Source organism: Citrobacter sp. KTE151 (genome assembly GCF_000398845.1).
In the GTDB taxonomy this organism is placed as follows: domain Bacteria; phylum Pseudomonadota; class Gammaproteobacteria; order Enterobacterales; family Enterobacteriaceae; genus Citrobacter; species Citrobacter braakii.
The window spans coordinates 141,295-197,150 of sequence record NZ_KB976065.1 but is presented as its reverse complement, the minus strand read 5'-3'; the positions used below and the strand labels follow the sequence as shown (position 1 = coordinate 197,150).

Sequence of the window (55,856 nt, the reverse complement as noted above, 5' to 3'; positions counted from 1 at the left end):
CAGGTGAGGCCAGTTGGGTACTGGTGCATGACGCCGCGCGTCCGTGTCTGCACCAGGATGATTTAGCCCGTTTACTGGCAATCAGTGAGACCAGCCGCACCGGCGGGATCCTGGCGGCACCAGTACGCGACACGATGAAGCGTGCGGAGCCGGGCCGAACAGACATTGCCCATACGGTCGATCGCACCGATTTATGGCACGCGTTGACGCCGCAGTTTTTCCCTCGCGAGCTGTTGCACGACTGCCTGACCCGTGCGCTCCACGAAGGCGCAACCATTACGGATGAGGCCTCGGCGCTGGAATATTGCGGCTTACACCCTCAGCTCGTTGAAGGACGGGCTGATAATATTAAAGTAACGCGTCCAGAGGATTTGGCGTTGGCCGAATTTTATCTGACCCGGACTACCCACCAGGAGAAGACATAATGCGAATTGGACACGGTTTCGACGTACACGCTTTTGGCGGAGAAGGCCCAATTATCATTGGTGGTGTGCGCATCCCGTATGAAAAAGGATTGCTGGCGCATTCTGATGGCGATGTGGCGTTACACGCGCTAACCGATGCTCTGCTGGGCGCGGCTGCGCTGGGGGATATCGGTAAACTCTTCCCTGACACCGACCCGACCTTTAAAGGTGCCGATAGTCGTGAATTATTGCGAGAAGCCTGGCGGCGTATTCAGGCCAAAGGCTATACGCTTGGTAATGTGGATGTGACAATTATTGCTCAGGCGCCGAAGATGCTGCCGCACATTCCGCAAATGCGCGTGTTTATTGCCGAAGATCTCGGCTGCCATATGGATGATGTTAACGTGAAAGCGACCACCACGGAAAAACTCGGTTTTACCGGGCGTGGGGAAGGGATTGCCTGTGAAGCGGTGGCGTTACTCATTAAGGCACCGAAATGACTGTGTTTGACGATCTGACGTATCTCCATGGCAAACCACTGGGCCATGGCGTCCTGAAAGCGAATCCGGAAGACTTTGTTGTCGTCGAAGATTTAGGCTTCGAACCGGATGGCGAAGGCGAGCATGTTTTGGTGCGCATCCTGAAAAACGGTTGTAACACCCGTTTTGTGGCTGACGCGCTGGCGAAATTCCTGAAAATTCACGCCCGTGAAGTGAGCTTTGCCGGGCAGAAAGATAAGCATGCGGTCACGGAACAGTGGCTGTGCGCGCGTGTACCGGGCAATGCAATGCCTGATCTAAGCAAATTTGAGCTCGAAGGCTGTAAAGTTCTGGAGTACGCGCGCCACAAGCGTAAGCTGCGTTTAGGGGCGCTGAAAGGCAACGAATTTACGCTGGTGTTGCGTGAAGTGAGCGAGCGAAATGACGTTGAAGCGCGTTTGCAGGCGATTAGCGAACGCGGCGTACCGAACTATTTTGGCGCTCAGCGTTTTGGTATCGGCGGTAGCAACCTGCAAGGGGCGCTGCGCTGGGCACAAAGCGATGCGCCGGTGCGCGATCGCAATAAACGCAGTTTTTGGTTGTCGGCGGCCCGTAGCGCGTTGTTTAATCAGATAGTCAGTGAACGCTTGAAAAAAACAGACTTTAATCAAGTTGTTGACGGCGATGCGCTACAATTATCCGGACGTGGAAGCTGGTTTGTCGCCACACAGGAAGAACACACTGAATTACAGCGTCGCGTCGATGAGAAAGAATTGATGATCACAGCGGCATTACCGGGCAGCGGTGAGTGGGGAACTCAGCGCGACGCACTGGCGTTTGAAAAAGCCGCTGTTGCTGATGAAACCGCGCTGCAGTCTCTGTTATTGCGCGAGAAAGTCGACGCGTCGCGTCGCGCTATGTTGCTGTATCCACAACAATTAAGCTGGAACTGGTGGGATGACGTAACCGTCGAGTTACGCTTCTGGCTACCGGCAGGTAGCTTCGCCACCAGTGTTGTAAGGGAACTTATTAACACAATGGGTGATTATGCGTATATTGCTGAGTAACGATGATGGGGTCCACGCACCCGGTATACAAACGCTGGCGAAAGCGCTGCGTGAGTTTGCTGACGTACAGGTGGTTGCCCCGGATCGTAACCGCAGTGGCGCGTCTAACTCGCTGACGCTGGAATCCTCACTTCGCACCTTTACCTATGATAACGGCGATATCGCCGTACAAATGGGTACGCCCACCGACTGCGTCTATCTGGGCGTGAACGCATTAATGCGTCCGCGTCCGGACATTGTCGTTTCTGGTATTAATGCGGGTCCTAATCTGGGTGATGATGTTATCTATTCCGGTACCGTTGCGGCGGCAATGGAAGGTCGTCATCTGGGGTTCCCGGCGCTGGCTGTTTCACTCGATGGCCATAAACACTACGATACTGCTGCCGCAGTAACCTGTCGTATCTTACGGGCGCTGAGTCGTGAACCGCTGCGCACCGGTCGCATTTTGAATATCAACGTGCCGGATTTACCGCTGGATCAAATTAAAGGTATTCGCGTCACGCGCTGCGGCAGTCGCCATCCGGCGGATCAGGTTATTCCACAGCAGGACCCACGCGGTAATACGCTGTACTGGATCGGGCCACCGGGTGAAAAGTGCGACGCCGGACCGGATACGGATTTTGCCGCCGTCGATGAAGGCTATGTTTCTATCACGCCGCTGCACGTCGATTTAACCGCATACGGCGCGCATGAAGTGGTTTCTGACTGGTTAGACAGCGTGGGAGTCGACACGCAATGGTAAGCAGACGCGTACACACTCTTCTTGAACAATTACGTGCGCAGGGCATCAGAGATGAGCTTGTCCTCGATGCGCTCGCCGCCGTGCCGCGTGAAAAATTCATTGATGAGGCGTTTGAACATAAGGCCTGGGACAATATTGCCCTGCCGATTGGTCAGGGGCAGACGATTTCGCAGCCCTATATGGTTGCGCGAATGACCGAACTGCTTGAGCTAACGCCGCAGTCTCGTGTGCTGGAAATTGGCACTGGCTCTGGCTACCAGACGGCGATTCTGGCGCACCTGGTGCATCATGTGTGCTCCGTTGAGCGCATTAAAGGTTTGCAATGGCAGGCGCGTCGCCGCCTGAAGCAGCTTGATTTACATAATGTTTCGACCCGTCATGGTGATGGATGGCAAGGCTGGCAGGCGCGAGCTCCGTTTGACGCTATCATTGTAACGGCAGCGCCGCCCGAGATCCCGACCGCATTGATGATGCAACTGGATGAGGGCGGCATTCTCGTCTTACCCGTGGGCGATGAGCACCAGTTTCTGAAGCGGGTGCGTCGTCGGGGAGGCGAATTTATTATCGATACCGTGGAGGCCGTACGTTTCGTTCCCTTAGTGAAAGGGGAGCTTGCGTAGATAGCGCTGCTGAATACCTGGAGTTTTCCTGGTTATTCTCGAAAGAGTAAGCGTATTGTGACGGGGCCTTGCACGGTGATTACGTCACTGGTTTTAACCAATTTTCCTGGGGGATAAATGAGCGCGGGAAGCCACAAATTTACCGTTCGCCGCATTGCGGCATTGTCACTGGTTTCACTATGGCTGGCAGGTTGTTCAAACACCTCGAATCCACCAGCGCCGGTCAGCTCGGTTAACGGTAGTGCATCAACGAACACCAGTTCTGGCATGCTGATTACGCCTCCACCCAAAATGGGCTCGACGTCGACCGTACAGCAGACGCCACAGATCCAGTCGGTGCAGCAACCAACTACACAGCCAACGCAAATCCAGCCTGTTGCTCAACAGCCTGTGCAGATGGAAAACGGTCGTATTGTATACAATCGTAAGTATGGGAATATTCCGAAAGGTAGCTACACGGGCGGGAGTACCTATACTGTTAAGAAAGGCGATACCCTTTTCTATATTGCCTGGATCACCGGGAACGATTTCCGTGACCTCGCACAACGCAATAACGTTCCGGCCCCGTATGGCCTGAATGTCGGTCAAACTCTGCAAGTGGGCAACGCGTCTGGTGCACCGATTACCGGTGGCAATGCCATCACCCAGGCGGATGCAGCACAGCAAGGAGTTGTGACCAACCCTGCACAAAATTCCACCGTTGCTGTTGCTTCGAAACCAACAATTACGTATTCTGAGGATTCAGGTGAACAAAGTGCTAACAAAATGTTGCCGAACAACAAGCCTGCTGGGACTGTGGTCACAGCGCCTGTAACGGCTCCAGCAGTTAGCACAACCGAATCAACTGCAAGCTCAACGTCGACTAGCTCGCCAATCTCTACCTGGCGCTGGCCGACTGACGGCAAAGTTATCGAAAACTTTGCGGCTACCGAAGGTGGCAATAAAGGGATCGACATTGCAGGCAGCAAAGGACAGGCTATTGTCGCGACCGCAGATGGACGCGTCGTCTATGCCGGTAATGCGCTGCGTGGTTACGGTAATCTTATTATCATCAAACATAACGATGATTACCTGAGCGCCTACGCCCATAACGATACAATGCTGGTCCGGGAACAACAAGAAATCAAGGCGGGGCAGAAAATAGCTACCATGGGTAGCACCGGAACCAGTTCAACACGCTTGCATTTTGAAATTCGTTACAAGGGGAAATCCGTAAACCCGCTGCGCTATTTACCGCAGCGATAATTAGGCGGAACCAGGCTTTCACGTGCTAGTTCCGTTAGGGATCACGGGTAGGAGCCACCTTTATGAGTCAGAATACGCTGAAAGTTCATGATTTAAATGAAGATGCGGAATTTGATGAGAACGGAGTAGAGGCTTTTGATGAAAAAGCCTTGAGTGAAGAGGAACCCAGTGATAACGACCTGGCTGAAGAAGAGCTGTTATCGCAGGGGGCCACACAGCGTGTGTTGGACGCGACTCAGCTTTACCTTGGTGAGATTGGTTATTCACCACTGTTAACAGCCGAAGAAGAAGTTTATTTTGCGCGTCGCGCACTGCGTGGAGATGTCGCATCTCGCCGTCGCATGATTGAAAGTAACCTGCGTCTGGTGGTGAAAATTGCTCGTCGTTATGGCAATCGTGGTCTGGCATTGCTGGACCTGATTGAAGAGGGCAATTTAGGGCTTATCCGTGCCGTCGAGAAGTTTGACCCGGAACGTGGGTTCCGCTTCTCAACATACGCAACCTGGTGGATCCGCCAGACGATCGAACGGGCGATTATGAACCAAACCCGTACGATCCGACTGCCGATTCACATTGTAAAAGAGCTGAACGTCTATCTGCGTACCGCGCGTGAGTTGTCGCATAAACTGGACCACGAACCGAGTGCAGAAGAGATTGCTGAACAACTGGATAAACCGGTTGATGACGTCAGCCGTATGCTCCGACTCAACGAGCGTATTACCTCGGTAGACACCCCGCTGGGTGGCGATTCCGAAAAAGCGTTGCTGGATATTCTGGCCGATGAAAAGGAAAACGGTCCGGAAGACACCACGCAAGACGATGATATGAAACAGAGCATCGTCAAATGGCTGTTCGAACTGAACGCCAAACAGCGTGAAGTGCTGGCACGTCGTTTTGGTCTGCTGGGGTACGAAGCTGCGACACTGGAAGATGTGGGCCGTGAAATTGGTCTCACTCGTGAACGTGTTCGCCAGATTCAGGTTGAAGGTCTGCGTCGTCTGCGTGAAATTCTGCAGACTCAGGGACTGAATATCGAAGCGCTTTTCCGCGAGTAAGCACAAGTTCTATCAAGAAAGGCCAGTCTCATTGAGACTGGCCTTTTTCTTTAGGGCTAACGCTATCGGGCTCTTTTAACTACACCAGACTTTTCAACCGGTAGATCCACTCCAGCGCCTGGCGAGGCGTTAGCGAATCCGGGTCGAGGTTTTCCAGCGCATCAACGGCGGGTGACGTTTCTTCCGGTACTGACAGCAGCGACATCTGCGTACCGTCGACCTGGGTTGCGGCAACATTTGGCGCGATGCTTTCCAGTTCGCGCAGTTTTTGCCGCGCGCGTTTGATCACCTCTTTCGGTACGCCAGCCAGGGCAGCGACTGCCAGACCATAGCTCTTGCTCGCCGCGCCATCCTGCACGCTGTGCATGAAGGCGATGGTATCGCCGTGCTCTAACGCATCCAGATGCACATTAGCGACGCCCTCCATCTTCTCCGGTAACTGCGTCAGTTCGAAGTAGTGGGTCGCAAATAAAGTTAATGCTTTGATTTTATTCGCCAGATTTTCTGCGCATGCCCATGCCAGCGACAGGCCGTCGTAGGTGGAGGTGCCGCGTCCAATCTCATCCATCAGCACCAGACTGTTCTCGGTGGCGTTATGCAGAATGTTGGCGGTTTCGGTCATTTCTACCATGAAGGTGGAACGACCTGATGCCAGATCATCCGCCGCGCCTACGCGGGTAAAGATACGATCGATAGGCCCGATCTCGACTTTCTGTGCCGGAACGTAGCTACCGATATAGGCCAGTAGCGCAATCAACGCAGTCTGGCGCATATAGGTACTTTTACCCCCCATGTTTGGGCCGGTGATGATCAGCATCCGTCGCTGAGGCGAGAGGTTAAGCGGGTTGGCGATAAACGGCTCGGTCAGCACCTGTTCAACCACCGGATGACGTCCCTCGGTAATACGAATGCCGGGTTTATCGGTGAAGATCGGACAGGTGTAATTCAGGGTATAAGCACGCTCCGCGAGGTTGACCAGCACGTCCAACTCCGCCAGCGCGCTGGCGCTCTGTTGCAAATCAGCCAGGTGTGGCAGCAGCATGTCGAACAGTTCGTCATACAGCTGTTTTTCCAGCGCCAGCGCTTTGCCTTTTGAGGTCAGAACTTTGTCTTCGTACTCTTTCAGTTCCGGAATAATGTAGCGTTCGGCGTTTTTCAATGTCTGGCGGCGTACGTAGTTAATTGGCGCCAGATGACTTTGCCCACGGCTGATCTGAATGTAGTAGCCGTGCACGGCGTTAAATCCTACTTTCAGCGTGTCCAGACCGGTGCGTTCGCGTTCGCGGATTTCCAGTCTGTCGAGGTAGTCCGTGGCGCCATCAGCCAGCGCTCGCCACTCATCAAGCTCTTCATTGTAGCCTGGGGCAATGACGCCGCCGTCACGTACGAGCACCGGCGGAGCTTCCACGACGGCACGTTCCAACAGTTCACGCAGCTCAGTAAACTCACCCATTTTCTCGCGCAGCATCTGCACGGGGGCACTGTCTACGTTTTCCAGTTGTGCGCGCAGTTCGGGTAATTGCTGGAAGGCATGACGCATACGGGCCAGATCGCGCGGGCGCGCAGTACGCAGGGCCAGACGCGCCAGAATACGTTCCAGATCGCCTACCTGGCGCAGCACGGGTTGTAATTCGCTGGTGGTATCCTGCAGCGCGCCGATGGTCTGTTGGCGCTCGATGAGGATTTTGGTGTCGCGGACCGGCATATGCAGCCAGCGCTTGAGCATACGGCTACCCATCGGTGTCACGGTGCAGTCGAGTACTGAAGCCAGCGTGTTTTCCACCCCGCCCGCCAGGTTCTGGGTGATTTCCAGATTGCGGCGTGTGGCGGCGTCCATAATGATGCTGTCCTGCTGACGCTCCATGGTGATGGAACGAATATGCGGCAGCGAGGTGCGCTGGGTATCTTTTACGTATTGCAGCAGACAGCCGGCAGCGCATAATCCGCGTGGGGCGTTTTCCACGCCAAAGCCAATCAGATCCCGCGTGCCGAACTGCAGATTTAACTGCTGACGGGCGGTATCAATTTCAAATTCCCACAGCGGACGACGACGCAGGCCGCGACGTCCTTCTATCAGCGAGGTTTCGGCAAAATCCTCGGCATACAGCAATTCAGCAGGGTTGGTGCGCTGCAATTCCGCGGCCATGGTTTCGCGGTCAGCGGGTTCACTGACACGAAAACGCCCGGAGCTGATATCCAGCGTAGCGTAGCCGTACCCTTTACTGTCTTGCCAGATGGCGGCCAGCAGGTTGTCCTGGCGTTCCTGCAACAACGCTTCATCACTGATGGTGCCTGGTGTGACAATACGTACCACTTTGCGCTCAACCGGGCCTTTGCTGGTCGCCGGATCGCCAATCTGTTCACAAATAGCAACGGACTCACCCTGATTGACCAGCTTAGCGAGGTAGTTTTCTACCGCATGATGAGGAATGCCTGCCATCGGGATTGGCTCGCCCGCAGATGCGCCGCGTTTGGTCAGGGAGATATCAAGCAGCTGAGACGCGCGTTTCGCATCGTCATAAAACAGTTCGTAAAAGTCGCCCATGCGGTAAAACAGCAGTATTTCCGGGTGCTGAGCCTTCAGCTTGAGATACTGCTGCATCATCGGCGTGTGGTTCGTGAAGTCCGTATCAAGTGACTCTTTCATATCGTTTTTGCTCTTTTTAATCTTTTGGGTACCTGGGTCGTCTCATGCGAGCCCCTGGAAACTCACATAAACCCACAAATTTGTCATTCGAAAGCCGCCTGAAGGGCAGTAACGACGAGCTTTGTCTCGGTCATAATGGCCTATCTTATCACCGACAATGACTGAGATTCATCCGTAGGTTTTACCGCCAGAACGCTTATTGATTATTCATTTTCCGGCAACGCATAATTCTGGCAGTACAGATAGGGGATCCCCTCTTTGGTAATCAAATACGTCTCTCTATTCAGCGCAAAAAAATCGACGTTGGATACGCTGGTGTTGGTCAGGAAGAAGTCGGGGAGGAGTTCCTGAATGAGACTGGCGGGTGCTGTTTCGCGATTGGAGATTTGGATTTTCTGCGAAATCCAAACCGGGCTTGAGCCGTAGCTGGATTGTGTAAAAAGTACCATGCGTTGCACGGTCTGCTCATTATTTTCGGCATCTTTGATAATGCCATCAATATTCACAATACCTTTGCTGCCGCCGGTTTTGATATCAATGATCCCTCGGAATGAGCTTGTATTGCGTACAATCTCGATGGCAGACCGACAGGTCAGATTATGTAACTGACCATTGTTTTTACTGTACCGGTAGACGGCGGTAACAATTAGCGCAGCAAAACAAAGCAGCAGGATAATACCTGTCTGGATGCGGGGCGTTCGGGAATAAAAATTCATTAGCTATCATACCGTGGGTAATAAACCGACTGACAGGCGTTTTCCTGCCTGTTTTTCATCGGTGAGCGACATACAAGCACGGATAATTTTTTGGATTCAGGGTAGGTGGTGATATAGATAAATTTATGGCTCTGACACAGCCCAGGATTTTTGTTGATAAATGCCGTATGTCGGGAGAAATTACTGGCATCATTATTAAAATAATACTGACAGTCAGTAGGGGGTTTGTCTGCGGTGATATAGCCGGAGAAATAGTTATCACTGGTTTGCCACGGATACATTATAAGCACACAAATTATCAGGGTAATAGCAAGTATTACCATTTCAGCAGTGGTGATCAAAGGTTGGCGCGCTGTGTCATCTGACCGTTCTTCTATGGCGACATCCGGCACTAAGGGTTCTGCTGTAAAAGATACGCTCTCCTCCGGAGTTCCAATCACCTGAATATTGAACTCTTCCTGGATGATCAGCCCTTTGCGGGGGATCGTGGTGATAAGCGGTTGCTCCAGTTCCAGCTGTAGCAAACTTTTGCGCAAAGAGAGAATGCTTTGATAAAAGGCGTTGAAGCTCACCTGGCGGTGATTTTTACCCCAGCCGAATTCCAGTAGTTCGTTTTGGGAAACCACTTGCCCGCGATGTTGAATAAGTAATAAAAGACATAATGACGCCGAGAGTTTGAGTTTTATCCGCTGATTGGGTTGATCTATCCGCGCCAGAGATTGTGTAGCTGGCGTAAATATTATTATTTTTTCAATCAGATAACTGACATTGCCAGTCTCAGACATGATGTTTCTACTCTTGCTGGTGCGCCAGGCGGTTGGCGAGTCATGATACCACTTAGTCCATAAAGACCACCAGTATGGACCCGACCCTGCAGCGAGAACCGCGAAGTGTTTCAATTTAGTATCATAATATAACAACAATGATAACTTTTTAATGAAAATAAAATATATATAAATCAATGTATTGTATCTTTTTGGCTACATTGCAAAGAACAGAAAGATGAAATAACAACGACAAAGATGATTGCCATTAATTCTTTATGGACAGCGTCATATACTGCCTGGCGCCACCACGCGAAAACAGCATGAGTCTGAACGCGTCAACGGCACCAGGGAATGCCGGTGGTAGATGTAGATGGGAATAAATGTCAGCTTGCTGGTGAGCTGACATTTATTTTTCGTGTTGAGTAAAAATCCACCCTCGTTTTGACAAAGCCATAATTTGCGGTAGAGAGTCCCATGTTCCAGAAAGATATTGAAAATGCTGTAGTGCTTGTTGGTGATGAAATGAAAAAGTCAGATAATGCCTGGCTGTCCTTACGCAAAAAACGCCAGCGTATTGATCTGAAGAGTGATGGGAATATCTTGTTTCTGGAGAAAGGGGCCGTCTCTGTTCATCGTGTGGAAAATGATTTAGTGATGGTAAGTATTTCTGCGCCGGCCATCCTCGGCTTGCCGCAAATGCGTACGGAAGTTGCCGGACACTATTTACGTTGTGATACCGATTGTGAAATGTGGGCGATGAGTGCACCCAATGCCGAACTTTTGTTCACTGCTAAGAATCTTTGGAAACATGCATTTGATATTTTAACGCTACATCTGCAACGCTATTTTCAGCGAGAAAAATTGCAATCGCATCGCACTATCCGTGAATTGATTATTGAACACCTGAAATATATTTGGTCGATGGAGCCTGAGATGCGTGAAAACACATCTGTGTATACATTCATTCTCGCTCGAAATCATATCTCACGCAGTGCTATCCACAAAGTATTGCAGGAGTTAGTGAGTGACGGAAAAATAATTATGAAGCGAGGGAAACTCTCTTTTTTTGTATGTTAAAGTAAACATTAAAAGCATCTGACGTGTTTTTTTGCACTCAACTGGAATGATAATGCAAAAACTGGGTTTGTGATTTTTGTTGATTATCAGTATGTTGGTTTTTGTCTTTTTCTTCACCGCTGATGCCAGCTACGCGGAATGTCCATTTTTATCTATAAATTAGTATTTATTTATTAATTTGATATGAATATGATGTTCCCTCCAATAATAACAAAAGTCATATCGCCAATGACCAACGGCAGGCCGGAAAACCTTGAGGCACAGCATAGCCGACTGTTTGGCAACCCTACTACCGATACAACGGATGTTCGCGCTGCACTGCAAAACGCGTTGGATCACAATACCTTTGTCCTGCTGGCCCAGCCTATCGTCAGTACTCGTGGTGATGAATCCTATCATGAGATATTGATCCGCATGCTCAATGAGCACGGGGAATTTCTTTCCCCTGACCATTTTCTGTCGGTTGCACGCGACACAGGGTTAGCACCCGATATCGATCTTTGGGTTATTGAGAACACCCTGAAGTACATGCGCTACCATCCGCTGAGTTGTTTTTCCATTAACCTGGCGCCAGTGACGCTATGTCGTTCAGGTATCGTTGCAAAGATAACTGCGTTGTTGCAGGAATATGTGGTGATACCGCAACAGATTATTTTTGAGATAACCGAGGCTGATACCCTGTCAGATAAAGAACACACGGCAGATACACTACGCTTACTACGTCAATTGGGATGCCGAATCGCGATTGATGACTTCGGTGCCGGGTTTGCAAGCTATGAACGCCTGATGAACATTGAAGCAGATATTTTGAAGATTGATGGGTCTTTCGTTCGTGGGATTATAAAATGTGAGGTTAGTCGCTATATCATCGAATCTTTCTGCCGGGTTGCGGCAATGAAAGGTATGCAGGTTGTCGCCGAGTTTGTTGAAAGTGCCGAAATCCAGATGCACCTGGAACACATGAATGTCGGGTGGTTACAGGGATACCACATTGGCAAGCCACAACCGTTGTTCACGTTAGAGTAATCTATAATCCGTTTATTTAAACGTATCATCACGATGCTGTAATCTGCCGATAATATAACCTCCTGGCGGAGGCTATATTAATATCAAGAACATTAGCTGACCAATAATTTACGGATCCTGCAGCTGAAGCTGATTCTCTAAACGCCGATCGCGCAGGGTTGCATAAATAAAGGTAATCACAAACAGCAGAGAAAATAGTACGACGATGGTGGGAGCCGGCGCGCTGTCGATGAAAAATGACAGGTACACGCCCATAAATGAGGTAATGACCGACATCGCCACCGCCAGCCATAAGGCGTGGGAAAATTTCCTCGTCATTAAAATCGCGATGGCGCCAGGTGCAATCAGTAATGAAATTGACAAAATAATCCCTACCGATTTTAGCGTGGCGACAATCGTCAGGGCGATCATGCACAACAGGCCGTAATGCAGCAGTGCGGTGTTAAGCCCACTGGCCTTTGCCTGATGTGGGTCGAACGCATGCAGTAGCAAATCTTTCCATTTAAGTCCGATGATAAGCGCGATCCCCAGAGTAATAACCGCGGTTTGCATGATATCGCTTAACGATACGCCCAGCATGTCGCCGAACAGAATATGATCGAGATGGACTTCTGACTGGATAGAGACGTACAGCACCAGACCCGCACCAAACATCCCGGAGAAAACAATACCCATGATGGTGTCGCGCTTGATGCGGCTGTTATCGTCGAGGTATCCGGTCGCCACCGCGCAGAACAGACCGGCGATAAACGCGCCAATTGCCAGCGGGATGCCCGCAATCCACGCCAGGACAATCCCTGGGAAAACCGCATGACTCATGGCATCGCCCATCAACGCCCAGCCTTTGAGTACTAAAAATACCGACAACAGCGCGCAGGGCACAGCGACGATGGTAGAGATGACCAGCGCATTAACCATAAAGCTAAACTGAAAAGGTTCCAGCAGCGTTGTTAAGATCATACTTGCTCCTTGTTCACCAGACGGGCGCGGCGGCGATTTGCCAGCAGACCGTGTTTTGGTGCGAAGACAAATGCCAGCAGGAACAGCAGCGTTTGCAGAACGACGATAATTCCGCCGGTTGCACCGTCCAGCCAGTAGCTTAGCCAGGCGCCGAAAAAGCTGGTCAGGCTGCCGAGCGCCACGGCGATGGTGAGCAGGCGAGGAAAACGATCGGTCAGCAGCCAGGCCGTCGCACCGGGCGTAACCACCAGGCAAATCACCAGAAAGGCGCCGACGGTTTGCAGTGCGGCGATCGTGGAAACGGAGAGCAGCGTAAAAAACAACAGCTTCAGCCGACCCGGATTCAGACCGATAGACCGCGCGTGGTTTTCATCAAAAAAGACCACCATCAGATCTTTCCACTTCAAAAACAGAATGGTCAGCGAAACCACGCCGATGATCGCCAGTTGCAGAATATCTTCCGGCGCAATCGCCAGGATGTTACCCAGAATAATGGTCTGGATGTTCACCGACATCGGATTAAGCGACACCATAAACAGCCCGATACCGAAAAAGGACGAAAAAATCAGCCCGATAATGGCATCTTCCTTCAGGCGTGAACGCTGATTGAGAAACAGCATGCTGCCCGCCGCCAGTCCACCGGAAAGAAATGCGCCCAGCGCAAAGGGAAGCCCTAACATATAGGCTCCGGCCACGCCTGGAACGATCGAGTGTGACAGCGCATCGCCAATCAGCGACCAGCCTTTGAGCATCAGATAGCAGGAGAGAAATGCGCACAGGCCGCCGACCATCGCCGAAACCCACATGGCGTTGAGCATGTACTGGTAGCCAAACGGCTCCGTCAGCCAGTTCATGATTGCTCCCCCTCGCTTGCCGCGCGTCGCGAAATAAACGGACGTTCATCATCGGTAATCACGTGTTGTTCACCGCCGCTCAGCGCGACGTGACGCAGAACGCCGCTGAATGCCAGCTCGAGATTCTCGTGGGTAAAGGTGGTTTCGGTTGGCCCACTTGCCAGCACCGTGCCCTTAATCATCACCGTGTAATCGCAAAATTCGGTGACGGATCCCAGATTATGGGTAGAGACCAGCATGGTCCGGCCTTCATCACGCAGTTCACGCAGCAGATCGATGATCCGGGCCTCGGTTTTCACATCCACGCCGGTGAAGGGTTCATCCAGTAAAATAACCTGCCCGTCCTGTGCGATGGCTCTTGCCAGAAAAACGCGTTTTTTCTGCCCGCCGGATAGTTCACCTATCTGGCGATGGCGATAGTCCAGCATATCTACCCGCGCCAGCGCCGCATCCACGCAGTCGTGGTCGATCTGTTTTGGTCGACGCAGCCAACCCATATGGCCAAAGCGGCCCATCATCACTACATCTTCCACCAGTACCGGAAACGACCAGTCCACCTCTTCTGACTGGGGGACATAGGCGATAAGATTCTGTTTGAGCGCCTTATTAACCGGTTGTTGCAGAATAGATATTTCCCCTTTCGCCAACCGGACAAAACCCATCAGCGCTTTAAAAAGCGTTGATTTTCCCGAACCGTTTACGCCGACCAGAGCGGCAATTGAGCCGCCCGGAACCTGAAAAGTGGCATCCCGCAGCGCGGTGTGGCCGTTGCGATACGTCACCGTAACCTGATTCACGGTAATCGCAGATTGACTCATTTTTGGCTCCTTAACCCGTCGTTGATGCCGCTGACGATGGTTTCTGTCGTCACGCGTAGTAAATCCAGATAGGTCGGTACCGGACCATCGGCAGCGCTGAGCGAATCGACATACAGCACGCCGCCGTAATACGCGCCAGACTCGCGGGCGACCTGACGCGCAGGTTTGTCGGACACGGTGCTTTCGCTAAATACGGTAGGGATTTGATGTTTTCTGATCGCATCGATCACTTTGCGTACCTGCTTGGGCGTGCCTTGCTGATCGGCATTGATCGGCCATAGATACAGCTCTTTCAGGCCGTTATCACGCGCGAGGTAAGAGAATGCGCCTTCGCTGGTGACCAGCCAGCGTTTATCAGCAGGGAGCTTCGCCAGTTCTGCATGCAGTGGCGCCAGAGTCTGCTGGATTTTCGCTTTATAATTCTCCGCATTTTTCTGGTAGGTTGCGGCATGGTCGGGATCGTATTTCATCAGCGCATCGCGAATGTTATCCACGTAGATAAGCGCGTTCTCCGCTGACATCCAGGCATGCGGATTCGGTTTGCCGTTGTATGGCCCTTCGCTGATACCCATTGGCTGCACGCCATTTGAGACCATGACCTCCGGTACGCCGGACAAATTTTGGTAGAAGCGGGCAAACCATAGTTCGAGGTTAAGGCCGTTGGAGAGAATAAGCTGTGCGCCTTGCGCCCGTTTAATATCCCCCGGTGTGGGTTGATATTCGTGAATTTCTGCCCCGGGTTTGGTGATGGAACTGACGTCCGCCGCGTCACCTGCCACGTTGCTTGCCATATCGGCAATCACCGTAAAGGTGGTTATCACTTTGAACTTTTCTTTCGCCCAGGCAGGTGACAGCGTAAGCGCCGTGAACACGCAGGCAAGGAGAAATGACTTCAGATGGGGCAGATGCGACATAGTATCCCTCACAACAAAGTGGTTAATTTATCATCGAATATAGCCTTTGCTATGTTATATAGCACATGGCATAAACAAATGAAAATAATTCTTATTTGCGTAGGGTGCTAAGGAATGTATCACCGCCAGGTAATAGTCCTGCGCTTAGTTAAGGTGTATTATTTATGCAACTTAATTATGGAGGCATCATGTCCGGCAAACGTATTGCACGTGAGAAAATGACGATCCAGAGAATGATCTCGCTGTATGAGAGCCAGTGTCCGCAGGCTTCAGATGAACCGGGGCATTACGATGCGTTGTTTGCCTATGCGCAAAAGCGCCTGGATAAATGCGTATTTGGTGAGGAAAAACCGGCCTGCAAACAGTGTCCGGTGCACTGTTACCAGCCCGCTAAACGCGAAGAGATGAAGCAAATTATGCGTTGGGCTGGACCCAGAATGCTCTGGCGTCATCCGATCCTGACCGTGCGTCATCTGATTGATGACAAACGTCCGGTGCCGGAATTACCCGAGAAATACCAGCGGAAGAAGTGATTTAGCAATTCGATGCCGGATGGCGGCTGCGCCTTATCCGGCCAACAAAGACAAACGCACCAGTGGCGTAGGCCCGATAAGCGTAGCGCTATCGGGCAATTTGGTCATGCGTTGACGAATGGATATTACGCTTTGGTGGCAATCAGAATGGCTGAGGCTTTGATCAGCGCAATAACGCGGCTGCCCTGACTCAGTTTCATCTCATGCTGACTTTCGTTGGTGACGACGGCAACAATATCAAAGCCTGCGTCAGTTTTGATATGCACCGTGGCGTTGACTGCGCCTTCGGTGACCTGGGAAACGCTACCGGCAAACTGGTTGCGGGCAGAGAATCTCAGACCGCAGTCTTCTGTTGCCAGCGTCACCCACGGCGCTTTAATCAAGGCAATCGCCTCTTTCCCTTTTGTCAGACCCAGCGCCTGCTGGCTGCTATGGGTCACAATCGCGACCAGTTTTGCGCCGCCAGCCAGCGTCAGTTCAACTTCATCATTCACTGCGCCTGTAGCGACTGCGCTCACTGTGCCGGTTAATTGATTACGTGCTGATACTGCCATACTGCCTCCTTTCGTTGAGATATCACCCAGTATAGCCACATTGGCTAAACCAGTGCGTCCTTATCAATGCCCAGGCGCTTCATGCGCGAGAGTAACGTTGTGCGTTTCAACCCCAGTCTTTGTGCCGCGCCTTTAGGACCGGCGACAACGCCATTGGTTTCTTTCAGAACGCGCATTATCAGCTGGTATTCATCTTCGCCATCCTGCGCGACTTCGGTCGCCACCGGCGGCGTAGACGGCGCCATAGCGATTACATCCGGCAGGGACAGTTGCAGCACGTTGCCCCGGGTGAGCAGAACCGCGCGTTCTACGACGTTTTCCAGTTCGCGCACGTTACCCGGCCATTCCATGCTGCTCAGCGTACGCAGGGCTTCGGCGGGAATGCTGTCGATATTGCGCCCCATCCGGCGGGCAATTTTGAAGGTGAAGGCTTTCACCAGCAGCGGAATATCTTCCGGGCGCTCGCGCAGCGGCGGCAGATGGATCGGGAAGACGTTCAGTCGATAGTAGAGATCGTTACGAAACTCGCGATCGGCGACCATCTTTTTCAGATCGCGGTTAGTGGCAGCGATCAAGCGAACGTCGGTCTGGATCAGTTTATTGCTGCCCAGACGTTCAAACTCCTGCTCCTGCAGAACGCGCAGCAGCTTGGGCTGAAGCTCCAGAGGCATGTCGCCAACTTCATCGAGAAATAACGAACTTTTGTCCGCCAGTTCAAAGCGTCCAATCCGCTGCGTGCTGGCCCCGGTAAATGCGCCACGTTCATGGCCAAACAGATCGCTTTCCAGCAATCCGGCAGGCATTGCCGCGCAGTTCATTTTCACCATCCGACGGGCGTTACGTCCGCTCAGGTTGTGAATTGCTCGTGCAATCAGCTCCTTACCCGTCCCGGTTTCACCAAGAATCAGGACAGTGCTGTCGCTTTGCGCCACCATTTCGACCTGTTTGAGTACGCTGTACATCGCTTCGCTGCGGCCAATGATTTCTCCGAACTCACTTTCCACGTTGTTGAGTTGTTCAGTCAGCGCCAGGTTTTCATCGACCAGCCGCTCCTTCAGGCGGTGGATCTCCTGGTAGGCGAGGGCGTTATCCACGGCGATCGCCACGCGTTCTGCGATTTGGCGCAGCAGTTTGAGATTGGCGGTGGTGAATACTTTCTCTTCACATTGCGCCAGCTTAAGTACGCCGAGCATATTATTGCCGGACATCAGCGGCAGCAGGCACAGAGTCTGTAGCTGGTTGCCCCAGGTTTCGAACAACATTCTTTCGTAAGGGGCCAGGGTATCGCGTTCGCTCAGGTTAATCAGCAGCATCTCTTTACTTTTGAAGACCCGTTCAGAGAGCGTGCCGGCTTCGTCCACTTCACTTTGTTCGTGTGCCGGATGATGTTCATCCAGATAGTGAGTGGAATAAATGCTGAGCTTGTTTTTGCGATCGCTGCGTAACACGATGCTGATGGCATCAATGTCGAAGTAGTGATGGATCTCTTTGGCGACTTCGCTGACCAGCTCATCAATATCCAGACGGGAGAGCACAGCATTGGTGATGGCGACCAGGATGCGAAAGTTATCACGCTCACGGCACAGGAGATCGTAATCGACATTGTTGCTGACCCGGCTTTGAATTTGTTCAGCAACGACGCCGACTATTTGGGTGAAGGTCTGCAGCCGGTTGTACTCTTTTTCACTCCACGGTTGGTCTTCGTTACGGATAAATTCGCAACCGCCAAAGATTCGTCCATCTGCTGCCAGCGGTAGCATGCAGTAGTGACCAAATTTAGAATACAGCCCGCCAGAGGCCAGCTGTGGCCAGGTTTCGCTAAACTCGTGATAGTTGCAGTGCAGCGCATCGGGGCGAGACAAAATACGGCGTACCGGGCCATGCGCCAGCACCGTTTCGTCTTCATAATCGATGGGGTTACCATTTTCACGCGTCGCAAAATAACGCGCACGCTGCGTTTGTGCCTGCCATAAGACAATAGCCGCGCAGTCGGCCAGCGCTGAACGCTTGACCAGTTGCGAAAGCGCCTCGCTGAGAGACGGCAGGTCGGGCTGCTGTAATAATGTACGAGTAATATCGAACAGGCCTTGCTGTCCGAGGTCACTCATCGGTGTATACGACATATTGCTTTTCCAGGAAAAGCACCGCAGAACGGTGCGAAAACGGTAAATGAATTATAGGTATAAGTCGTAAATTATTGCCGGACTGGTCCAGCTACTCGAACCGTAGACCCGATCGGCAAAACGCCATCAGGTGATATTGCAGCGTTAAGGCCAGATGTCGACGCAAATGCGTCTTACCCGGCCTACAGCTTGCTGCCAACCGGCTGTTAGCATATACGAGGTAATGGTTCGGCGTGTGGTAAATCGAGAGTGCGTTTCACGCCGTAGAGTCCGGCAAGACGCACACCTTTGCGTTCTACCACTTCACCAATCATTGCGGCATCGCGTCCTAACGGATGTGCGCGCAGCGCGGCAAGCACCGTTTCAGCAGCCTGACGCTCAACGGCAATCACCAGCTTGCCTTCGTTAGCAAAGTTAAGCGCATCCAGCCCCAGCAGTTCGCAAACGCCACGCACCGCGGGCTTCACGGGCAGGGCCGCTTCAGACAGCTCAATACCAAACCCGCATGAGGCGGCAAATTCATGCGTTACCGCATTTACGCCGCCACGGGTCGCGTCACGCAGCGCCTTCACGCCGGGAATATCACGCAGCGTCTGGATAAGCGGTGTCAATACCGCGCAGTCGCTGACCAGTTCGCCATCAAGACCCAGCTGTTCGCGCAGGTTAAGGATAGTTGCGCCGTGATCGCCAAGCGTACCGCTGACCAGCAGCACATCGCCTGGGCCGAGGGTCTGTGCGCCCCAGTGAATGTTGGCGGGGATCGCCCCCATTCCGGCCGTGTTGATGAACAGCTTGTCTGCAGCGCCGCGCTGCACGACTTTGGTATCGCCGGTCACGATGGCGATGCCTGCTTCACGCGCGGTCGCCGCCATACTGTTGACGACGGTTTTCAACGTCTCCATCGGCAAACCCTCTTCGAGGATAAAACCGCAGGAGAGGTAGCGAGGGATCGCGCCGCTGACCGCCACGTCGTTAGCCGTACCGCAGATGGCCAGCTTGCCGATATTGCCACCCGGGAAGAACAACGGATCGATAACATAGCTGTCGGTTGAAAACGCCAGACGATCGCCTTCTGCAACCAGTTGCGCCAGGTCCAGACGGGCCTGATCTTCTTGTTCCGCCAGCCACGGATTAGCAAAAGCTTCCATAAACAGATTGTTGATCAACTGCTGCATAGCCTGACCGCCGCTACCGTGGGCGAGTTGTACGCTGTTCATGCTTCACACTCCTGCTGACGATACTGATACCAGGCGGCACATGCGCCTTCTGAGGAGACCATCAGGGCGCCAAACGCGGTCTCCGGGTTACAGGTTTTGCCAAATAGCGGGCACTGATGCGGTTTGCATCTGCCGGTCAATACCTCGCCGCAACGCGCGCGCGGATCGTCATACACCTGCTGCGGCGCTGGCTGGAAATGCGCTTCGGCATCAAAGCGCTGATAGTCTGGCGTCAGGTGAACGCCAGAGGATTCAATGACGCCCAGACCGCGCCATTCGCTATCGCCATTGACGCAGAACACTTCGGCGATGGCCTGCTGCGCTAACAGGTTACCGGCGTCCGGCACCACGCGGCGATACTGGTTTTCAACCTGGCTATGCGCGGCAATCTTCTGTTCAATCAACATCACCACGCCCTGCAACAGATCGAGAGGTTCGAAACCGGCGACCACCAACGGACGATGGAAATCTGCAGCAATGAAATTATAGGCATCGGTGCCAATCACCATGCTGACATGGCCCGGCGCTAAGAAGGCGTCGATGCCGTTGTCCGGCTGTTCCAGCAGGCTGCGCAGCGTAGGGATAAGCGTGATGTGCTGGCAGAAAAAGTAAAAGTTCTGCACGTCACGCTGTTTTGCCTGCTGAAGGGTGATGGCGGTGGTTGGCATTGTGGTTTCAAAACCCAGGCCAAAGAACACAACCTTACGCGTTGGGTTTTCCTGCGCCAGCTTCAGCGCATCCATCGGTGAATAGACGATGCGGATATCCGCGCCGCGCGCTTTGGCTTGTAGCAAAGAACCTTGTTTACCCGGAACGCGCATCGCATCGCCAAAGGTGCAAAAAATCACTTCCGGATGGCTGGCGATTTCCACACAGCTGTCGATTCTGCCCATCGGCAGAACGCAAACCGGGCAGCCCGGGCCATGAATAAACTCGACGTTGTCAGGCAGCAATTGGTCGAGACCGAACTTGAAGATAGCGTGGGTATGACCACCACACACTTCCATGATGCGCAGCGGACGTTCAGCAGTGTAGGGGAGGTGTGCGGCACGTTCACACAGGTGCTCTATCAACTGCATCACCTGTTCTGGTGCGCGGTATTCGTCAACAAAACGCATTATTTTTCCTCGCCATACAACAACGCGCCGACATCCGGCTCAACGTCAAACATGTTTTGCAGCGCGTCGAGCGTGTCGCGCGCTTCAGCTTCATTAATGATGCTCATGGCAAAGCCGACGTGGACCAGTACCCACTGGCCCAGACGGGGTTGGCCATGTTCATCGCAGCTTCCGACCAGCGTCAGGTCGACGTCGCGCTGAATACCGCAAACGTCGACTTTGGCCTGGTTGCCATCAATGGTGCGGATTTGACCCGGAACACCTATGCACATCGCTGCGTCTCCAGCCAGGAGAGCCATTGGTCCATGCCTTCGCCACTGGTGGCGGAAATCAGGATAATCTCAATTTCCGGGTTCACTTCCCGGGCGCTGGCGATGCACTTTTCTACGTCAAAATTGAGGTATGGCAGTAGGTCTACTTTGTTGAGCAGCATCAGCGACGCGGCGGCAAACATATGCGGGTATTTCAGCGGCTTGTCTTCGCCTTCGGTGACGGAAAGCACCGCCACTTTATGGCGTTCTCCGAGGTCGAAGCTGGCCGGGCAAACCAGGTTCCCGACGTTTTCAATGAACAGGATGCCGTTGTCTTCAAGCGGCAAACGTGGCGCGGCGTCAGCAATCATTTGTGCGTCAAGGTGGCAACCTTTACCGGTGTTGACCTGGATGGCGGGCGTACCTGTGGCGCGAATACGGGCGGCATCGTTAACCGTCTGCTGGTCGCCTTCAATGACGGCGCAAGGCACGCTGTCTTTGAGCTTCATCAGCGTTTCGGTCAGCAGCGTGGTTTTACCGGAGCCTGGGCTTGAGACAAGGTTTAATACCAGATGTTGACGGGCAGCAAAGCGGGCGCGGTTGCGCTCGGCCAGACGGTTGTTTTTATCCAGCACGTCAATTTCCACTTCCAGCATCCGGCGCTGACTCATGCCTGGTGCGTGGGTGCCTGCTTCACCGTGACCGTAATGCAAATCGCCTTCTTCAGTCTGGCTCGGTGTGAAACTGGAGGTCTTCACCCCGGTAATATTCAGCGCCGGACGAGCCGCTGGGGCAAATGGCGCGCTGCGAAACGCCGAGTGGGGATTATGCTCATCACCCTCTATATAAAGGTTGCCTTCAGCGCAACCACATGTCGTACACATCGCTCACTCCTGATTTATTACTTGCGATACTTCAGTTGCCGGATGATGACGCTTAGGCGTCGGCATCCGGCGCTGGAGTTTCATCTATTTCAATACGTCGAATCTGTAAGCCGTCATCGGCCACAATTCTCAGCATATCGCTGTTGCATTGCGGACATCTGCGCACGCGTTGCGTCAGTAAGGTGACGTATTGCTGACAAGATTCGCACCAACATTCGGCTTCTTGTTCTTCGAGGTGGAGTTTACAACCTTCTGCAAGGGTCCCGCGGCATACCAGATCAAAACAAAAGGCGAGAGCGCTGGTTTCTACGCAAGAAAATGCGCCAATTTTGAGCCAGACCCCAGTTACTCGCTGTGCACCGTATTGCGTGGCCTGTTGTTCAATCAATTCCAGTGCCCGTTGGCAGAGGGTTATTTCGTGCATACCGCCTCCTATGAAGTTGCCGTATTAAAAGCAATAAACATGCCAGCTTGAATTTTTTCGATCGTGACAATGACGACGATGACGAAATGACATGTCGTCACCGCTTTTTGATTTTTTATCTATATGAAAATTAAGGTTTTTAATTTTGGCATGAAATGTGCTTAAAGCTGTTCATCTCTGCTAAACGGGTAACCTGACATGACTATTTGGGAAATAAGCGAAAAAGCCGATTACATCGCTGAACGGCATCGTCGCCTACAGGACCAGTGGCGTATTTACTGCAACTCGCTGGTTCAGGGGATCACCCTGTCAAAAGCGCGTTTGCATCATGCAATGAGCTGCGCACCGGACAAGGATCTCTGCTTCGTCCTTTTTGAACACTTCACTATCTACGTCACGCTGGCGGACGGCTTTAACAGCCACACCATCGAGTACTACGTTGAAACGAAAGACGGTGATGATAAGCAACTGATTGCACAGGCTGAGTTGACCATCGACGGTAAGGTTGATGAGCGTATCAGCAACCGCGATCGCGAGCAGGTGCTGGAGCACTATCTCGAAAAAATCGCCACCGTCTACGACAGCCTCTATACCGCGGTTGAAAACAATATGCCGGTGAATTTAAGCCAGCTGATTGAGGGACATAGCCCGGCTTAAGCCTTGGGTGTGCCCACTTTTGTCATGATGCGCTTTCATACTGCGTCACGACGTTTAGGGAATGGGCATGTCGAAAAATGTCGAAATGACATTTTCCAGACATGTTTTCGTCAAAAATGACTATCACCTGAGGAATGCCTGGTGAATCGTTTTGTAATTGCTGACTCCACTCTTTGCATCGGCTGCCACACCTGTGAAGCCGCCTGCTCAGAGACACATCGCCAGCATGGCCTGCAGTCAATGCCGCGCCTGAAAGTGATGTTAAATGAAAAAGAATCCGCCCCGCAGCTTTGCCACCATTGCGAAGATGCGCCTTGCGCCACCGTTTGTCCGGTTAATGCGATTAATCGCGTTGATGGTGCCGTGCAGCTGAATGAAAGCCTGTGTGTAAGCTGCAAACTGTGCGGGATCGCCTGTCCGTTTGGCGCGATTGAGTTTTCCGGTAGCCGTCCGCTGCATATCCCGGCAAACGCCAATACGCCAAAAGCGCCTCCGGCTCCGCCAGCGCCTGCCCGCGTGAGCACGTTGCTGGACTGGGTTCCGGGTATTCGTGCCATCGCGGTGAAATGCGATCTGTGCAGTTTTGACGAGCTTGGTCCGGCCTGCGTACGCATGTGCCCGACCAAAGCCCTGCACCTGGTGAGTAACGTGGATATTGCCCGCGCCAGCAAACGTAAGCGTGAGCTGACTTTCAATACCGACTTCGGCGATCTCACCTTGTTTCAGCAGGCTCAGAGTGGGGATGCAAAATGAGCGCAATTTCACTGATTAACAGCGGCGTAGCCTGGTTTACGGCGGCTGCGGTTCTGGCATTTCTGTTTTCATTTCATAAACCGCTGAGCGGCTGGATTGCCGGGGTTGGCGGTGCGGTTGGCAGCCTGTGTACGGCGGCTGCGGGTTTCACCGTACTGACTAATGCGCTGGCTTTAAGCGGTGTGATGCCGTTTATTGGTCACAGTGTGCAAATTACCCCGTTGAACGCTATCTGGCTGATTACGCTGGGCCTGTGCGGCCTGTTTGTCAGCCTGTACAACATTGACTGGCATCGTCATCCGCAGGTAAAAGCCAACGGGCTTCTGGTGAATCTGCTGATGGCCGCGGCGGTATGTGCGGTGGTTGCCAGCAACCTCGGAACGCTGGTGGTGATGGCGGAAATCATGGCGCTGTGTGCCGTGTTCCTCACCGGCTGCAGCAAAGAGGGCAAACTGTGGTTTGCTCTGGGCCGCGTCGGCACGCTGCTGCTGGCTATTGCCTGCTACCTGGTGTGGCAACGCTACGGCACCCTGGAGCTGCGCCTGCTTGACCTGCGCGCACAGGAGCTGCCGCTCGGGTCTGATATCTGGCTGCTGGGCGTGGCGGGTTTTGGCCTGCTGGCCGGGATTATTCCGCTGCACGGATGGGTGCCACAGGCACACGCCAACGCCAGCGCACCGGCGGCGGCGCTGTTCTCTACCGTCGTCATGAAAGTGGGTCTGCTGGGTATTCTCTCCCTGTCGCTGCTGGGCGGTAATGCGCCGCTGTGGTGGGGCATTACGCTGCTGGTGCTGGGAATGATCACCGCGTTTGTCGGCGGTCTGTATGCGCTGATGGAACACAACATTCAGCGTCTGCTGGCATATCACACGCTGGAAAACATCGGCATTATTCTGCTGGGTCTGGGCGCAGGCGTAACCGGAATTTCCCTGAATCAACCTGCGCTGATTGCGCTGGGTTTGACCGGCGGTCTGTACCACCTGGTAAACCACAGCCTGTTCAAAAGCGTTCTGTTCCTGGGCGCAGGCAGCATCTGGTTCCGTACCGGTCATCGTGATATCGAAAAACTGGGCGGTATCGGTAAACGTATGCCGGTTATCTCTCTGGCGATGCTGGTTGGCCTGATGGCGATGGCCGCACTGCCGCCGCTGAACGGTTTTGCCGGTGAGTGGGTTATCTACCAGTCCTTCTTTAAGCTTGGCAACAGCGGCGCGTTTGTCGGTCGTCTGTTAGGACCGTTGCTGGCGGTAGGACTGGCGATTACCGGCGCGCTGGCGGTGATGTGTATGGCGAAAGTCTATGGCGTTACGTTCCTTGGCGCACCGCGCACGAAGGAAGCTGAAAATGCCTGCTGCGCGCCAATCCTGATGGGCGTTAGCGTAGTCGCGTTGGCTATCTGCTGCGTGATTGGGGGCGTTGCTGCGCCGTGGCTGCTGCCGATGATCTCCGCTGCCGTTCCGCTGCCGCTGGAAACCGCGAACACCACCGTTTCTCAGCCAATGATCACGCTGCTGCTGATCGCATGTCCGCTGCTGCCGTTTATCATCATGGCGATTTTCAAAGGCAACCGTCTGCCATCGCGTTCACGCGGTGCGGCATGGGTGTGTGGTTACGATCACGAGCAGTCAATGGTCATTACCGCACACGGTTTTGCCATGCCGGTGAAAGAAGCCTTTGCGCCGGTACTCAAACTGCGCAAATGGCTGAATCCGGTATCACTGGTTCCGGGCTGGCAGAATGCGGCTGCACCGGTGCTGTTCCGTCGCCTGGCGCTGATTGAGCTGGCGGTACTGGTGGTGATTGTGGTTTCACGAGGAGCCTGAGAATGAGTGTTTTATATCCGTTAATTCAGGCGCTGGTGCTGTTTGCCGTTGCGCCGCTGCTGTCCGGTATTACCCGCGTGGCACGTGCGCGTTTGCACAATCGCCGCGGTCCGGGCGTTTTGCAGGAATACCGCGACATCATCAAACTGCTGGGCCGTCAGAGCATTGCGCCTGCAGATTCCAGTTGGGTTTTCCGCCTGACGCCGTTTGTGATGGTGGGTGTGATGCTGACTATCGCCACCGCGTTGCCGGTAGTGACCGTTGGCTCACCACTGCCGCAACTGGGCGATCTGATCACCTTAATTTACCTGTTCGCCATCGCCCGCTTCTTCTTCTCTATCGCGGGCCTGGATACCGGTAGCCCGTTTACCGCTATTGGCGCCAGCCGCGAAGCGATGCTCGGCGTGCTGGTTGAACCTATCCTGCTGCTGGGTCTGTGGGTAGCGGCGCAGGTTGCTGGCTCAACGCATATCAGCAATATCGCCGATACCATTTATCACTGGCCTGCAGCACGCAGCATCCCGTTGATTCTGGCGTTGTGCGCCTGCGCTTTCGCCACCTTTATCGAAATGGGCAAACTGCCGTTCGATCTGGCAGAGGCAGAGCAGGAGCTGCAGGAAGGTCCATTGACTGAATACAGCGGCAGCGGTTTTGCGGTGCTGAAATGGGGCATTAGCCTTAAGCAACTGGTCGTTCTGCAAATGTTCGTTGGCGTGTTCCTGCCGTGGGGACAGATGGAAACCTTCACCTCGGGTGGGCTGCTGCTGGCGCTGGTGATTGCCGTCGTCAAACTGGTTCTCGGCGTGCTGGTCATCGCCCTGTTCGAAAACAGCATGGCGCGTCTGCGTTTTTGCGCCACTTCACGCGTGGCCTGGGCCGGTTTTGGGTTTGCGTTTTTAGCGTTCGTCTCCTTGCTGGTGGCGTGATTTAAGAGAGTTTGAGCATGTCTGAAGAAAAATTAGGTCAACAATATCTCGCGGCGCTGCACCAGGCCTTCCCGGGCGTCGTGCTGGATGAAGCCTGGCAGACCAAAGATCAGCTGACGATCACCGTCAAGGTGAACTACCTGCCGGAAGTGGTGGAGTTCCTGTACTACAAACAGGGCGGCTGGTTGTCCGTGCTGTTTGGTAACGACGAACGTCAGCTGTGCGGTCATTATGCTGTGTACTACGTGCTGTCGATGGAGCAGGGTACCAAGTGCTGGATTACCGTGCGCGTTGAAGTCGATGCCAATAAGCTGGAGTTCCCGTCCGTCACGCCGCGCGTGCCTGCTGCGGTCTGGGGCGAGCGCGAAGTGCGCGATATGTACGGTTTGATCCCGGTTGGTTTGCCCGATGAGCGTCGTCTGGTACTGCCGGATGACTGGCCGGACGAACTCTACCCGCTGCGTAAAGACAGCATGGATTATCGCCAGCGCCCCGCGCCGACTACCGATGCTGAAACCTACGAGTTCATAAACGAACTGGGCGACAAGAAAAATAATGTGGTGCCGATTGGCCCATTGCACGTCACCTCTGATGAACCCGGTCACTTCCGTCTGTTTGTTGACGGCGAAAACATCATCGACGCCGACTACCGTCTGTTCTATGTCCACCGCGGCATGGAGAAGCTGGCGGAAACCCGCATGGGTTACAACGAAGTGACCTTCTTGTCCGACCGCGTGTGCGGCATTTGCGGCTTTGCGCACAGCACCGCCTATACCACCTCCGTCGAGAACGCGATGGGCATCGTCGTGCCGGAACGTGCGCAGATGATCCGCGCCATTCTGCTGGAAGTTGAACGCCTGCACTCGCACCTGCTGAACCTCGGCCTGGCCTGTCACTTTACCGGTTTTGACTCCGGCTTTATGCAGTTCTTCCGCGTGCGTGAAACCTCCATGAAGATGGCGGAGATCCTCACCGGGGCACGTAAAACTTACGGTCTGAACCTGATCGGCGGTATTCGTCGTGATCTGCTGAAAGAGGATATGATCCAGACCCGTCAACTGGCGCAGCAGATGCGTCGTGACGTGCAGGAACTGGTCGATATGCTGCTCAGCACGCCGAACATGGAACAGCGTACCGTAGGTATTGGCCGTCTGGATCCGGAGATTGCCCGTGACTTCAGTAACGTCGGCCCGATGGTACGCGCCAGCGGCCATGCGCGTGACACCCGCGCCGATCACCCGTTTGTGGGCTATGGCCTGCTGCCGATGGAAGTTCACAGTGAGCAGGGGTGCGACGTTATTTCTCGTCTGAAAGTCCGTATCAATGAAGTCTACACCGCACTGAATATGATCGACTTTGGTCTGGACAACCTGCCAGGCGGCCCGCTGGCTGTGGAAGGTTTCACCTACATTCCACACCGCTTTGCGCTGGGCTTTGCTGAAGCGCCGCGCGGGGATGACATTCACTGGAGCATGACTGGCGACAACCAGAAACTGTATCGCTGGCGCTGTCGCGCGGCGACTTACGCCAACTGGCCGACGCTGCGCTACATGCTGCGTGGCAACACCGTTTCCGATGCCCCGCTGATTATCGGTAGCCTCGATCCTTGCTACTCCTGTACCGACCGTATGACCGTGGTCGATGTGCGTAAGAAGAAGAGCAAAGTCGTGCCGTACAAAGAACTTGAGCGCTACAGCATCGAGCGTAAAAACTCGCCGCTGAAATAAGGAATCGCCATGTTTACCTTTATCAAAAAAGTCATCAAAACCGGGGCGCCGACATCGTCGTATCCGCTGGAGCCGATTGCGGTCGATAAAAACTTCCGTGGCAAACCGGAACACAATCCGCAGCAGTGCATTGGCTGTGCGGCCTGTGTGAATGCGTGCCCGTCGAATGCACTGACGGTAGAAACCGATCTGGTCACCCATGAGCTGGCGTGGCAGTTCAACCTCGGCCGTTGCATCTTCTGCGCCCGCTGCGAAGAAGTCTGCCCGACGGCGGCAATCAAGCTGTCGCAGGAGTATGAATTGGCGGTGTGGAAGAAAGAGGATTTCCTGCAGCAGTCCCGCTTTGCGCTGTGTAATTGTCGCGTATGTAACCGCCCGTTTGCGGTACAAAAAGAGATTGATTACGCCATTGCGCTGCTTAAGCACAACGGTGACAGCCGTGCGGAAAACCACCGTGAAAGCTTTGAGACCTGCCCGGATTGTAAGCGCCAGAAATGCCTGGTGCCGTCTGACCGTATTGAACTGACTCGCCATATGAAAGAGGCCAGCTGATGAGCAATTTATTAGGCCCACGTGACGCCAACGGTATTCCGGTACCGATGACGGTGGATGAATCCATTGCCAGCATGAAAGCATCGCTGCTTAAAAGCATCAAGCGTTCAGCGTACGTTTACCGTGTGGACTGCGGCGGCTGCAACGGCTGTGAAATCGAAATCTTCGCTACGCTTTCTCCGCTGTTTGATGCCGAACGTTTTGGTATCAAAGTTGTACCATCACCGCGCCATGCGGATATCCTGCTGTTTACCGGCGCGGTAACGCGTGCCATGCGCTCTCCGGCGCTGCGCGCCTGGCAGTCTGCGCCAGATCCGAAAATTTGTATCTCTTACGGTGCCTGCGGTAACAGCGGCGGTATCTTCCACGACTTATACTGCGTATGGGGCGGCACGGATAAAATCGTACCGGTGGATGTGTATATTCCTGGCTGTCCGCCAACGCCAGCGGCTACGCTGTACGGTTTTGCAATGGCGCTGGGTCTGCTGGAACAAAAAATTCACGCGCGTGCGCCAGGTGAACTGGACGCACAGCCGGCTGAAATTCTGCATCCGGACATGGTTCAGCCGCTGCGCGTGAAGGTGGATCGTGAAGCACGCCGTCTGGCGGGCTACCGCTACGGTCGCCAGATTGCTGATGACTATATGACGCAGTTAGGGCAGGGCGAGCATCAGGTGGCGCGCTGGCTGGAAGCGGAAAACGATCCGCGTCTGACCGAGATCGTCACGCATCTTAATCATGTTGTCGAAGAGGCGCGTATCCGATGAGTGAAACGGTGGTGTTCAGTCAACTGAGCCGTAAGTTTATTGATGAGAACGATGCAACGCCCGCTGAGGCGCAGCAGGTTGTCTATTACAGCCTGGCGATTGGTCACCACCTTGGGATCATCGATTGCCTGGAAGCGGCGTTAACCTGTCCGTGGGATGAATATCTGGCGTGGATTGCCACGCTTGCCGAAGGCAGTGAAGCCCGCCGGAAAATGGAAGGCGTGCCGAAGTACGGCGAGATCGTCATCGATTTCAACCATGTGCAGATGCTGGCGCGCGCGTTCGATGATGCGCGTGCCGTGCAGACCCCGCAGCAGCAGGAGTGGAGCAAGCTGATGCTTAGCATGCTTCACGATATCCACCAGGAAAGCGCCATCTATCTGATGGTGAGGAGACATCGTGACTGACGTTTTATTATGTGTGGGTAACAGCATGATGGGCGATGACGGCGCGGGGCCGCTGTTGGCCGAAATGTGTGCTGCAAATCCTCAAGGTCAATGGGTTGTCATCGACGGCGGTAGCGCGCCGGAAAACGACATCGTCGCCATCCGTGAGTTGCGCCCGCAGCGTCTGTTGATTGTGGATGCCACCGACATGGGGCTAAATCCTGGTGAAATCCGCATTATCGATCCTGATGATATTGCCGAGATGTTCATGATGACCACCCACAACATGCCGCTGAACTACCTGGTCGATCAGCTGAAAGACGACGTTGGCGAGGTGATTTTCCTTGGCATTCAGCCGGATATTGTCGGTTTTTACTACCCGATGACACAGCCGATCAAAGATGCGGTAGATACCGTCTATCAGCGATTAGCCGGGTGGGAAGGACACGGTGGGTTCGCTGAATTAGAGGCACCGGAAGCCTGAGCCTGAGGGCACTGAATACCGGATGGTGTGTCGCATTACCACCATCCGGATAACGTCGACACCCTCGAAACAGACTATTCACCCGCTTGTTCAATAATTAATTTCCCCTGCGTAACCGATACTTTTACTGACGTGCCCGTTGGGAACCCCGCCTGTTCCAGCCAGTCTCCGTTCATCGTAAGTGAAGCATGACGGCTTATACGTCGTGTAAAACCGGTCTTGCGATCTTCATGCCGTACTCTGACATAGCTGACTTTAAAATGACGTAATGGCTTGTTGATAACCGCTTCGGCATTGCCATTTTTACCAGACATAAACACTCCCTTGTTACGAATAAAGCGATGGAAAACTACTGAATAAAATGCCAGTAAAAAGGCGGGAGGGCAAACCCGAAACTGGAAGGCAGATCCAGAAAATAGAATGCAAATAATGAAAAAGATGAGAAGTTGATAATAGCTCGGGGGGAATATTCTCTTCTCTTACTAAGACGGGAGTTATATTATATTTCGACGTTGTTCAGGGAGTTATATACTCGAATTATTTAGAATTTAAATATATGGGAAATTAATATACAGGAGTTATCTATGCGTTCAGGTATTCGTTTGGTAAATTTAATTATTATTTCCTCTCTTCTTAGCGGGTGCGAGACGGCGGCTGATGCGTTCTTCTCTGCGGGAGACCGATTATTTCAACCGGGGGAGTCGTCAGCTGCGTCAATGCCAACCTTGTCCGTCGCTGATTTTGTCGCGCCCTATACCTTAAATCCTGTTAAAGCCAATAAGGACTATCTTGGTGAATGGGTGAAGCTGCGGGGCGTGGTCATTGATATTCGTAAGATTAATGGTATTTCCAATGCTTATTCTTATCTTGTCAGCCTGAAAGACGAAAATAATAAAACGAACAACGTGATTCAGTTCCAGTTTGGCTCCCATAATAGTACGAATGTTGATTCATTACAGATTGGCCGGAGCGCGACAATTATTGGTCAGGTCCACGCGTTGGGCGAAGCGCCTTTGCCGCTGCTGCAAAATCCTAAAGTTGTGCAATAAAAATGATAACAGACAGCGGGTATATATATTCTGAATAATACGTGTTGCCGGATGGCGGCGTCATCCGTCATCCGGCAACATTGTTATTCCAGATCGGTCCCGTTGCTCGCAATCACTTTCTTATACCACCAGAACGATTTTTTGCGTTTACGCGCTAACGTGCCGTTGCCCGCGTCATCGCGGTCCACATACACAAAACCGTAGCGTTTGCTCATCTCACCGGTTGAGGCTGAAACCAAATCGATACAGCCCCAGGTGGTGTAGCCCAGCAGCGGCACGCCATCTTCAATAGCATCTGCCATGGCGCGAATGTGCTCGCGTAAATAGCTAATGCGATAGTCGTCATTGATTTCGCCGTTAGCATCGATCTCATCTTTCGCCCCCAGCCCGTTTTCCACCAGAAACAACGGCTTCTGGTAGCGGTCATACATCATATTCATGGTGATGCGCAGGCCGAGTGGGTCGATACCCCAGCCCCATTCGCTGGCGGCAATGTACGGATTACGCAGCGACTTCACCACGTTAGCGGCGCTGGTATTGCCAGTATTCATTTCAGCGGAGGCGCAGCGCGATGCGTAATAGCTAAACGAGACGAAATCGACGGTGTTTTTCAGGATATCGTCATCTCCCGCCGCTTTTTCTATCACCACGCCTTTTTCGCGAAACACACGGGCAGAGTAAGCGGGGTAAGCCCCGCGCGCCTGCACATCAATAAAGAACAGGTTTTCGCGGTCTTTTTCCAGCGCGGTCCACACATCTTCCGGTTTACAGGAATAAGGATAAAAATTACCGCCCGCCAGCATACAGCCGACCTGGTTTTGCGGATTAATTTCATGGGCAATTTTAGTTGCCAGGGCGCTGGCAATCAGTTCGTGGTGGGCGGACTGATATTTCACCTGATCCTGATTTTCACCTTCTTCAAACACCAGTCCGGCGCCAGAAAAAGGGCTGTGCAGCATAATGTTGATTTCGTTGAACGTTAGCCAGTACTTCACCAGACCGTCAAAGGCCTCGAAGCAGGTACGGGCGTAGCGGGTAAAGAACTCTACCATTTTGCGGTTACGCCAGGAGCCATACTCGCTGACCAGATGCATCGGCACATCGAAGTGACACAGCGTAACTAACGGCTCAATACCGTATTTTTTACACTCGGCAAACACGGCCCGGTAAAACGCGATACCCTCTTCATTAGGCGTCAGCTCGTCGCCGTTGGGGTAGAGACGGCTCCAGGCGATGGAAGTACGAAAAACCGTAAACCCCATTTCCGCCATCAGCGCGATATCTTCTTTATAGCGATGATAAAAGTCGATTGCCTGATGGCTGGGATAAAATTCGTCATCCCGCAGCGTAAAGCGTTTTTCCTGACCCAGTTTGACGGCCATGCGGTTTGTGCCGTGGGGGATCATATCGACGGTGGTCAGCCCTTTGCCGCCTTCCCGGTATGCCCCTTCAGACTGGTTGGCGGCCAGTGCGCCGCCCCATAAAAATCCTTGCGGAAAAACAGACATAGTTAACCTCAGTTCATACCAGTCAAATGCTGGCTCTATTGATATTGCCTGGTTGCGCGGCCTGGTTTTTTCTGGCCTGCGCGGCTGCATCTTCGACAGGAATATCTTCAAAGCCGAGGAGCAGTGTTAATACAAAGGAAAGCACGACCGCCAGTGCCATCACGCCAAACACCCAAACGATGGTCATCGGATTGGCTGGATCGAAAAACTGTACGCTGGTGAACAAGCCTGGAGCCGCCATGGAGTGGCTCGCCAGTCCGGCCATTCCGGCAACGGCACCGCAGATAAAGCCGCTGATAAGACTCGCAATCAGTGGGCGTTTCAGGCGGATTGCCACGCCATACAGCGCGGGTTCGGAAATGCCTGCCATGATGGCCGAGGCGGCTGCCGCTAACGCCGTCTGACGCAGTTCCGGGTTTTTGGTTTTCCATGCCACTGCCAGCGATGAACCGCCCAGCGACAAATTGGCGCCGATTTCCGACGGCATCACCATGCCTTCTTTTCCGGTTTCGGCAATGGTCTGAATAATGGTTGGCGTGAAGACGCGGTGCATACCGGTCATCACCAGCAGCGGCCACAATGCGCCCATAATGGCCACCGACAGCCAGCCGAGATAGCCGTGAATGGTATAAACCAACGCTGAAATTGCACTACCGATCCAGATACCGATCGGGCCAATGATGACGATGGCGAGTGGGGCGGCGATCAGCACGATTAGCATCGGTTTAAGGAAGTTTTTGGTTACCGCCGGAGTGATGCGATCGACCCAGCGTTCGATGTAGGACAGACACCAGGTCATGACCAGCGCCGGGATTACCGTGTAGGTGTATTTCACCGCCGTCACCGGGATCAGGGCAAACTCAACGTGCTGACCCTGCGCGGCCTTCGCCATCAGTTCGATGAAGCTGGGATGCACCAGTACGCCTGCGATGGCGATTGCCAGCGACATGTTGGTTTTGAATTTTATGGCTGCTGAGGCAGCAACCATCAGTGGCAGGAAGAAGAAGGCGCCGTCGCCGATTACGGTCAGAATAGTGAGCGTGGACGATCCTTTCACCAGCACGCCGGTCATTTCGAGGATCATTGCCAGCAGCTTGAGCATTGATCCGCCGATAATAGCCGGGATCAACGGGGACATTGTGCCGATCAGCGCGTCGAGGATCCCCGCGCCAATCCGCTTCAGCGTCAGCCGAGGTTTGGTTTGCGGCTCTGCAGGTTGCATATTGGCAGGTAACAGGTTGACTACCTCGCGATACGCCTGCGAAACGGTGTTGCCGATGATCACCTGGCACTGGTTATCGCTGCGCACCACGCCGAGCACGCCAGGGAGCGTCTTTAGCGTCGTGCTGTCGACCTGCGAGCCATCTTTGATAACGAAACGCAAACGGGTCATACAGTGGGTCACTGCTGTGATGTTGTTCACGCCTCCCAGAGCCGTCACAACCGAGCGCGCCAGCGCTGCATAATTTTTGGACATCGGATTTAATCCTGTTTTATCAGCAGAGTACGTTATGTTTTATCCGTTCACGTTGGTCGCTTTTCTGGGTTGATGAAACGCAGATAGGAAACTGGTTCCACAAAATCATGTTTAAATTACACGTAATGGGCAAGTTTTAATTTTGATCATTTTTTATAATTGCGACTCCGGTCACCATATGTCAGCGTTTGCAATTTAGCAGCAAGGACAGCGGCGAAACGGTGCAGTACACTGCGTCACATTGAGAGAAAAGGGATGAGTAATATGACCACTATGCTGGAGGTGGCGAAGCGTGCCGGGGTGTCAAAAGCGACGGTTTCCCGGGTGCTTTCCGGGAATGGCTATGTCAGCCAGGAAACCAAAGACCGCGTGTTTCAGGCCATTGAAGAGAGTGGTTACCGCCCTAACTTGCTGGCACGCAGTCTGGCAGCGAAAACTACGCAGACGCTGGGTCTGGTGGTAACTAACACCCTTTATCACGGCGTCTATTTCAGCGAATTGCTGTTTCATACCGCGCGGATGGCGGAAGATAAGGGACGCCAGTTGTTGCTGGCTGACGGTAAGCACAGCGCAGAGGAAGAGCGTCAGGCGATCCAGTACCTGCTCGACCTGCGCTGTGACGCGATTATGATCTATCCGCGTTTTCTTAGCGTGGATGAGATAGACGATATCATCGACGCCCACGCCCAGCCGATTATGGTGCTTAATCGGCGGCTGCGGAAAAATACCAGCCACTGCGTGTGGTGCGATCAAAAGCAAACCAGTTTTAACGCCGTTACTCAGCTCATTGCCGCCGGGCACAAAGAGATTGGTTTTATTACTGGCTCGATGGATTCGCCTACCGGCGTGGAGCGACTTTCAGGCTATAAAGACGCGCTGGCACATCATGGTATTCCGCTTAATAATGATTTGATTGTTAAAGGGAAATGGACGCCAGCCTGCGGCGCAGCGGGAGTCGATACTTTGCTTTCGCGTCAGGTGAATTTTACCGCGCTGGTGGCCAGCAATGATGATATGGCGATCGGTGCGATGAAGCAGTTGCACGCGCATGGCGTGAGCGTCCCTGCTCAGGTGTCGGTGATTGGCTTCGACGATATCGCCATCGCGCCATACACTATTCCGGCGCTTTCCAGCGTCAAAATCCCGGTAACGGAAATGATTCAGGAAACGATAGGCCGCCTGATCTTTATGCTGGATGACGGGGCGTTTACGCCGCCAAAAACCTTCACCGGTGAACTCATTCAACGCGACTCTGTTGCGCCGCTCGTTTTGCGCTGACGGCTGTCATTTGTCATCGTCACTAGTGACGATGACACGGCTTCTCTGCATTCATCAAAATAAAAAACCTTTAATAACAGTTAATTAAATTCTGGCACGATTTATGAATGCTTCGGCAGATAATCTGTCATTGCTGGAGAAATTGATGAACCGTTTCATCATTGCAGACGCCAATAAATGCATTGGTTGCCGTACCTGTGAAGTGGCCTGCGTGGTATCCCATCAGGATAACCAGGACTGCGCATCGCTGACCCCTGAAACCTTTTTACCCCGCATTCACGTCATCAAAGGCGTTAATGTCTCCACGGCGACGCTGTGCCGCCAGTGTGAAGACGCGCCGTGCGCTAACGTCTGCCCGAACGGTGCAATCAGCCGTGATAAAGGCTTTGTCCACGTGATGCAGGAGCGCTGCATTGGGTGTAAAACCTGCGTTGTGGCTTGCCCTTATGGCGCAATGGAAGTGGTCGTGCGTCCGGTTGTTCGTAACAGCGGGGCAGGTCTGAACGTCCGGGCAGAAAAAGCCGAAGCCAATAAGTGCGACCTGTGCCACCATCGTGAGGCCGGCCCTGCCTGTATGGAAGTCTGCCCGACTCACGCGCTGATTTATGTGGATCGCAATAAGCTTGAGCAACTGAGCGCTGAAAAACGCCGTCGCGCGGCGCTGGATTCCACTGCATCTTTGCTGTTCTGATATCTGAAAATCCGCGTAAAATACGTGCCGGATAAGGCGAAGCCGCCATCCGGCAAACGGACATTTCAGGGATACAATACCGCGGGAATTCATCATGACAATAAACAACCACTCCGGCGTACAGCTGCGTATTCGCGGTAAGGTACAGGGCGTCGGATTTCGCCCCTACGTCTGGCAACTGGCGCAGCGGTTACAGCTACATGGCGATGTGTGTAACGACGGTGACGGTGTGGTTGTGCGTATACAGGAAGATCCGGCAGAGTTTATTGCGCAATTGCATCAACACTGCCCGCCGCTGGCGCGCATTGACAGCGTTGAGAGCGAACCGTTCGCCTGGACGCAGCCGCCTGCCGATTTCTCGATTCGGCAAAGTGCTGGCGGCACGATGAATACGCAAATCGTTCCGGATGCCGCGACCTGTCCAGAATGTCTGGTTGAAATGAACACCCCCGGCGAACGCCGTTATCGTTATCCCTTTATCAACTGCACCCACTGTGGCCCGCGGTTTACGATTATCCGCGCCATGCCCTACGATCGCCCGTTTACCGTGATGGCGTCATTCCCACTCTGTGCGCAATGCGATAATGAGTATCGTGATCCATACGACCGTCGCTTCCATGCCCAGCCCGTTGCCTGTCCGGCATGCGGTCCCCACCTCGAATGGTTTAGCGCGGGTGAGCGGGCGGAGAAAGAAGAGGCGTTGCAGGCGGCAGTATCGCGTCTGAAAGCGGGCGGTATTGTGGCCGTTAAAGGGATTGGTGGGTTTCATCTGGTGTGCGATGCACGAAATGATGACGCCGTAGCGCTGCTCAGGCTGCGCAAACACCGTCCAGCAAAACCTCTGGCAGTGATGCTGCCCGGTGATGACGGACTGCCTGAACCCGCTCGTCGTTTGCTGACAACCCCAGCCGCGCCGATCGTGTTGGTGCAGAAACGCTATGTCGCAGCATTGAGCGAGGGCATTGCGCCAGGGTTAACGGAAGTGGGCGTCATGCTGCCAGCGAATCCGTTGCAGCATTTGCTCTTACAAGAGATGAATTGTCCGTTGGTAATGACCTCCGGCAATCTCAGCGGCAGACCGCCCGCTATTACCAACGCGCAGGCGCTGGAAGATTTACACGAAATTGCCGATGGTTTCCTGCTGCATAACCGCGAAATTGTGCAGCGGATGGATGACTCTGTGGTACGCGACAGTGGGGAGATGCTGCGTCGTTCACGGGGTTACGTGCCGGATGCGGTGGCGCTGCCGCCAGGATTTCACGACGTGCCGCCGATGCTTTGCCTGGGCGCAGATCTGAAAAATACCTTCTGCCTGGTGCGTGGTGAACAGGCGGTTATCAGCCAGCATTTGGGCGATCTCAGCGATGACGGCATTCAGCAGCAGTGGCGTGATGCGCTGCGCCTGATCCAGAACATTTATGACTTTACGCCGCAGCGTATCGTGCATGATGCACACCCTGGTTATGTTTCCAGCCAGTGGGCCAGCGAAATGAATCTGCCAACCGAAACGGTGCTGCATCACCATGCGCATGCCGCTGCGTGTCTGGCCGAGCACGGCTGGTCGCTCGATGGTGGTGACGTGATTGCTCTGACGTTAGACGGTATCGGCATGGGGGAAAATGGCGCGCTGTGGGGGGGAGAGTGTTTGCGGGTCAACTATCGTGAATGCGAACACCTTGGCGGCTTGCCAGCGGTAGCGCTGGCGGGGGGCGATCTGGCGGCAAAACAGCCGTGGCGCAATTTGCTCGCGCAGTGCCTGCGTTTTGTTCCTGACTGGCAGCGCTACCCGGAAACATCGGTGCTGCAACATCAAAACTGGAACGTGCTGGCGCGCGCCATTGAGCGGGGGATTAACGCGCCGCTGGCGTCATCGTGCGGACGGCTGTTTGATGCCGTTGCCGCCGCGCTTCAATGTGCGCCGGAATCGCTGAGTTACGAAGGTGAGGCGGCCTGCGCGCTGGAGGCGATGGCATCGCAATGTGCTGGCGTTGAGCACCCTGTCACGGTGCCGCTTGATGGCAATCAGCTGGACTTAGCGGTTTTTTGGCAGCAATGGCTGACCTGGCAGGCCAAACCTGCCGAAAGAGCGTGGGCGTTTCACGACGCGCTGGCGCGTGGGTTTGCTACCCTGATGCGTTTGCAGGCCGAAGAGCGGGGGATTAAGACGCTGGTATTCAGCGGAGGTGTGATGCATAACCGCTTATTGTCAGCCCGGCTGGCGTTTTATCTGCATGATTTTACCTTACTGTTCCCACAGCGTTTACCGGCGGGCGACGGCGGGTTGTCGTTGGGGCAGGGCGTGATTGCCGCGGCGCGGGCGTTGGCGCAAAAATAAAAAAGCCCCGGGACTGGCGGGGCAAGAACAACAGGTCGGGGCATACCGACAAGTGGCAACGCACATCCATGTGCGTGAGGTTAATAAATCAAGCAACGGTATCCTGTACTTACACGGGCAGCGTTTTCAGCAGCGCAAAGGCCTCTTTCATGCGGTCTTCACTGACGACAAAGGCACATAGCTGGCCTGCGTCGTTCATCCCTCTGGCCACCATCCCCTGCGCTTCGGCGGCAATATGCCAGTTCAGATCGCGGCGCTGGGTTTCCCCAGCCAGATGCAAGGGTAATTCCGGCGTTTTGACTTTTACCAGCATGGCAGGCAACTTCAATGGTGCATTGCCGCCGAGCAGGTTTTTCGCCAGATACATGGCGCTCAGCTGAATCGGTTGCAGGAACGGGAGTACCTGACCGTTAATTTCTGCACAGTCGCCGAGAGCATAAATGTCCGGGTGGCTGGTTTGCAGGTAGCTGTCGACGCAGACGCCACGATTGATGTTCAATCCGGCGCGACGCGCCAGCGCGGTTTCAGGGCGCAGACCCGTAGCGGCGATCACCGCATCGACTTCTACGCTGCGGCTACGATCGAGCGTGGCGCGAATCCCCGACTCCGTTTTCTCCAGCCCTTGAAGCTGCGATTTCAGCAGCAGGTGTACGCCCATATCGGTCAGACGATGCTGTAAGCGACTGCTTACTTCTGGCGGCATCAGCGAAGCCAGAATGCTGGCGGCGTTGTCGATAAGCGTCACCGCTTTACCAGCACGACAAAAATCCATCGCCAGTTCGCTGCCAATCAAGCCGCCGCCAACAATCAGCACCCGTTGGGCGTCACGCAGTTGTGTTTCACAGGCGCGATACTCTTGTTGGCTGTTCAATGTGAGCATTAACTCACGTCCGGTAATCGGCGGTACGAACGCCGACGCTCCCGTCGCCAGCACCAGTTTGTCGTATGGCCACTGTTGCTCCTGGCTTTTCACTACGTGAGCACCGGCATCGATGTCGGTTACCCAGGTGTGCGGAAAGAGGCGCAAATTAAACTGTTCGGCAAACTCCCCCGCCGACTGGCGGGTGAGGTCGTCTGCACGTTGCGACTGACTGATAACATGGCTGAGATCGGGCTTGTTGTACTCATCCATACTGTCCGCAGCAATCAGGGTCAGCGGGACATTTGCATCCTGCTTACGGATATTTTTGACTAACTGGCGGGCGGCGAAGCCCGAACCAATAATGACAATTCCGCGGCTCATTTTGCCTCCGTTGCCAGTACGTCGAAGACGTCTTTACCTAATGAACATTCCGGGCACAGGAAGTTATCCGGCACGTCGCTCCACGGTGTTCCCGGCGCGACATCCTGCAGCGGTTCACCTTTTGCCGGGTCGTAAATCCACTGGCATACGCTGCACTGCATGCTTGGACCAAGATCAGCGGCAGCCGCCGCGGCACAGGCGCACTCTTCCTCTTTGGTTGCCGTTTTGACGATTGTTTCCGGCAGCGGAGCAAGCGCCCACTGACGTGCGATTTCACGGCCATGCTGGCGACACAGTTCCAGCGCGTCCAGATCCGGACGCCATTTCGCTTTCAGACTCAGCGACATCTCGAAACCGGCATCCTGCAAGCGTGTGGACAAACGGTCTACCGCGCCGCCGCTCCAGCCGTGTGAACCAAAGGCGCTGGCGCGTTTGTTACGAAAACGCAGGCCGGTCATCTCTTCTACCAGACCAGCGATTTTTGGCATCATTACGTTATTCATCGTTGAAGTACCAACCAGCACGCCTTTAGAGCGGAAGACGTTAGTCAGGACTTCGTTTTTGTCGCTACGGGCGACGTTAAAGATTTTCACCGCCACGTTCGGGTCAACTTCGTTGATGCCCTGGGCAATGGCGTCCGCCATCATGCGGGTGTTGTTGGACATGGTGTCGTAGAAAATGGTGATACGGTCTTCCTGATAGTCAGCCGCCCATTTCAGATACATTTCAACGATTTGTGTCGGGTTGTCGCGCCATACCACGCCGTGGGAAGTGGCAATCATATCCACCGGCAGGTTGAAGCCGAGAATCTCAGTGATTTTCGGTGTAACCAGACGGCTGAACGGCGTCAGGATGTTGGCGTAGTAACGCTGGCACTGTTCGAACAGTTCGGTCTGGTCAACTTCGTCGTTAAACAGACGTTCATCACAGTAGTGCTGGCCGAAGGCGTCGTTACTGAACAGCACCGCATCGCCGGTCATGTAGGTCATCATGCTGTCAGGCCAGTGCAGCATCGGCGTTTCAACGAAGATCAGCTGCTTACCGTTGCCAATGTCCAGCGAGTCGCCGGTTTTCACCACGTTGAAGTTCCACTCCGGGTGGTGGTGGTGCCCGTTGATAGAGTCAATAGCGTTGGCTGTGCAGTAAATTGGCGTGTCCGGGATGCAGGACATCAGCTCAGTCAGCGCACCGGCATGGTCCTCTTCCGCGTGGTTAATGATGATGTAGTCGATATCTGCCAGGTCAATTTCACTGCGCAGGTTCTGCACGAATTCACGGCTAAACTTGTGGTCTACTGTATCGATCAGGACATTTTTTTCTTCACGGATGAGATAGCTGTTGTAGCTGCTACCGCGCAGCGTTTTATATTCAGTCCCGTGGAAATCACGAACTTCCCAGTCACGTTGGCCAACCCAATGAATGTTATTTTTAACCAGAATAGACATAGCAACCTCAGTAATTAATTCAGCGTTTTTCTAAAAAAGATGTTTTGCTTATTGCAGGTAGCGTGCCAACTTTTTATTTGTTGATTTTAAAGGGGTTGTTTTTTAATGCCTATAAGGTGGTAGTCAAAATGACTATTCATTTTATTGTCAATATGACAATATGAATTGTCAAAATGACAATGAGGTCGTCATGAGTTTTTCCGTAGACGTGCTGGCGGGTATCGCCATTGAATTACAAAGCGGTATTGGACATCAGGACCGTTTTCAACGCCTGATAACCACCTTGCGTCAGGTGCTGGAGTGCGACGCGTCGGCATTGCTGCGCTATGAGTCGCGACAGTTTATTCCGCTGGCGATCGATGGGCTGGCGCAGGACGTTCTCGGCAGGCGCTTTACCCTGGAAGGGCATCCTCGTCTGGAGGCGATTGCCCGCGCCGGGGACGTGGTTCGTTTCCCTGCCGACAGCGATTTGCCAGACCCTTACGATGGGCTGATTCCGGGCCAGGAGAGCCTGAAGGTACACGCCTGCATTGGCTTACCGCTGTTCGCCGGTCAAAATCTGATTGGCGCGTTAACGCTGGATGGCATGGAGCCCGATCAATTCGACGTTTTCAGCGATGAAGAACTTAGGCTGATTGCCGCGCTGGCGGCGGGCGCGCTGAGCAATGCGCTGCTGATTGAACAACTGGAAAGCCAGAATATGTTGCCGGGCCCGTCGACGGCCTTCGAGCAGGTGACTGAAACCCAAATGATTGGCCTGTCGCCCAATATGCTGCAGTTGAAAAAAGAGATTGAGATTGTGGCGGGATCCGATCTCAACGTACTGATTAGCGGCGAAACGGGGACCGGGAAGGAGCTGGTAGCTAAGGCTATCCATGAAGGTTCGCCGCGCGCAGTGAATCCGCTGGTGTATCTGAACTGCGCGGCGTTGCCGGAAACCGTAGCGGAAAGTGAGCTGTTTGGTCACGTAAAAGGCGCATTTACCGGGGCTATCAGCAATCGTAGCGGTAAGTTTGAAATGGCTGACAATGGGACGCTGTTTCTCGATGAGATTGGCGAACTCTCGCTGGCGTTACAGGCTAAGTTGCTACGTGTGTTGCAGTACGGCGATATTCAGCGTGTGGGTGACGATCGCAGCCTGCGCGTGGATGTTCGGGTGCTGGCGGCAACGAACCGTGATTTACGGGAAGAGGTGCTGGCCGGGAATTTCCGTGCGGATTTGTTCCACCGTCTGAGCGTCTTTCCCCTTTCCGTACCGCCCCTTCGTGAACGCGGCGAAGATGTGGTGCTGCTGGCCGGTTATTTTTGCGAACAATGTCGGCTGCGGCTGGGACTTTCCCGCGTGGTGTTAAGTCCCGGCGCGCGTAGCCATCTGTTGAATTATGGCTGGCCCGGGAACGTGCGTGAGCTGGAGCATGCCATTCACCGGGCGGTTGTTCTGGCGAGGGCCACCAGGGCAGGGGATGAAGTGGTGCTTGAGGCGCAGCATTTTGCCCTGCAGGATGAAACCCCGGCTCCCCAGGCAGAGGTTGTTGCGGAGATCCCGCAGCATCGCAACCTGCGTGAGGCAACGGAGTCATTCCAGCGGGAGATGATCCGCCGGGCGTTGGCGCAAAATAATCACAGTTGGGCGGCAAGTGCGCGGGCGCTGGAAACAGACGTCGCCAACCTGCACCGGCTGGCGAAACGTCTGGGGCTGAAGGATTAGAGAATACCTGCCTGATAGAAATCCTGCAGGTTGATAGCACCGGTGAGTTTACCGTTTTCATCTACCACCGGTGCGGCAGTGATTTTGCGCTTCATCAGGATCTCTTTGGCGTCAATGGCGCGGCTCTGCGCCTGCAGCGTAATGCCATTATGGGTCATTGCTTCGCTAACCTGAGTGGTGAGCGCTCCGCCGCCAACCAGCCAGCGGCGCAGGTCGCCGTCGGTAAAGACGCCTTTCACCAGCGACTCGTCGTCGCAGACTGCCACCAGGCCAAGACCCGTACGGCTTAGTTCCAGCATCGCGTCCATGACGCTGGTGGTGAGCGTCACCTGCGGAATGGCATCGTCACGGCGCATCAGATGATGCACTTTATTTAACAGACGAGCGCCCAGCGCACCCGCCGGATGCGAGCGGGCAAAATCTTCTTCGTTAAAGCCGCGCGCCTGCATCACGGCGATTGCCAACGCGTCGCCCATCATCAGAGTGTTCACGGTGCTGGAAGTCGGTGCCAGGCGCATCGGACAGGCTTCGCGCTCAACGGAAATATCCAGCACGGCTTTGGCTGCCAGACCCAGCGGTGAGGTCGGTTTTCCGGTCATTGCCAGCAGAGCGACGGATTTGTCTTCCAGGCGCGGAATGATGAGATCCAGTTCTTTTGCGCCGCCGGAGTAGGAAATAAACAGCATGACATCACGGCTTTCAATCATCCCTAAGTCGCCGTGCAGCGCTTCAGCCGGATGCACAAAAAAGGCGGGTGTGCCAGTACTGGCGAGGGTCGCGGCTATTTTTTTGCCAATATGGCCTGATTTGCCAATCCCGGAGACAATCACTTTGCCTTCGCAGTGGATGATAGTATTGGCGGCGTGGACAAAATCATCGCCCAGTCGTTCAGGCAGTCGGCTGGCTTCCTGTAGCTCCAGCATTAACGTCTGACGGCCCGCGTTCAGTAGTGCATCACTCATTGGTTTCTCCGGTTATGATCACTTCAATCCCTTTTGCTTCCAGCGCCTGACGAAACGCAGGGTCGATACCCGCATCGGTAATCAGCTTGTCGACGCTTTCCAGACTGCACACAACATTGGGGCTTTTGCGCCCAAATTTTGACGAGTCAGCCATCAGAATCACTTCGCGAGCGGCATTGCACATCGCTTTACTGACGCTAAACACCTCATTAAAGGTGGTCACGCCGGCATTGAGGTCAATGCCGTCGGTACCCATGAAGAGTTTATCAAAGCTGAACTGCTCAAAGGCGTTTTCTGCCAGCTGACCGTGAAATGACGCAGATTTTTTGCGAAAGGTCCCGCCGGGCATCAGGATAGTTTGCTCGTTGTCCAGCTCTGAAAGGGCGTTAACAATGTGCAGACTGTTGGTCATGACGGTGATGTTGCTAAAGCGGGTGAGCATCGGCACCATCTGCAATACGGTGCTGCCCGCATCCAGAATAATCGAGTCGCCATCGTGAATAAAACGGACGGCGGCTTCGGCAATCTGCTCTTTTTTATGCGTATTGATTAGCGTTTTGTGATCGATTGGCGGGTCGGATTCGTCTTTATTTAATACCACGCCGCCATAGGTACGAATGACGGTTCCGGCATTCTCCAGAATGACCAGGTCTTTGCGAATGGTCGTGCCGGTTGTGTCAAAGTAGTGGGCCAGTTCTTCAACCGAGCATTTCCCCTGCTTTTGCAGGTGCTCCAGTATGGCTGCCTGTCGCTGACGAGGTTTCATAGGCGTGATTACCCTGACTTATTAGGTTGCAAAATGATAATTTCGCAAGCTATTAGCATTCACAACGAAATTACCCATGTTTCAGTTTAAGCGCCAATGATAGTGCATTCTGCGCTAACGGATCATGGGGAAAGATCACATCAGGCTGTAAATCATCAAGATGTTTGCCCATTATCGTGGCAATTTTACCGGGCCTGGCAAATACAGTAAGACCTTTCATAAATAACGAATCGGTAACCCGCTGCTGCTCATCCAGCGCGATGGCGACCACCACGCGGGGTTTAAACCGTCCACCGGAACGACCTACGCCAACCCGACCCCGCTGGCAGAGTTGATCAAACGCCCGGTTAAAGCGGGATATTTGCCAGCCACCGAGCGCCAGTTGCAGGCACCAGGCGATAGCGGCGACGGTAATCAGTGCGGAAACCATAATGTGCTCCTTTGATTTTGCCGGATGGCGGCTGTGCCTTATCCGACCAGATGTGTGTAGGCCCGGTAAGCGCAGCGCCACCGGGCAATCATGTTTCTTAGAACATCACCTGACCACCGGTCACGTTAATGGACTGACCGGTGCAGTAAGAGGCTTTCGGGCTGGCGTAAAACAGCAGCATGTTCAGCACGTCCTGATAATCGCAGCCGCGCTTAAGCGGAACCTTATCAATGTAGTACTGCTCGACTTCGTCTGGCTTAAGGCCAAGCTTGGTCGCATATTGCGGTAATAATGACTGGAACATCGGTGATTTCAGCAGATTGCCGAGCATCAGTGAATGCACGGTGATCCCGTACTCTGCCAGATCCAGCGCCAGCGACTGGGTTAAACCTACGCCGCCAAATTTTGCCGCGCTATAGCCTGAGTTGTGTTTACTGCCCACTTTCCCTGATTTGGAGTTGATCTGGATAATGCGTCCCTGGACGCCATCGCGGATCATCAGGCGTGAAAATTCACGTGCGCAGAGGAAGTAGCCGACCAGATTCACCTGCAGCGAGCGGTCGAAATCCCCAAGCTGAAAGTCGCTGATAAACGCGGCTTTTGCGATACCCGCGCTGTAAACCAGCAGATCGACGCGGCCAAATATTTCATCCACTCCGCGCGACAGCGCCAGCACACTTTGTTCGCTGGTGGCGTCAGCGCCAAAACCGTAGGCGGTGCCTTCGCCAAACTCGGCGTTAATTTCCTGCGCGACGTTGGCGGCTTTATCGCTTTGGATATCCACCACCGCGACGCGGTACCCTTCTGTCGCAAGCCCACGGCAAAGGAATGCCCCCAGGGTCTGGCCTCCACCAATGACAACGGCAACCTGATTCATCTTTATCTCCTTCAATCTTAAGCAATAAACTTCAAAATACAGCCCGGTGCGATACCGTCCGGTACGGGGCCCGCAACGTGTACGGTGCCGGGAAATTCCGCTTCACTCAGTCCGTCAAAACGCAGAGTGATATGCCCCAGTTCACGTAAGTTTTGTTCCGCCACGCTGCCAACGGCTGTGACCGGGTAGTGATGCTGGCCTAGCTCAAATTGGATCCCAGCCTGCAAAGAGCCGTTCAGCTCCCCATGGCAATGGATGAAGCAAAATTCTTCGATATCCGCAGGCGCGCCTTCACGAAAGGTAATTAGCATCTGGTCGCAGAGTGCATCCGGGGCGCTCTGGCCGATGCGGGTGATGGTGGTCTGATAAATCACGGTCATTTTTGAGTGCCTCTTATTGGTAAATAAAGCCGGAAACAAACCAGGCGATGAGAACGGTCGGTGCGCCAGTCAGAAAACGACTCACCAGTACGGATGGCACACCGACGCGGACCGTGTCCTGGCGCGCTTCGGCTAGCGACAATCCGACTGGAATAAAGTCGCATGCCGCCTGAGCGTTAATGGCGAACAAGGCAGGTAGCGCCAGATGCGGAGGAATGTTCCCCAAACCAATCTGTACGCCGATCAGGACGCCGATAACCTGGGCGATGACCGCACCAGGGCCGAGGAAAGGGGACAGCAGCGGGAAAGAGCAGATCAGCGCCAGGGTTACCAACCCCAGCGGATGGCTGGCCAGCGGTGCGAGTCCATGGGCAATCCAGTCCCCCAGGCCAGACGCCATAATGATGCCGATCAGCGCCGAGACGAACGCCATAAACGGCAGAATGGTTTTCAGGACGGTATCGATAGTGTCTCGCCCGGCCTGAAACAGAACCGCAACGGCTGAACCCATTCCCATGCCGACTTTTGCCAACAGACCGTCGCTTTGTTCGGTAATTTTCTTGCTGGTGTCGTACTCGCGACCCATCGTGCTGTTTGCAGGCGTTGGCGCAGCGGATGCTTCACCGATAACGGTAATGTTTTCTTCTTTCACGCCAGAGACATAGATATCTTCGATAATATATTGGGCCAGCGGACCGGATTTGCCCGTCGCGTGAATATTCACTGTTGGTATACGGCGTTTTGGATAGATCCCGCAGCGTAGCGTGCCGCCGCAGTCGATGATCGCCACGCCAATTTCGTTCTCTGGCGGCTCGCCTTCTTTGAAGCCATCAACGGCCTGCCAACCTGTCAGGCTGGCTATCCTGTCGACTATTGCGGGTCGAGTCCCTGCGGTGATATAGACAATTTTCTTGCCTGGCACGGCATCCAGTTCAAGCGGGCCGCCCCAGCCGCCGGTGCCTTTTTCAATACGAATACGCGTCATGATGCAGCTCCCGCCAGATGTACTTTCTGCTCAAGTTGAATGCCCATTTTTTTCTCAAAGATGGTGGTGGTGAAATCGGTCACCCAGCCGCGGAAGAAGTTGGTCACCAGGCCGACCAGCAAATAGCTCACCGCCAGCGGGCCGAGCGGAAGACCCAGCGTGGTCAGTCCGCTGGCGATCCCCAGATAGACGAACAGCTCACCGGGGTTGATGTGGGGAAATAAGCCGTTCATTGAATGGCAGCTGTAAGAGGCGGCTGCGTAGTAGCTGGGCTTGAACTTTTCCGGCATAAAGCGGCCCAGGCTCAGCGTCATAGGATTACAAAACACAAATGTGCCGATGCACGGCAGCAGTAGATAGCGGGACAGCGGGTTTCCGGCGCAGCGCTGGGCAAAACGTTCAATACGTTGCTGACCGATAAAGTTAATCAGCGCATTCATGATGACCAGCAGACTGATCAGCAGAGGCAGAATACCGGTCACCATGCCGGTAAACACCTCTCCGCCTTTCTGGAACAATCCGATAAACCACTCAGCACCGAGTGTGATGGTGTCGATCATTATTCTCTCCTGTAGGGGTTTTAGTTATCTTGCCAAACGGTAACTAATTTTAATCAGATCGAAAGATTTAAAAGTGTTATTTTGATCGCAAAATGAAAGATAAATATTTTAATTTGAAAGATTATGCGTAAGGACGCGCAAATGTGCCGGTCAGGAGTGCAAGAGGGGGGGAATTCTGTGAAGGAGAGCGACTACTGCTTCCTTGTGTGGCGGAGGATGCTTTACCATACTTCTCCCAGGCTGAATTTGTTTAATGGATGTCTCATGTTCAAGCGTCGTTATGTAGCGTTACTTCCCCTTTTCGTATTGCTTGCTGCTTGTAGCAGCAAACCTAAACCTTCAGAGACTCAAACGACTACGGGTACGCCATCCGGCGGCTTCCTGCTTGAGCCACAACACAATGTCATGCAAACGGGCGGCGATTTTGCCAATAATCCGAACGCGCAGCAGTTCATCGAGAAAATGGTGAACAAGCACGGCTTTGACCGCCAGCAGTTGCAGGAGATCCTGTCACAGGCCAAGCGTCTGGACTCGGTATTGCGTTTGATGGACCGCCAGGCGCCGACGACTCAACCGCCAGCCGGACCTAACGGTGCATGGCTGCGGTATCGTAAACAGTTCATCACCCCGGATAACGTACAAAACGGTGTGGCCTTCTGGAACCAATATGAAGATGCGCTGAACCGTGCATGGCAGGTCTACGGCGTACCGCCGGAAATTATCGTTGGCATTATTGGCGTAGAGACTCGCTGGGGCCGCGTGATGGGTAAAACGCGGATTCTGGATGCGTTGGCGACGTTGTCGTTTAACTATCCTCGTCGTGCGGAATATTTCTCTGGTGAACTGGAAACCTTCCTGCTGATGGCGCGAGATGAAAGCGACGATCCGCTCGATTTGAAAGGTTCTTTCGCAGGGGCGATGGGCTACGGCCAATTTATGCCATCTTCCTATAAACAATATGCCGTTGATTTCAATGGCGATGGTCACATTAACCTGTGGGATCCGGTTGATGCTATCGGTAGCGTGGCGAACTATTTCAAAGGCCACGGTTGGGTGAAAGGCGATACGGTCGCGGTTCCGGCGAATGGCCAGGCGCCTGGGCTGGCGAACGGCTTTAAAACCCAGTACAGCATTTCTCAGCTTGCCGCCGCAGGCCTGACGCCGCAGCAGTCATTGGGGAATCATCAGCAGGCCAGCCTGCTGCGACTGGATATCGGTACCGGTTATCAGTATTGGTATGGACTGCCGAACTTCTACACCATCACCCGCTATAACCACAGTACCCACTACGCAATGGCCGTGTGGCAATTGGGTCAGGCGGTCGCGCTGGCGCGCGTGCAGTAATCATTTGTTATCGGTCTACAGGGGCAATCCCTTGTAGACCGAATAGGCTATCCTGGTGCGTTATCCGGTACTCTTTTGAATGCGGTTTATCTATTTTCTGAATGCCCCTCGTAAAATTGTCTCCTCATCCCCATCTTGGTTATGAAAGTGCTATCTTGTCCGGCATATTTTTTTAACTGACAGAGGCTGAAATGACCGACAGTGAACTGATGCAGTTAAGCGAGCAGGTTGGCCTGGCGTTGAAAGCGCGCGGGGCAACCGTGACGACGGCGGAATCCTGCACCGGCGGCTGGGTAGCCAAAGCAATTACGGATATTGCCGGCAGCTCCGCCTGGTTTGAGCGCGGGTTTGTGACCTACAGCAATGAAGCCAAAGCGCAGATGATTGGCGTGCGCGAAGAGACGCTGGTCCAGCATGGGGCGGTGAGCGAACCTGTGGTGGTGGAGATGGCGATTGGCGCGCTAAAAGCGGCCCGCGCGCATTTCGCTGTTTCGATTAGCGGTATTGCGGGGCCAGATGGCGGCAGTGAAGAAAAGCCCGTGGGGACGGTATGGTTCGCTTTTGCCAGCGCGAGCGGCGAGGGGATTACCCGCCGGGAATGCTTCAGCGGCGATCGCGATGCGGTACGTCGACAGGCGACCGCCTACGCGTTACAAACCCTGTGGCAACAATTTCTACAAAATACTTGATACTGTATGAGCATACAGTATAATTGCCCCAACAGAACATTATCTATCACGTTTCGCGGTTTAACCCGAAAGCGGCATGACAGGAGTAATTAATGGCTATCGACGAAAACAAACAGAAAGCGTTGGCGGCAGCGCTGGGTCAGATCGAAAAGCAATTCGGTAAAGGCTCCATCATGCGCCTGGGTGAAGACCGTTCTATGGATGTGGAAACCATCTCCACCGGTTCGCTTTCTCTGGATATCGCATTGGGCGCGGGCGGTTTGCCAATGGGCCGTATCGTTGAAATCTACGGGCCTGAATCTTCCGGTAAAACGACGCTGACCCTGCAGGTTATTGCTGCCGCCCAGCGCGAAGGTAAAACCTGTGCGTTCATCGATGCGGAACACGCGCTGGATCCCGTCTATGCGCGCAAGCTTGGCGTTGATATCGACAACCTGCTGTGCTCTCAGCCGGATACCGGTGAACAAGCGCTGGAAATCTGTGATGCGTTGGCGCGCTCCGGTGCAGTTGACGTTATCGTTGTCGACTCCGTTGCCGCATTGACGCCGAAGGCAGAAATCGAAGGCGAGATTGGTGACTCTCACATGGGCCTTGCGGCACGTATGATGAGCCAGGCCATGCGTAAGCTGGCCGGTAACCTGAAGCAGTCCAACACGCTACTGATTTTCATCAACCAGATCCGTATGAAGATTGGTGTTATGTTCGGTAACCCGGAAACCACCACCGGTGGTAACGCCCTGAAATTCTATGCTTCTGTTCGCCTGGATATCCGTCGTATTGGCGCGGTGAAAGAAGGCGACAACGTGGTTGGTAGCGAAACCCGTGTTAAGGTCGTGAAAAACAAAATTGCCGCGCCGTTCAAACAGGCTGAATTCCAGATTCTTTACGGTGAAGGTATCAACTTCTACGGCGAACTGGTCGATTTGGGCGTGAAAGAGAAGCTGATTGAAAAAGCCGGTGCATGGTACAGCTACAACGGTGAGAAAATTGGTCAGGGTAAAGCGAATGCCACTAACTGGCTGAAGGAAAACCCGGCAACGGCGAAGGAAATTGAGAAGAAAGTACGCGAGTTACTGCTCAATAACCCGGATTCAAAACCAGACTTCTCTGTTGATGACAGCGGTGAAGATGTAAAAGAAACGAACGAAGATTTCTGATAATCTGACGTTATCGCACATAGAAGGGCTGCATACGATGCAGCCCTTTTCCATTTCTGAAGGCTCACTATGACAGAAGCAACTTCCCGCCGCTCCGCTTATTCCCGACTTCTTGACCGCGCTGTACGTATACTGGCGATGCGCGATCACAGCGAGCAGGAACTGCGGCGTAAGCTGGCCGCTCCGGTGATGGGAAAAAATGGACCGGAAGACATTGATGCAACGCCGGAGGATTACGACAAGGTCATCGCCTGGTGTATTGAAAGTCGTTATCTGGATGATGACCGCTTTGTTCAGCAGTTTATCTCCAGCCGTAGCCGTAAAGGTTATGGACCCGCGCGTGTGCGTCAGGAATTAAACCAAAAAGGGATTTCGCGGGAAGCCGTTGAACGAGCCATGCGCGAGTGCGAAATTGACTGGGCAGCACTTGCGCGCGCGCAGGCCATTCGTAAATACGGAGAACCTTTACCTGTAGATTTTTCAGATAAGGTAAAGGTCCAGCGCTTTTTGCTCTACCGTGGCTATCTGATGGAAGATATTCAGGCAATATGGCGAAATTTTGACGATTGAGCGCATACGGGATTTTACTTCCCAGTAAAGAAAACTTATCTTATTCCCACTTTTCGATTGCCAGAGGCGCAGTTTACGTGCCGATGCTGGTAATGACATTTCGTTAGCTTGATTTCTTCAGGATAATTATGAGCAAGAGCACCGCTGAGATCCGTCAGGCGTTTCTCGATTTTTTCCATAGTAAAGGACATCAGGTAGTTGCCAGCAGCTCCCTGGTACCGAACAATGACCCTACTTTGTTGTTTACCAACGCCGGGATGAACCAGTTCAAGGATGTGTTCCTTGGCCTCGACAAGCGTAATTATTCCCGCGCAACCACCTCGCAGCGTTGCGTGCGTGCGGGCGGTAAGCACAACGACCTGGAAAACGTCGGTTACACTGCACGTCACCATACTTTCTTCGAAATGCTGGGCAACTTCAGCTTCGGCGATTATTTCAAACATGATGCTATTCAATACGCATGGGAACTGCTGACCGGTGAAAACTGGTTTGCCCTGCCAAAAGAGCGTCTGTGGGTCACCGTCTATGAAACTGACGATGAAGCCTATGAAATCTGGGAAAAAGAAGTTGGCATTCCGCGCGAACGTATCATCCGTATCGGTGATAACAAAGGCGCGGCTTATGCTTCCGACAACTTCTGGCAGATGGGTGATACCGGCCCTTGCGGTCCGTGCACCGAAATTTTCTACGACCACGGCGACCACATTTGGGGTGGCCCTCCGGGAAGCGCAGAAGAAGATGGCGATCGCTACATTGAGATCTGGAACATCGTCTTCATGCAGTTCAACCGTCAGGCTGACGGTACCATGGAACCGCTGCCGAAGCCGTCCGTGGATACCGGTATGGGCCTTGAGCGTATTGCGGCCGTGCTGCAACACGTTAATTCCAACTATGAAATCGACCTGTTCCGTTCACTGATTGAGTCCGTGGCGAAAGTCACCGGCGCGACCGATCTGAGCAACAAGTCGCTGCGCGTTATCGCTGACCATATCCGCTCCTGTGCATTCCTGATTGCCGATGGCGTTGTCCCGTCGAATGAAAACCGTGGTTATGTGCTGCGTCGTATCATTCGTCGCGCGGTACGTCATGGCAACATGCTGGGCGCGAAGGATACCTTCTTCTACAAGCTGGTTGGTCCGCTGGTGGACGTCATGGGCTCCGCAGGTGAAGAACTGAAGCGTCAGCAGGCTATGGTTGAGCAGGTTCTGAAAACCGAAGAAGAGCAGTTTGCGCGTACACTGGAGCGTGGTCTGGCGCTGCTGGATGAAGAACTGGCAAAACTGTCCGGTGATACACTGGATGGCGAAACCGCATTCCGTCTGTATGACACTTACGGTTTCCCGGTTGACCTGACGGCGGACGTTTGCCGCGAGCGCAACATTAAGGTTGACGAGGCGGGCTTTGAAGCCGCAATGGAAGAACAGCGCCGTCGCGCGCGTGAAGCCAGCGGCTTTGGCGCAGACTACAATGCGATGATTCGTGTTGATGGTGCCTCTGAATTTAAAGGCTACGAACACCTGGAACTGAATGGCAAAGTGACCGCGCTGTTTGTTGATGGTAAAGCGGTAGACGCGATTAACGCAGGTCAGGATGCAGTTGTCGTACTGGATCAGACTCCGTTCTATGCGGAATCTGGTGGTCAGGTTGGCGACAAGGGTGAACTGAAAGGCGCAGGCTTCGCGTTTGCCGTGAGCGACGCGCAGAAATATGGCCAGGCGATAGGTCACATCGGTAAGCTGTCTGCGGGTTCTCTGAAAATTGGCGATGCAGTACAGGCTGATGTTGATGAAGCTCGTCGTGCGCGCATTCGCTTGAACCACTCCGCAACGCACCTGATGCACGCGGCGCTGCGCCAGGTACTGGGCACGCATGTGGCACAGAAAGGCTCGTTGGTTAACGATAAAGTGCTGCGCTTCGACTTCTCTCATACTGAAGCTATGAAGCCTGCTGAAATCCGTGCTGTTGAAGATCTGGTGAATGCGCAAATTCGTCGCAACCTGCCGATTGAAACGAACATCATGGATCTCGAAGCGGCGAAAGCCAAAGGCGCAATGGCGCTGTTTGGCGAGAAATATGACGACCACGTGCGTGTTCTGAGCATGGGGGATTTCTCTACCGAACTGTGTGGTGGTACTCATGCCAGCCGTACGGGTGATATCGGTCTGTTCCGTATTGTGTCTGAGTCAGGCACTGCGGCGGGCGTTCGTCGTATTGAAGCTGTGACCGGTGAAGGCGCTATCCAAACCGTGCATGCTGAGAGCGATCGCTTAAGCGATATTGCGCAGCTGCTGAAAGGCGATAGCCAGAATATTGGTGACAAAGTTCGTTCCGTGCTGGAGCGTACGCGTCAACTCGAAAAAGAATTGCAGCAATTGAAGGAACAGGCTGCGGCGCAGGAGAGTGCAAATCTCTCCAGCAAAGCGGTTGATATCAATGGCGTGAAGCTGCTGGTCAGCGAACTCGCGGACGTTGAGCCGAAAATGTTGCGTACCATGGTTGATGATCTGAAAAATCAACTGGGGTCTACCGTTATCGTTCTGGCAACGGTAGTGGAAGGTAAGGTTTCTCTGATTGCGGGTGTGTCTAAGGACGTGACAGATCGCGTGAAAGCAGGGGAGCTGGTTGGAATGGTCGCTCAGCAGGTAGGCGGTAAGGGTGGTGGTCGTCCGGACATGGCGCAAGCCGGTGGTACGGATGCTGCGGCTCTGCCAGCAGCGTTAGCCAGTGTGAAAGGCTGGGTCAGCGCAAAACTGTAATAATTATAAGCGTAAGTCGACGCTGCGGACTTCAATCCGCAGCGTTTGTATCAACGCTATCGACAACGATAAAGTCAGGTTGAAGTTGTGTATATCGGCTAAACTTAGGTTTAACAGAATGTGATGCCGTGACTGCTTACACTTAGGTGTTTGTCATCGCTTACTTTTTGGCGTTATATGATGGATAATGCCGGGATACAGAGAGACCCGACTCTTTTAATCTTTCAAGGAGCAAAGAATGCTGATTCTGACTCGTCGAGTTGGTGAGACCCTCATGATAGGCGATGAGGTCACCGTGACAGTTTTAGGGGTGAAGGGCAACCAGGTGCGCATTGGCGTAAACGCCCCGAAAGAAGTTTCTGTCCATCGTGAAGAGATCTACCAGCGTATCCAGGCTGAAAAATCCCAGCAGTCCAGTTACTAAGGTTTTCGCGTCTCACCTTTCTGGTGAGGCGCAACCTGATTGAATTGTCCCTTCTCTTCTCTTCTCTTTTCTTCTTCGTCTTCCTCATTTTTTCGATTCTCATCCGCGCATTGCCTTTCCCTGCGATTTTTCCGTTTGTTCATTGCCTCAGGAAATTGCCAATTTATCTGTTGATAAAACACTCTTTTTGCCGTTTTTGCAGACTAATTGCGCGTGAAATGTGCAAACGATAAAAGCGCTGGAAAAATTGTTTGACTTATAAGTCCCAGAAAGTAATATGTGCGCCACGCAGCGACGATGAGCAGAAACAAGTTCTTCGAAGCACTCGCAAGAGGCGTGTTGGTGAGGTGGCCGAGAGGCTGAAGGCGCTCCCCTGCTAAGGGAGTATGCGGTCAAAAGCTGCATCCGGGGTTCGAATCCCCGCCTCACCGCCATTTGCATCCGTAGCTCAGCTGGATAGAGTACTCGGCTACGAACCGAGCGGTCGGAGGTTCGAATCCTCCCGGATGCACCATATTATTTGATAGCGCTTTAGCAGCGGCATCAAATCTGCAGTAAAGTAAGTTTCCCTGATGCATCCGTAGCTCAGCTGGATAGAGTACTCGGCTACGAACCGAGCGGTCGGAGGTTCGAATCCTCCCGGATGCACCAT

Annotated in this window: 58 protein-coding genes and 3 tRNA genes (1 of these 61 running past the window's edge); 34 read left to right on the top strand and 27 right to left on the bottom strand. The window is 53.6% G+C overall.

Annotation, left to right across the window (positions count from 1 at the left end; translation table 11 throughout):
• The 5 genes in view from ispD to WC7_RS07670 are tightly spaced (each overlapping or abutting the next) and all read left to right on the top strand, a layout consistent with a single transcriptional unit that may run on beyond the window.
• Nucleotides 1-425: the 3' portion of a 2-C-methyl-D-erythritol 4-phosphate cytidylyltransferase gene (ispD, locus tag WC7_RS07650; protein WP_016154210.1), read on the top strand. It extends 286 nt beyond the left edge of the window; the window shows 425 of its 711 coding nt (coding positions 287-711); its start codon lies off the left edge, out of view; its stop codon occupies nt 423-425.
• Nucleotides 425-904, top strand: coding sequence for a 2-C-methyl-D-erythritol 2,4-cyclodiphosphate synthase (gene ispF / locus WC7_RS07655; protein ID WP_016154209.1), 480 nt, complete (start codon nt 425-427; stop codon nt 902-904). Before ispD ends, ispF begins: the two co-directional genes overlap by 1 nt.
• Nucleotides 901-1,950, top strand: coding sequence for a tRNA pseudouridine(13) synthase TruD (gene truD, locus WC7_RS07660; protein ID WP_016154208.1), 1,050 nt, complete (start codon nt 901-903; stop codon nt 1,948-1,950). The genes ispF and truD overlap by 4 nt, the downstream gene beginning before the upstream one ends.
• The gene (gene surE / locus WC7_RS07665; RefSeq protein WP_016154207.1) at nt 1,931-2,692 is read left to right on the top strand and encodes a 5'/3'-nucleotidase SurE; all 762 of its coding nucleotides are present in this window, start codon (nt 1,931-1,933) and stop codon (nt 2,690-2,692) included. Before truD ends, surE begins: the two co-directional genes overlap by 20 nt.
• Nucleotides 2,686-3,312, top strand: coding sequence for a protein-L-isoaspartate(D-aspartate) O-methyltransferase (locus WC7_RS07670; RefSeq protein ID WP_003034172.1), 627 nt, complete (start codon nt 2,686-2,688; stop codon nt 3,310-3,312). Before surE ends, WC7_RS07670 begins: the two co-directional genes overlap by 7 nt.
• A gap of 32 nt (nt 3,313-3,344) precedes the next feature.
• On the opposite strand, the gene WC7_RS27165 is transcribed toward WC7_RS07670, so the two are convergent.
• A complete protein-coding gene (locus WC7_RS27165) occupies nt 3,345-3,572 on the bottom strand; it encodes a hypothetical protein (RefSeq protein WP_223870215.1) in 228 nt (75 codons plus the stop codon).
• On the opposite strand from WC7_RS27165, the gene nlpD reads away from it, so the two are divergent.
• Both nlpD and rpoS read left to right on the top strand, forming a co-directional pair.
• A complete protein-coding gene (nlpD, locus tag WC7_RS07675; RefSeq protein ID WP_230330220.1) occupies nt 3,475-4,557 on the top strand; it encodes a murein hydrolase activator NlpD in 1,083 nt (360 codons plus the stop codon). The genes WC7_RS27165 and nlpD overlap by 98 nt on opposite strands.
• 62 nt (nt 4,558-4,619) lie before the next feature.
• A complete protein-coding gene (gene rpoS / locus WC7_RS07680; protein ID WP_000081498.1) occupies nt 4,620-5,612 on the top strand; it encodes an RNA polymerase sigma factor RpoS in 993 nt (330 codons plus the stop codon).
• Between the two features lie 79 nt (nt 5,613-5,691).
• On the opposite strand, the gene mutS is transcribed toward rpoS, so the two are convergent.
• Complete coding sequence (gene mutS / locus WC7_RS07685; protein WP_016154205.1) at nt 5,692-8,259, bottom strand: DNA mismatch repair protein MutS; 2,568 nt, start codon at nt 8,257-8,259, stop codon at nt 5,692-5,694.
• Between mutS and WC7_RS27350 the strand changes: the two genes are divergently transcribed.
• Nucleotides 8,222-8,329 (top strand): YqaE/Pmp3 family membrane protein, encoded by a 108-nt coding sequence (locus WC7_RS27350; protein WP_225836897.1) that lies wholly within the window; start codon nt 8,222-8,224, stop codon nt 8,327-8,329. The two genes, mutS and WC7_RS27350, sit on opposite strands and share 38 nt — an antisense overlap.
• A 133-nt stretch (nt 8,330-8,462) precedes the next feature.
• On the opposite strand, the gene WC7_RS07690 is transcribed toward WC7_RS27350, so the two are convergent.
• Both WC7_RS07690 and WC7_RS07695 read right to left on the bottom strand, forming a co-directional pair.
• Nucleotides 8,463-8,975 (bottom strand): hypothetical protein, encoded by a 513-nt coding sequence (locus WC7_RS07690; RefSeq protein ID WP_016154204.1) that lies wholly within the window; start codon nt 8,973-8,975, stop codon nt 8,463-8,465.
• Nucleotides 8,975-9,760 carry a winged helix-turn-helix domain-containing protein gene (locus WC7_RS07695; RefSeq protein WP_016154203.1) on the bottom strand — a complete coding sequence of 262 codons (786 nt, stop codon included), beginning with the start codon at nt 9,758-9,760 and terminating at the stop codon, nt 8,975-8,977. Before WC7_RS07695 ends, WC7_RS07690 begins: the two co-directional genes overlap by 1 nt.
• Before the next feature lie 456 nt (nt 9,761-10,216).
• Between WC7_RS07695 and WC7_RS07700 the strand changes: the two genes are divergently transcribed.
• Both WC7_RS07700 and WC7_RS07705 read left to right on the top strand, forming a co-directional pair.
• Complete coding sequence (locus tag WC7_RS07700) at nt 10,217-10,819, top strand: helix-turn-helix domain-containing protein (RefSeq protein WP_016154202.1); 603 nt, start codon at nt 10,217-10,219, stop codon at nt 10,817-10,819.
• Between the two features lie 228 nt (nt 10,820-11,047).
• Nucleotides 11,048-11,845, top strand: coding sequence for an EAL domain-containing protein (locus tag WC7_RS07705; RefSeq protein ID WP_016154201.1), 798 nt, complete (start codon nt 11,048-11,050; stop codon nt 11,843-11,845).
• A gap of 108 nt (nt 11,846-11,953) precedes the next feature.
• Here the strand turns inward: WC7_RS07705 and sitD are convergent, their stop codons facing one another.
• Genes sitD through WC7_RS07725 form a run of 4 tightly spaced genes read right to left on the bottom strand, consistent with a single transcriptional unit; the run spans nt 11,954 to nt 15,391 of the window.
• Nucleotides 11,954-12,805 carry an iron/manganese ABC transporter permease subunit SitD gene (sitD, locus tag WC7_RS07710; protein WP_016154200.1) on the bottom strand — a complete coding sequence of 284 codons (852 nt, stop codon included), beginning with the start codon at nt 12,803-12,805 and terminating at the stop codon, nt 11,954-11,956.
• Entirely contained in the window at nt 12,802-13,659 is an 858-nt protein-coding gene (gene sitC, locus WC7_RS07715) for an iron/manganese ABC transporter permease subunit SitC (RefSeq protein WP_016154199.1), read from the bottom strand. Before sitC ends, sitD begins: the two co-directional genes overlap by 4 nt.
• Nucleotides 13,656-14,477 carry an iron/manganese ABC transporter ATP-binding protein SitB gene (sitB, locus tag WC7_RS07720; RefSeq protein WP_016154198.1) on the bottom strand — a complete coding sequence of 274 codons (822 nt, stop codon included), beginning with the start codon at nt 14,475-14,477 and terminating at the stop codon, nt 13,656-13,658. The genes sitC and sitB overlap by 4 nt, the downstream gene beginning before the upstream one ends.
• A complete protein-coding gene (locus WC7_RS07725; protein WP_016154197.1) occupies nt 14,474-15,391 on the bottom strand; it encodes a metal ABC transporter substrate-binding protein in 918 nt (305 codons plus the stop codon). Before WC7_RS07725 ends, sitB begins: the two co-directional genes overlap by 4 nt.
• A 188-nt stretch (nt 15,392-15,579) precedes the next feature.
• On the opposite strand from WC7_RS07725, the gene WC7_RS07730 reads away from it, so the two are divergent.
• Complete coding sequence (locus WC7_RS07730; RefSeq protein ID WP_003825888.1) at nt 15,580-15,924, top strand: nitrous oxide-stimulated promoter family protein; 345 nt, start codon at nt 15,580-15,582, stop codon at nt 15,922-15,924.
• Nucleotides 15,925-16,049: 125 nt separating this feature from the next.
• Here the strand turns inward: WC7_RS07730 and WC7_RS07735 are convergent, their stop codons facing one another.
• The 7 genes from WC7_RS07735 to hypA form a co-directional block, all read right to left on the bottom strand.
• The gene (locus tag WC7_RS07735; protein ID WP_016154196.1) at nt 16,050-16,478 is read right to left on the bottom strand and encodes a TOBE domain-containing protein; all 429 of its coding nucleotides are present in this window, start codon (nt 16,476-16,478) and stop codon (nt 16,050-16,052) included.
• Between the two features lie 44 nt (nt 16,479-16,522).
• Nucleotides 16,523-18,601 carry a formate hydrogenlyase transcriptional activator FlhA gene (gene flhA, locus WC7_RS07740; RefSeq protein ID WP_016154195.1) on the bottom strand — a complete coding sequence of 693 codons (2,079 nt, stop codon included), beginning with the start codon at nt 18,599-18,601 and terminating at the stop codon, nt 16,523-16,525.
• 206 nt (nt 18,602-18,807) lie between these two features.
• Nucleotides 18,808-19,818: a hydrogenase maturation carbamoyl dehydratase HypE gene (gene hypE, locus WC7_RS07745; RefSeq protein WP_016154194.1), complete on the bottom strand. Its 1,011-nt coding sequence runs from the start codon at nt 19,816-19,818 to the stop codon at nt 18,808-18,810.
• A complete protein-coding gene (gene hypD / locus WC7_RS07750) occupies nt 19,815-20,936 on the bottom strand; it encodes a hydrogenase formation protein HypD (RefSeq protein ID WP_016154193.1) in 1,122 nt (373 codons plus the stop codon). Before hypD ends, hypE begins: the two co-directional genes overlap by 4 nt.
• The gene (gene hypC / locus WC7_RS07755; RefSeq protein ID WP_003037411.1) at nt 20,936-21,208 is read right to left on the bottom strand and encodes a hydrogenase 3 maturation protein HypC; all 273 of its coding nucleotides are present in this window, start codon (nt 21,206-21,208) and stop codon (nt 20,936-20,938) included. Before hypC ends, hypD begins: the two co-directional genes overlap by 1 nt.
• On the bottom strand, nt 21,199-22,071 hold the full coding sequence (gene hypB, locus WC7_RS07760; RefSeq protein ID WP_016154192.1) for a hydrogenase nickel incorporation protein HypB: 873 nt from the start codon (nt 22,069-22,071) through the stop codon (nt 21,199-21,201). The genes hypC and hypB overlap by 10 nt, the downstream gene beginning before the upstream one ends.
• A 52-nt stretch (nt 22,072-22,123) precedes the next feature.
• On the bottom strand, nt 22,124-22,495 hold the full coding sequence (hypA, locus tag WC7_RS07765; protein WP_016154191.1) for a hydrogenase maturation nickel metallochaperone HypA: 372 nt from the start codon (nt 22,493-22,495) through the stop codon (nt 22,124-22,126).
• A 198-nt stretch (nt 22,496-22,693) separates the two neighbouring features.
• On the opposite strand from hypA, the gene hycA reads away from it, so the two are divergent.
• The 9 genes from hycA to hycI all read left to right on the top strand — a co-directional run bounded on the left by hycA (nt 22,694) and on the right by hycI (nt 30,570).
• Nucleotides 22,694-23,152 carry a formate hydrogenlyase regulator HycA gene (gene hycA, locus WC7_RS07770; protein ID WP_016154190.1) on the top strand — a complete coding sequence of 153 codons (459 nt, stop codon included), beginning with the start codon at nt 22,694-22,696 and terminating at the stop codon, nt 23,150-23,152.
• 141 nt (nt 23,153-23,293) lie between these two features.
• Entirely contained in the window at nt 23,294-23,905 is a 612-nt protein-coding gene (hycB, locus tag WC7_RS07775; RefSeq protein WP_016154189.1) for a formate hydrogenlyase subunit HycB, read from the top strand.
• A complete protein-coding gene (gene hycC, locus WC7_RS07780; protein WP_016154188.1) occupies nt 23,902-25,728 on the top strand; it encodes a formate hydrogenlyase subunit 3 in 1,827 nt (608 codons plus the stop codon). The genes hycB and hycC overlap by 4 nt, the downstream gene beginning before the upstream one ends.
• A 2-nt stretch (nt 25,729-25,730) precedes the next feature.
• A complete protein-coding gene (locus WC7_RS07785; RefSeq protein ID WP_016154187.1) occupies nt 25,731-26,654 on the top strand; it encodes a respiratory chain complex I subunit 1 family protein in 924 nt (307 codons plus the stop codon).
• A 17-nt stretch (nt 26,655-26,671) separates the two neighbouring features.
• Nucleotides 26,672-28,381, top strand: coding sequence for a formate hydrogenlyase subunit HycE (hycE, locus tag WC7_RS07790; protein ID WP_016154186.1), 1,710 nt, complete (start codon nt 26,672-26,674; stop codon nt 28,379-28,381).
• 9 nt (nt 28,382-28,390) lie between these two features.
• Nucleotides 28,391-28,933 (top strand): formate hydrogenlyase subunit HycF, encoded by a 543-nt coding sequence (gene hycF / locus WC7_RS07795; protein ID WP_016154185.1) that lies wholly within the window; start codon nt 28,391-28,393, stop codon nt 28,931-28,933.
• Entirely contained in the window at nt 28,933-29,700 is a 768-nt protein-coding gene (gene hycG, locus WC7_RS07800; RefSeq protein ID WP_016154184.1) for a formate hydrogenlyase subunit HycG, read from the top strand. The genes hycF and hycG overlap by 1 nt, the downstream gene beginning before the upstream one ends.
• Nucleotides 29,697-30,107 carry a formate hydrogenlyase maturation HycH family protein gene (locus WC7_RS07805; protein WP_003037385.1) on the top strand — a complete coding sequence of 137 codons (411 nt, stop codon included), beginning with the start codon at nt 29,697-29,699 and terminating at the stop codon, nt 30,105-30,107. The genes hycG and WC7_RS07805 overlap by 4 nt, the downstream gene beginning before the upstream one ends.
• Nucleotides 30,100-30,570, top strand: a complete 471-nt coding sequence (gene hycI, locus WC7_RS07810) for a hydrogenase maturation peptidase HycI (protein WP_016154183.1) — start codon at nt 30,100-30,102, stop codon at nt 30,568-30,570. Before WC7_RS07805 ends, hycI begins: the two co-directional genes overlap by 8 nt.
• Nucleotides 30,571-30,644: 74 nt before the next feature.
• Here the strand turns inward: hycI and WC7_RS07815 are convergent, their stop codons facing one another.
• The gene (locus WC7_RS07815) at nt 30,645-30,884 is read right to left on the bottom strand and encodes a SymE family type I addiction module toxin (protein ID WP_016154182.1); all 240 of its coding nucleotides are present in this window, start codon (nt 30,882-30,884) and stop codon (nt 30,645-30,647) included.
• 270 nt (nt 30,885-31,154) lie between these two features.
• Here WC7_RS07815 and WC7_RS07820 point away from each other — a divergent pair, with 270 nt between their 5' ends.
• On the top strand, nt 31,155-31,619 hold the full coding sequence (locus WC7_RS07820; RefSeq protein WP_016154181.1) for an OB-fold putative lipoprotein: 465 nt from the start codon (nt 31,155-31,157) through the stop codon (nt 31,617-31,619).
• 83 nt (nt 31,620-31,702) lie between these two features.
• On the opposite strand, the gene WC7_RS07825 is transcribed toward WC7_RS07820, so the two are convergent.
• Nucleotides 31,703-33,127, bottom strand: a complete 1,425-nt coding sequence (locus WC7_RS07825) for a 6-phospho-beta-glucosidase (protein ID WP_016154180.1) — start codon at nt 33,125-33,127, stop codon at nt 31,703-31,705.
• A gap of 22 nt (nt 33,128-33,149) precedes the next feature.
• Nucleotides 33,150-34,604: a PTS cellobiose/arbutin/salicin transporter subunit IIBC gene (ascF, locus tag WC7_RS07830; RefSeq protein WP_016154179.1), complete on the bottom strand. Its 1,455-nt coding sequence runs from the start codon at nt 34,602-34,604 to the stop codon at nt 33,150-33,152.
• Between the two features lie 264 nt (nt 34,605-34,868).
• Here ascF and WC7_RS07835 point away from each other — a divergent pair, with 264 nt between their 5' ends.
• The 3 genes from WC7_RS07835 to hypF all read left to right on the top strand — a co-directional run bounded on the left by WC7_RS07835 (nt 34,869) and on the right by hypF (nt 38,908).
• Entirely contained in the window at nt 34,869-35,882 is a 1,014-nt protein-coding gene (locus WC7_RS07835; protein WP_016154178.1) for a LacI family DNA-binding transcriptional regulator, read from the top strand.
• A 145-nt stretch (nt 35,883-36,027) separates the two neighbouring features.
• Nucleotides 36,028-36,573, top strand: a complete 546-nt coding sequence (gene hydN / locus WC7_RS07840) for an electron transport protein HydN (RefSeq protein ID WP_003037366.1) — start codon at nt 36,028-36,030, stop codon at nt 36,571-36,573.
• 94 nt (nt 36,574-36,667) lie between these two features.
• Entirely contained in the window at nt 36,668-38,908 is a 2,241-nt protein-coding gene (gene hypF, locus WC7_RS07845) for a carbamoyltransferase HypF (protein WP_016154177.1), read from the top strand.
• A gap of 109 nt (nt 38,909-39,017) precedes the next feature.
• Here the strand turns inward: hypF and norW are convergent, their stop codons facing one another.
• Nucleotides 39,018-40,151, bottom strand: a complete 1,134-nt coding sequence (norW, locus tag WC7_RS07850; RefSeq protein WP_016154176.1) for an NADH:flavorubredoxin reductase NorW — start codon at nt 40,149-40,151, stop codon at nt 39,018-39,020.
• Entirely contained in the window at nt 40,148-41,596 is a 1,449-nt protein-coding gene (gene norV / locus WC7_RS07855; protein WP_016154175.1) for an anaerobic nitric oxide reductase flavorubredoxin, read from the bottom strand. The genes norW and norV overlap by 4 nt, the downstream gene beginning before the upstream one ends.
• A gap of 190 nt (nt 41,597-41,786) precedes the next feature.
• On the opposite strand from norV, the gene norR reads away from it, so the two are divergent.
• Complete coding sequence (gene norR, locus WC7_RS07860; protein WP_016154174.1) at nt 41,787-43,304, top strand: nitric oxide reductase transcriptional regulator NorR; 1,518 nt, start codon at nt 41,787-41,789, stop codon at nt 43,302-43,304.
• On the opposite strand, the gene gutQ is transcribed toward norR, so the two are convergent.
• The 7 genes from gutQ to srlA form a co-directional block, all read right to left on the bottom strand.
• Nucleotides 43,301-44,266 carry an arabinose-5-phosphate isomerase GutQ gene (gutQ, locus tag WC7_RS07865; RefSeq protein WP_016154173.1) on the bottom strand — a complete coding sequence of 322 codons (966 nt, stop codon included), beginning with the start codon at nt 44,264-44,266 and terminating at the stop codon, nt 43,301-43,303. The two genes, norR and gutQ, sit on opposite strands and share 4 nt — an antisense overlap.
• Nucleotides 44,259-45,032 (bottom strand): glucitol operon DNA-binding transcriptional repressor SrlR, encoded by a 774-nt coding sequence (locus tag WC7_RS07870; RefSeq protein ID WP_003037350.1) that lies wholly within the window; start codon nt 45,030-45,032, stop codon nt 44,259-44,261. The genes gutQ and WC7_RS07870 overlap by 8 nt, the downstream gene beginning before the upstream one ends.
• Nucleotides 45,033-45,102: 70 nt before the next feature.
• A complete protein-coding gene (gene gutM, locus WC7_RS07875; RefSeq protein ID WP_016154172.1) occupies nt 45,103-45,462 on the bottom strand; it encodes a transcriptional regulator GutM in 360 nt (119 codons plus the stop codon).
• A gap of 97 nt (nt 45,463-45,559) precedes the next feature.
• Nucleotides 45,560-46,339, bottom strand: a complete 780-nt coding sequence (gene srlD, locus WC7_RS07880; RefSeq protein WP_003037345.1) for a sorbitol-6-phosphate dehydrogenase — start codon at nt 46,337-46,339, stop codon at nt 45,560-45,562.
• 17 nt (nt 46,340-46,356) lie between these two features.
• The gene (srlB, locus tag WC7_RS07885; protein ID WP_016154171.1) at nt 46,357-46,719 is read right to left on the bottom strand and encodes a PTS glucitol/sorbitol transporter subunit IIA; all 363 of its coding nucleotides are present in this window, start codon (nt 46,717-46,719) and stop codon (nt 46,357-46,359) included.
• 13 nt (nt 46,720-46,732) lie between these two features.
• A complete protein-coding gene (locus WC7_RS07890) occupies nt 46,733-47,704 on the bottom strand; it encodes a PTS glucitol/sorbitol transporter subunit IIB (RefSeq protein ID WP_016154170.1) in 972 nt (323 codons plus the stop codon).
• Nucleotides 47,701-48,264, bottom strand: coding sequence for a PTS glucitol/sorbitol transporter subunit IIC (gene srlA, locus WC7_RS07895; RefSeq protein ID WP_016154169.1), 564 nt, complete (start codon nt 48,262-48,264; stop codon nt 47,701-47,703). The genes WC7_RS07890 and srlA overlap by 4 nt, the downstream gene beginning before the upstream one ends.
• 264 nt (nt 48,265-48,528) lie before the next feature.
• Between srlA and mltB the strand changes: the two genes are divergently transcribed.
• The 9 genes from mltB (at nt 48,529) to WC7_RS07940 (ending at nt 55,855) form a co-directional block, all read left to right on the top strand.
• Nucleotides 48,529-49,608: a lytic murein transglycosylase B gene (mltB, locus tag WC7_RS07900; protein ID WP_032947148.1), complete on the top strand. Its 1,080-nt coding sequence runs from the start codon at nt 48,529-48,531 to the stop codon at nt 49,606-49,608.
• A gap of 191 nt (nt 49,609-49,799) precedes the next feature.
• Nucleotides 49,800-50,297 carry a nicotinamide-nucleotide amidase gene (gene pncC, locus WC7_RS07905; RefSeq protein ID WP_016154167.1) on the top strand — a complete coding sequence of 166 codons (498 nt, stop codon included), beginning with the start codon at nt 49,800-49,802 and terminating at the stop codon, nt 50,295-50,297.
• Between the two features lie 92 nt (nt 50,298-50,389).
• Nucleotides 50,390-51,454, top strand: coding sequence for a recombinase RecA (gene recA / locus WC7_RS07910; RefSeq protein WP_016154166.1), 1,065 nt, complete (start codon nt 50,390-50,392; stop codon nt 51,452-51,454).
• Between the two features lie 69 nt (nt 51,455-51,523).
• The gene (gene recX / locus WC7_RS07915; RefSeq protein ID WP_016154165.1) at nt 51,524-52,024 is read left to right on the top strand and encodes a recombination regulator RecX; all 501 of its coding nucleotides are present in this window, start codon (nt 51,524-51,526) and stop codon (nt 52,022-52,024) included.
• A 128-nt stretch (nt 52,025-52,152) separates the two neighbouring features.
• Nucleotides 52,153-54,780 carry an alanine--tRNA ligase gene (alaS, locus tag WC7_RS07920; RefSeq protein ID WP_016154164.1) on the top strand — a complete coding sequence of 876 codons (2,628 nt, stop codon included), beginning with the start codon at nt 52,153-52,155 and terminating at the stop codon, nt 54,778-54,780.
• Between the two features lie 238 nt (nt 54,781-55,018).
• Nucleotides 55,019-55,204, top strand: coding sequence for a carbon storage regulator CsrA (csrA, locus tag WC7_RS07925; RefSeq protein WP_000906486.1), 186 nt, complete (start codon nt 55,019-55,021; stop codon nt 55,202-55,204).
• A 341-nt stretch (nt 55,205-55,545) separates the two neighbouring features.
• Nucleotides 55,546-55,638: transfer RNA gene (locus WC7_RS07930), tRNA-Ser, on the top strand.
• Nucleotides 55,639-55,641: 3 nt separating this feature from the next.
• Nucleotides 55,642-55,718, top strand: a tRNA-Arg gene (locus WC7_RS07935).
• A 60-nt stretch (nt 55,719-55,778) separates the two neighbouring features.
• Nucleotides 55,779-55,855, top strand: a tRNA-Arg gene (locus WC7_RS07940).
• The last annotated feature ends 1 nt before the right edge of the window (nt 55,856 follow it).

Excerpts from the sequence above, each read along its gene's own strand:
- ispF (WP_016154209.1), top strand. The coding sequence starts at position 425 with ATGCGAATTGGACACGGTTTCGACGTACACGCTTTTGGCGGAGAAGGC.
- truD (WP_016154208.1), top strand. The coding sequence starts at position 901 with ATGACTGTGTTTGACGATCTGACGTATCTCCATGGCAAACCACTGGGC.
- surE (WP_016154207.1), top strand. The coding sequence starts at position 1,931 with ATGCGTATATTGCTGAGTAACGATGATGGGGTCCACGCACCCGGTATA.
- WC7_RS07670 (WP_003034172.1), top strand. The coding sequence starts at position 2,686 with ATGGTAAGCAGACGCGTACACACTCTTCTTGAACAATTACGTGCGCAG.
- rpoS (WP_000081498.1), top strand. The coding sequence starts at position 4,620 with ATGAGTCAGAATACGCTGAAAGTTCATGATTTAAATGAAGATGCGGAA.
- mutS (WP_016154205.1), bottom strand. The coding sequence starts at position 8,259 with ATGAAAGAGTCACTTGATACGGACTTCACGAACCACACGCCGATGATG.
- WC7_RS07690 (WP_016154204.1), bottom strand. The coding sequence starts at position 8,975 with ATGAATTTTTATTCCCGAACGCCCCGCATCCAGACAGGTATTATCCTG.
- WC7_RS07695 (WP_016154203.1), bottom strand. The coding sequence starts at position 9,760 with ATGTCTGAGACTGGCAATGTCAGTTATCTGATTGAAAAAATAATAATA.
- WC7_RS07700 (WP_016154202.1), top strand. The coding sequence starts at position 10,217 with ATGTTCCAGAAAGATATTGAAAATGCTGTAGTGCTTGTTGGTGATGAA.
- WC7_RS07705 (WP_016154201.1), top strand. The coding sequence starts at position 11,048 with ATGACCAACGGCAGGCCGGAAAACCTTGAGGCACAGCATAGCCGACTG.
- sitD (WP_016154200.1), bottom strand. The coding sequence starts at position 12,805 with ATGATCTTAACAACGCTGCTGGAACCTTTTCAGTTTAGCTTTATGGTT.
- sitC (WP_016154199.1), bottom strand. The coding sequence starts at position 13,659 with ATGAACTGGCTGACGGAGCCGTTTGGCTACCAGTACATGCTCAACGCC.
- sitB (WP_016154198.1), bottom strand. The coding sequence starts at position 14,477 with ATGAGTCAATCTGCGATTACCGTGAATCAGGTTACGGTGACGTATCGC.
- WC7_RS07725 (WP_016154197.1), bottom strand. The coding sequence starts at position 15,391 with ATGTCGCATCTGCCCCATCTGAAGTCATTTCTCCTTGCCTGCGTGTTC.
- WC7_RS07730 (WP_003825888.1), top strand. The coding sequence starts at position 15,580 with ATGTCCGGCAAACGTATTGCACGTGAGAAAATGACGATCCAGAGAATG.
- WC7_RS07735 (WP_016154196.1), bottom strand. The coding sequence starts at position 16,478 with ATGGCAGTATCAGCACGTAATCAATTAACCGGCACAGTGAGCGCAGTC.
- flhA (WP_016154195.1), bottom strand. The coding sequence starts at position 18,601 with ATGTCGTATACACCGATGAGTGACCTCGGACAGCAAGGCCTGTTCGAT.
- hypE (WP_016154194.1), bottom strand. The coding sequence starts at position 19,818 with ATGAACAGCGTACAACTCGCCCACGGTAGCGGCGGTCAGGCTATGCAG.
- hypD (WP_016154193.1), bottom strand. The coding sequence starts at position 20,936 with ATGCGTTTTGTTGACGAATACCGCGCACCAGAACAGGTGATGCAGTTG.
- hypC (WP_003037411.1), bottom strand. The coding sequence starts at position 21,208 with ATGTGCATAGGTGTTCCGGGTCAAATCCGCACCATTGATGGCAACCAG.
- hypB (WP_016154192.1), bottom strand. The coding sequence starts at position 22,071 with ATGTGTACGACATGTGGTTGCGCTGAAGGCAACCTTTATATAGAGGGT.
- hypA (WP_016154191.1), bottom strand. The coding sequence starts at position 22,495 with ATGCACGAAATAACCCTCTGCCAACGGGCACTGGAATTGATTGAACAA.
- hycA (WP_016154190.1), top strand. The coding sequence starts at position 22,694 with ATGACTATTTGGGAAATAAGCGAAAAAGCCGATTACATCGCTGAACGG.
- hycC (WP_016154188.1), top strand. The coding sequence starts at position 23,902 with ATGAGCGCAATTTCACTGATTAACAGCGGCGTAGCCTGGTTTACGGCG.
- WC7_RS07785 (WP_016154187.1), top strand. The coding sequence starts at position 25,731 with ATGAGTGTTTTATATCCGTTAATTCAGGCGCTGGTGCTGTTTGCCGTT.
- hycE (WP_016154186.1), top strand. The coding sequence starts at position 26,672 with ATGTCTGAAGAAAAATTAGGTCAACAATATCTCGCGGCGCTGCACCAG.
- hycF (WP_016154185.1), top strand. The coding sequence starts at position 28,391 with ATGTTTACCTTTATCAAAAAAGTCATCAAAACCGGGGCGCCGACATCG.
- hycG (WP_016154184.1), top strand. The coding sequence starts at position 28,933 with ATGAGCAATTTATTAGGCCCACGTGACGCCAACGGTATTCCGGTACCG.
- WC7_RS07805 (WP_003037385.1), top strand. The coding sequence starts at position 29,697 with ATGAGTGAAACGGTGGTGTTCAGTCAACTGAGCCGTAAGTTTATTGAT.
- WC7_RS07815 (WP_016154182.1), bottom strand. The coding sequence starts at position 30,884 with ATGTCTGGTAAAAATGGCAATGCCGAAGCGGTTATCAACAAGCCATTA.
- WC7_RS07820 (WP_016154181.1), top strand. The coding sequence starts at position 31,155 with ATGCGTTCAGGTATTCGTTTGGTAAATTTAATTATTATTTCCTCTCTT.
- WC7_RS07825 (WP_016154180.1), bottom strand. The coding sequence starts at position 33,127 with ATGTCTGTTTTTCCGCAAGGATTTTTATGGGGCGGCGCACTGGCCGCC.
- ascF (WP_016154179.1), bottom strand. The coding sequence starts at position 34,604 with ATGTCCAAAAATTATGCAGCGCTGGCGCGCTCGGTTGTGACGGCTCTG.
- WC7_RS07835 (WP_016154178.1), top strand. The coding sequence starts at position 34,869 with ATGACCACTATGCTGGAGGTGGCGAAGCGTGCCGGGGTGTCAAAAGCG.
- hydN (WP_003037366.1), top strand. The coding sequence starts at position 36,028 with ATGAACCGTTTCATCATTGCAGACGCCAATAAATGCATTGGTTGCCGT.
- hypF (WP_016154177.1), top strand. The coding sequence starts at position 36,668 with ATGACAATAAACAACCACTCCGGCGTACAGCTGCGTATTCGCGGTAAG.
- norW (WP_016154176.1), bottom strand. The coding sequence starts at position 40,151 with ATGAGCCGCGGAATTGTCATTATTGGTTCGGGCTTCGCCGCCCGCCAG.
- norV (WP_016154175.1), bottom strand. The coding sequence starts at position 41,596 with ATGTCTATTCTGGTTAAAAATAACATTCATTGGGTTGGCCAACGTGAC.
- norR (WP_016154174.1), top strand. The coding sequence starts at position 41,787 with ATGAGTTTTTCCGTAGACGTGCTGGCGGGTATCGCCATTGAATTACAA.
- gutQ (WP_016154173.1), bottom strand. The coding sequence starts at position 44,266 with ATGAGTGATGCACTACTGAACGCGGGCCGTCAGACGTTAATGCTGGAG.
- WC7_RS07870 (WP_003037350.1), bottom strand. The coding sequence starts at position 45,032 with ATGAAACCTCGTCAGCGACAGGCAGCCATACTGGAGCACCTGCAAAAG.
- gutM (WP_016154172.1), bottom strand. The coding sequence starts at position 45,462 with ATGGTTTCCGCACTGATTACCGTCGCCGCTATCGCCTGGTGCCTGCAA.
- srlD (WP_003037345.1), bottom strand. The coding sequence starts at position 46,339 with ATGAATCAGGTTGCCGTTGTCATTGGTGGAGGCCAGACCCTGGGGGCA.
- srlB (WP_016154171.1), bottom strand. The coding sequence starts at position 46,719 with ATGACCGTGATTTATCAGACCACCATCACCCGCATCGGCCAGAGCGCC.
- WC7_RS07890 (WP_016154170.1), bottom strand. The coding sequence starts at position 47,704 with ATGACGCGTATTCGTATTGAAAAAGGCACCGGCGGCTGGGGCGGCCCG.
- srlA (WP_016154169.1), bottom strand. The coding sequence starts at position 48,264 with ATGATCGACACCATCACACTCGGTGCTGAGTGGTTTATCGGATTGTTC.
- mltB (WP_032947148.1), top strand. The coding sequence starts at position 48,529 with ATGTTCAAGCGTCGTTATGTAGCGTTACTTCCCCTTTTCGTATTGCTT.
- pncC (WP_016154167.1), top strand. The coding sequence starts at position 49,800 with ATGACCGACAGTGAACTGATGCAGTTAAGCGAGCAGGTTGGCCTGGCG.
- recA (WP_016154166.1), top strand. The coding sequence starts at position 50,390 with ATGGCTATCGACGAAAACAAACAGAAAGCGTTGGCGGCAGCGCTGGGT.
- recX (WP_016154165.1), top strand. The coding sequence starts at position 51,524 with ATGACAGAAGCAACTTCCCGCCGCTCCGCTTATTCCCGACTTCTTGAC.
- alaS (WP_016154164.1), top strand. The coding sequence starts at position 52,153 with ATGAGCAAGAGCACCGCTGAGATCCGTCAGGCGTTTCTCGATTTTTTC.
- csrA (WP_000906486.1), top strand. The coding sequence starts at position 55,019 with ATGCTGATTCTGACTCGTCGAGTTGGTGAGACCCTCATGATAGGCGAT.